The 57,671-nt window shown below is 40.6% G+C and carries 36 protein-coding genes and 1 pseudogene (2 of these 37 cut by a window edge); 20 read left to right on the forward strand and 17 right to left on the reverse strand.

The window, feature by feature from the left end:
- The 3 genes in view from RM049_RS07970 to RM049_RS07980 are tightly spaced (at most 31 nt apart) and all read left to right on the forward strand, a layout consistent with a single transcriptional unit that may run on beyond the window.
- Window positions 1-1,169 carry the final stretch of a GAF domain-containing protein gene (locus RM049_RS07970; protein ID WP_322703798.1) on the forward strand. The gene continues 2,140 nt to the left of window position 1, outside the view, so the window shows 1,169 of its 3,309 coding nt (coding positions 2,141-3,309); the start codon falls outside the window, past its left edge; it ends in the stop codon at window positions 1,167-1,169.
- Between the two features lie 31 nt (window positions 1,170-1,200).
- Window positions 1,201-1,581: a four helix bundle protein gene (locus tag RM049_RS07975; RefSeq protein ID WP_322672608.1), complete on the forward strand. Its 381-nt coding sequence runs from the start codon at window positions 1,201-1,203 to the stop codon at window positions 1,579-1,581.
- A 3-nt stretch (window positions 1,582-1,584) separates the two neighbouring features.
- A complete protein-coding gene (locus RM049_RS07980; protein WP_322703799.1) occupies window positions 1,585-5,205 on the forward strand; it encodes a response regulator in 3,621 nt (1,206 codons plus the stop codon).
- A 17-nt stretch (window positions 5,206-5,222) separates the two neighbouring features.
- Here the strand turns inward: RM049_RS07980 and RM049_RS07985 are convergent, their stop codons facing one another.
- The 3 genes from RM049_RS07985 to RM049_RS07995 are packed head-to-tail and all read right to left on the reverse strand — an operon-like array spanning window position 5,223 to window position 8,045.
- Complete coding sequence (locus RM049_RS07985) at window positions 5,223-5,951, reverse strand: Uma2 family endonuclease (RefSeq protein ID WP_322672610.1); 729 nt, start codon at window positions 5,949-5,951, stop codon at window positions 5,223-5,225.
- A gap of 54 nt (window positions 5,952-6,005) precedes the next feature.
- Window positions 6,006-6,899 (reverse strand): ABC transporter permease, encoded by an 894-nt coding sequence (locus tag RM049_RS07990; RefSeq protein ID WP_322685255.1) that lies wholly within the window; start codon window positions 6,897-6,899, stop codon window positions 6,006-6,008.
- Between the two features lie 60 nt (window positions 6,900-6,959).
- The gene (locus RM049_RS07995) at window positions 6,960-8,045 is read right to left on the reverse strand and encodes a spermidine/putrescine ABC transporter substrate-binding protein (RefSeq protein WP_322672611.1); all 1,086 of its coding nucleotides are present in this window, start codon (window positions 8,043-8,045) and stop codon (window positions 6,960-6,962) included.
- A gap of 355 nt (window positions 8,046-8,400) precedes the next feature.
- On the opposite strand from RM049_RS07995, the pseudogene RM049_RS08000 reads away from it, so the two are divergent.
- From RM049_RS08000 to RM049_RS08030, 7 genes and pseudogenes are all read left to right on the forward strand, one after another.
- Window positions 8,401-8,880 (forward strand): annotated as a pseudogene (locus RM049_RS08000) (ABC transporter substrate-binding protein); the annotation flags it as partial.
- Between the two features lie 13 nt (window positions 8,881-8,893).
- The gene (locus RM049_RS08005) at window positions 8,894-9,409 is read left to right on the forward strand and encodes a histidine kinase dimerization/phospho-acceptor domain-containing protein (RefSeq protein WP_322703800.1); all 516 of its coding nucleotides are present in this window, start codon (window positions 8,894-8,896) and stop codon (window positions 9,407-9,409) included.
- A gap of 155 nt (window positions 9,410-9,564) precedes the next feature.
- Window positions 9,565-15,345, forward strand: a complete 5,781-nt coding sequence (locus tag RM049_RS08010) for an AAA family ATPase (protein WP_322703801.1) — start codon at window positions 9,565-9,567, stop codon at window positions 15,343-15,345.
- A gap of 75 nt (window positions 15,346-15,420) precedes the next feature.
- A complete protein-coding gene (locus RM049_RS08015; protein WP_322703802.1) occupies window positions 15,421-21,285 on the forward strand; it encodes an AAA family ATPase in 5,865 nt (1,954 codons plus the stop codon).
- Between the two features lie 73 nt (window positions 21,286-21,358).
- Window positions 21,359-27,304 (forward strand): AAA family ATPase, encoded by a 5,946-nt coding sequence (locus RM049_RS08020; RefSeq protein WP_322703803.1) that lies wholly within the window; start codon window positions 21,359-21,361, stop codon window positions 27,302-27,304.
- 158 nt (window positions 27,305-27,462) lie between these two features.
- The gene (locus tag RM049_RS08025; protein ID WP_322703804.1) at window positions 27,463-33,408 is read left to right on the forward strand and encodes an AAA family ATPase; all 5,946 of its coding nucleotides are present in this window, start codon (window positions 27,463-27,465) and stop codon (window positions 33,406-33,408) included.
- A gap of 315 nt (window positions 33,409-33,723) precedes the next feature.
- Entirely contained in the window at window positions 33,724-35,622 is a 1,899-nt protein-coding gene (locus tag RM049_RS08030; RefSeq protein ID WP_322703805.1) for a PAS domain S-box protein, read from the forward strand.
- Between the two features lie 97 nt (window positions 35,623-35,719).
- Here RM049_RS08030 and RM049_RS08035 read toward each other — a convergent pair whose 3' ends face one another.
- Window positions 35,720-36,847: an ABC transporter ATP-binding protein gene (locus RM049_RS08035; protein WP_322703806.1), complete on the reverse strand. Its 1,128-nt coding sequence runs from the start codon at window positions 36,845-36,847 to the stop codon at window positions 35,720-35,722.
- A 309-nt stretch (window positions 36,848-37,156) separates the two neighbouring features.
- Between RM049_RS08035 and mrdA (RM049_RS08040) the strand changes: the two genes are divergently transcribed.
- From mrdA (RM049_RS08040) to RM049_RS08050, 3 genes are all read left to right on the forward strand, one after another.
- On the forward strand, window positions 37,157-39,004 hold the full coding sequence (gene mrdA, locus RM049_RS08040) for a penicillin-binding protein 2 (RefSeq protein ID WP_322703807.1): 1,848 nt from the start codon (window positions 37,157-37,159) through the stop codon (window positions 39,002-39,004).
- A 68-nt stretch (window positions 39,005-39,072) separates the two neighbouring features.
- Window positions 39,073-40,911 carry a penicillin-binding protein 2 gene (gene mrdA / locus RM049_RS08045; protein WP_322703808.1) on the forward strand — a complete coding sequence of 613 codons (1,839 nt, stop codon included), beginning with the start codon at window positions 39,073-39,075 and terminating at the stop codon, window positions 40,909-40,911.
- Window positions 40,912-41,131: 220 nt separating this feature from the next.
- A complete protein-coding gene (locus tag RM049_RS08050) occupies window positions 41,132-42,169 on the forward strand; it encodes a serine hydrolase domain-containing protein (protein ID WP_322703809.1) in 1,038 nt (345 codons plus the stop codon).
- A gap of 56 nt (window positions 42,170-42,225) precedes the next feature.
- Here the strand turns inward: RM049_RS08050 and RM049_RS08055 are convergent, their stop codons facing one another.
- Window positions 42,226-43,029, reverse strand: coding sequence for a M15 family metallopeptidase (locus tag RM049_RS08055; protein WP_322703810.1), 804 nt, complete (start codon window positions 43,027-43,029; stop codon window positions 42,226-42,228).
- 102 nt (window positions 43,030-43,131) lie between these two features.
- On the opposite strand from RM049_RS08055, the gene RM049_RS08060 reads away from it, so the two are divergent.
- Window positions 43,132-44,049 (forward strand): AEC family transporter, encoded by a 918-nt coding sequence (locus RM049_RS08060; RefSeq protein WP_322703851.1) that lies wholly within the window; start codon window positions 43,132-43,134, stop codon window positions 44,047-44,049.
- Between the two features lie 31 nt (window positions 44,050-44,080).
- On the opposite strand, the gene tsaB is transcribed toward RM049_RS08060, so the two are convergent.
- Together tsaB and RM049_RS08070 are read right to left on the reverse strand one after the other, a co-directional pair.
- Window positions 44,081-44,737: a tRNA (adenosine(37)-N6)-threonylcarbamoyltransferase complex dimerization subunit type 1 TsaB gene (tsaB, locus tag RM049_RS08065; protein ID WP_322703811.1), complete on the reverse strand. Its 657-nt coding sequence runs from the start codon at window positions 44,735-44,737 to the stop codon at window positions 44,081-44,083.
- Between the two features lie 160 nt (window positions 44,738-44,897).
- Window positions 44,898-45,515: a 6-aminohexanoate hydrolase gene (locus tag RM049_RS08070; RefSeq protein ID WP_322703812.1), complete on the reverse strand. Its 618-nt coding sequence runs from the start codon at window positions 45,513-45,515 to the stop codon at window positions 44,898-44,900.
- Between the two features lie 11 nt (window positions 45,516-45,526).
- On the opposite strand from RM049_RS08070, the gene RM049_RS08075 reads away from it, so the two are divergent.
- A complete protein-coding gene (locus RM049_RS08075) occupies window positions 45,527-45,697 on the forward strand; it encodes a hypothetical protein (RefSeq protein ID WP_322703813.1) in 171 nt (56 codons plus the stop codon).
- A 32-nt stretch (window positions 45,698-45,729) separates the two neighbouring features.
- Here RM049_RS08075 and RM049_RS08080 read toward each other — a convergent pair whose 3' ends face one another.
- Window positions 45,730-45,978, reverse strand: a complete 249-nt coding sequence (locus tag RM049_RS08080) for a Ycf34 family protein (RefSeq protein WP_118167283.1) — start codon at window positions 45,976-45,978, stop codon at window positions 45,730-45,732.
- A gap of 86 nt (window positions 45,979-46,064) precedes the next feature.
- On the opposite strand from RM049_RS08080, the gene RM049_RS08085 reads away from it, so the two are divergent.
- Window positions 46,065-47,369 carry a CCA tRNA nucleotidyltransferase gene (locus RM049_RS08085; RefSeq protein ID WP_322703814.1) on the forward strand — a complete coding sequence of 435 codons (1,305 nt, stop codon included), beginning with the start codon at window positions 46,065-46,067 and terminating at the stop codon, window positions 47,367-47,369.
- Window positions 47,370-47,869: 500 nt separating this feature from the next.
- Entirely contained in the window at window positions 47,870-48,253 is a 384-nt protein-coding gene (locus tag RM049_RS08090) for a response regulator (RefSeq protein WP_322703815.1), read from the forward strand.
- On the opposite strand, the gene RM049_RS08095 is transcribed toward RM049_RS08090, so the two are convergent.
- Together RM049_RS08095 and RM049_RS08100 are read right to left on the reverse strand one after the other, a co-directional pair.
- A complete protein-coding gene (locus tag RM049_RS08095; protein WP_322703816.1) occupies window positions 48,234-48,638 on the reverse strand; it encodes a DUF2294 domain-containing protein in 405 nt (134 codons plus the stop codon). The two genes, RM049_RS08090 and RM049_RS08095, sit on opposite strands and share 20 nt — an antisense overlap.
- A 527-nt stretch (window positions 48,639-49,165) precedes the next feature.
- Entirely contained in the window at window positions 49,166-49,321 is a 156-nt protein-coding gene (locus RM049_RS08100) for a hypothetical protein (protein ID WP_416212623.1), read from the reverse strand.
- Window positions 49,322-49,562: 241 nt separating this feature from the next.
- Between RM049_RS08100 and RM049_RS08105 the strand changes: the two genes are divergently transcribed.
- Window positions 49,563-50,045 (forward strand): tetratricopeptide repeat protein, encoded by a 483-nt coding sequence (locus tag RM049_RS08105; protein ID WP_322672628.1) that lies wholly within the window; start codon window positions 49,563-49,565, stop codon window positions 50,043-50,045.
- A gap of 228 nt (window positions 50,046-50,273) precedes the next feature.
- Window positions 50,274-50,546, forward strand: coding sequence for a hypothetical protein (locus RM049_RS08110; protein WP_322703817.1), 273 nt, complete (start codon window positions 50,274-50,276; stop codon window positions 50,544-50,546).
- 104 nt (window positions 50,547-50,650) lie between these two features.
- Here RM049_RS08110 and RM049_RS08115 read toward each other — a convergent pair whose 3' ends face one another.
- Together RM049_RS08115 and RM049_RS08120 are read right to left on the reverse strand one after the other, a co-directional pair.
- Window positions 50,651-50,950, reverse strand: a complete 300-nt coding sequence (locus tag RM049_RS08115) for a type II toxin-antitoxin system RelE/ParE family toxin (protein ID WP_109009499.1) — start codon at window positions 50,948-50,950, stop codon at window positions 50,651-50,653.
- On the reverse strand, window positions 50,947-51,168 hold the full coding sequence (locus RM049_RS08120; protein ID WP_322703818.1) for an addiction module protein: 222 nt from the start codon (window positions 51,166-51,168) through the stop codon (window positions 50,947-50,949). Before RM049_RS08120 ends, RM049_RS08115 begins: the two co-directional genes overlap by 4 nt.
- Before the next feature lie 235 nt (window positions 51,169-51,403).
- Between RM049_RS08120 and RM049_RS08125 the strand changes: the two genes are divergently transcribed.
- Complete coding sequence (locus RM049_RS08125) at window positions 51,404-52,357, forward strand: pentapeptide repeat-containing protein (protein ID WP_322703819.1); 954 nt, start codon at window positions 51,404-51,406, stop codon at window positions 52,355-52,357.
- A gap of 21 nt (window positions 52,358-52,378) precedes the next feature.
- On the opposite strand, the gene RM049_RS08130 is transcribed toward RM049_RS08125, so the two are convergent.
- The 5 genes from RM049_RS08130 to sufC form a co-directional block, all read right to left on the reverse strand.
- Window positions 52,379-53,824 carry a UPF0158 family protein gene (locus RM049_RS08130; RefSeq protein WP_322703820.1) on the reverse strand — a complete coding sequence of 482 codons (1,446 nt, stop codon included), beginning with the start codon at window positions 53,822-53,824 and terminating at the stop codon, window positions 52,379-52,381.
- A 112-nt stretch (window positions 53,825-53,936) separates the two neighbouring features.
- On the reverse strand, window positions 53,937-54,569 hold the full coding sequence (locus tag RM049_RS08135; protein ID WP_322703821.1) for a Uma2 family endonuclease: 633 nt from the start codon (window positions 54,567-54,569) through the stop codon (window positions 53,937-53,939).
- Between the two features lie 268 nt (window positions 54,570-54,837).
- The gene (locus tag RM049_RS08140) at window positions 54,838-56,100 is read right to left on the reverse strand and encodes a cysteine desulfurase (protein WP_322703822.1); all 1,263 of its coding nucleotides are present in this window, start codon (window positions 56,098-56,100) and stop codon (window positions 54,838-54,840) included.
- A 39-nt stretch (window positions 56,101-56,139) separates the two neighbouring features.
- Window positions 56,140-57,504: a Fe-S cluster assembly protein SufD gene (gene sufD / locus RM049_RS08145; RefSeq protein ID WP_322703823.1), complete on the reverse strand. Its 1,365-nt coding sequence runs from the start codon at window positions 57,502-57,504 to the stop codon at window positions 56,140-56,142.
- Window positions 57,504-57,671, reverse strand: the 3' portion of a protein-coding gene (gene sufC, locus RM049_RS08150; protein ID WP_322703824.1) for a Fe-S cluster assembly ATPase SufC. It continues 624 nt past the right edge of the window; 168 of the gene's 792 nt are visible here — the last part of the coding sequence; its start codon lies beyond the right edge, outside the window; the stop codon is at window positions 57,504-57,506. Before sufC ends, sufD begins: the two co-directional genes overlap by 1 nt.

The raw sequence follows: 57,671 nt of genomic DNA on the forward strand, positions 1-57,671 counted from the left end.
TGCTGGCAGCTTATCAGAATTCGGGAACTCGTGATTGGGAAGAATCAGAAGTTACTTTGTTAGCACGTATTGGCAGCCAGTTAGGATTGGCATTACAACATACCGAATATTTGCAACAAGTACAAGCGCAGTCAGCAAAATTAGCAGAAGCAGCAACACGAGAAAAGGCAGCCAAGGAGTTACTACAACAACGATCTATTCAACTCTTAAAAGCCCTTAGACCCGCTCTCAACGGCGACTTAACAGTACGCGCGCCGATTACAGAAGACGAACTAGGCACGATCGCTGATGCTTACAATAATACTCTGCAAGCACTGCGGCAAATTGTTGTTCAAGTACAAGGGGCTGCTCAACAAGTTGCCCAAACTTCTAGCAATAGCGAGTCTTCATTAGCGGGACTAACCAATCTAGCACAACAACAGTCTGAGGACATTACCGCAGCTTTAGGTGACATTCAACAAATGGTGGACTCTACTCAAGCTGTAGTAGCGAATGCTGAGTTAGTACAACTAGCAGTGCAAAAAGCCAATCAAACTGTAGAGTCTGGCGATACTGCCATGAACCTAACTGTAAAAGCAATCCAAGGAATTCGTGAAACCGTTGCTCAAACCAGCAAAAAGATTAAACGCCTCAGCGAATCTTCGCAAAAAATCTCCAAAGTGGTAAATTTGATTGGTAATTTTGCCACACAGACAAACGTACTCGCTTTGAATGCAGCCATTGAAGCTACTCGTGCTGGTGAATATGGCAAAGGCTTTGCAGTTGTGGCTGATGAAGTCCGTTCTTTATCTCGCCAATCAGCAGCAGCAACCATCGAAATTGAAAAATTAGTTCAGGAGATTCAAGCAGAAACCGGAGAAGTTGCAGTAGCGATGGAAACTGGTATTCAGCAGGTAGTAGAAGGTACAAATCTTGTTAGTGACACTCGCCAAAACTTAAATGCGATCGTTTCTGCAACTGCCGAAATTAGTCAGTTAATCGAGCGAATTACCGCAGCGACTCAAAAACAAATGGCGCAATCTGTAACAGTAACTAAATCAATGCAAGATGTCGCAGAAATTGCCGATAAAACTTTTGCTGAATCTCAAGAAATTGCTACCGTGTTCCAAGAGCTATCAGGAATGGCGCAAGAGTTATTAACAACTGCTAGTAAGTTTAAAGTCAAATGAATTTTAGATTTTAGATTTTGGATTTTGGATTATGAATGAGGAGGATTTTAAGCGGAGAACAAAGCAGCTAGCATTGCGAGCAATCCGCTTAGTAGAAGCTCTCCCACAGAGCAGAACGGCAGATGTAATTGGCAAGCAGCTAATCCGTTCAGCAACATCTGTGGGAGCTAACTATCGGTCAGCTTGTCGTGGTAAGTCAACCGCCGATGTCATTGCTAAACTCAGTTTGGTAGAGGAAGAAGCCGATGAAAGTCTTTATTGGATGGAACTTGTTGTTGAGGTTGGTTTATTACCACTGGAAAAAGTGAAAAGCTTGATGTTAGAAAATACCGAAATTCTGGCAATGACAGTTGCATCAATTAAAACTTTACGCAACAAATCTAAAATCCAAAATTTAAAATCAAAAATCTAAAATATGATTACAGATAACGAAATTCGCCAACAAGGGTACATCTACTTTCTAGCTGAAGCTCCAGAATTAGTCCAAATTATTGAACAAGAACTATTTAGCTTGTCGGAAGATTATAGTATTGCTAAAATTCACAATCTAATGCGAGCTACTCATACACTTAAAGGTGGTGCAGCTAACGTTGGACTAGAATTAATTAAGATGATCGCCCATTTTTTAGAAGATGTATTTAAGGCTTTATACAACCCAAAAGTGGTAGTTGATGCAGAATTACAAACACTTTTATTACAAGCTTATGAGTGTTTGAGTATAGCATTAAATACTGAGCTAATAGGGAGTACTGTTAATGATGAAGAACTGCTTCATCGAGCAACTTCAGTGTTCGCACAGTTGCAAGAAAAGCTGGGTGATGCATTTGGTGCTGAATCTCATATCCCTACTTCTGAAGAATTGGGGTTTGATATTGTGCAATCTGTTTTTGAAGTAGGAGTAGAACAACGTCTAAACAGTATTGCTGACGTTATTAATAATCCACCAAATAATGACGAATTTATCGAGTTTTTACACTCTCAAGCTGAAGTATTTCTGGGCTTGGCAGAATCTCTAAATTTACCTGGATTGGGAGAAATTTCCCAAACTACTCTCTCAGCATTGCAAGCAAATCCCAGTCAGGTACAGCAAATTGCAGAAATTGCCCTTGCAGATTTACAACAAGCAAAAAAATTAGTATTAGAAGGCGATCGCACATCTGGTGGAGAACCTTCATCAGGTTTACGAAAACTCGCAGTAGTGGAAAATAATGAGTTATCTGAAAAATTAGTAAATAATTCATTCACTGATAAATTTATCATTGATGAAGAACAATTTTATCAGTTTCTCACTACATTTGATAACAATAAGAGCGAATCTGTAAAACCAAAAACTGCCAAGTTTTATTTAAAAGTAATTCGCTACATTTATGGCTGGTTTAATCACCAGATGCAAATACCAGAAGCGGAACTCAGTTTGACTTTACTAGTTCCCAACTTAGAAACAAAAAATCTGCTTAATTATATCGAAAACTGGCTGAAAGACTTTCTTGATTTTGTTCAGGATGAAGAAGATAGTCAAAGTCTTTGTATTTATCGACGTGGCATAATCTTAATTATCCTATTTGCAGTTGCAAAATTTCAATATTCTCTGAAAGCATCTGATAGCCACCTTTCAGCAATTAAATTATTACAAAACCAAATTCACAAATTAGCAAAAGAATATAAAAATTATCCTCCTGTTACTAGCGAAGAGAAAAATTGGCTTGATAGTCCCAAGTTACAAAACCTGTTAGTGATTAAAGAGATTGTATCTTCTCAATCAACTGATAATTTGTTAGAAGCAATATGGGGAGAAGAAACTAGACAAAATCTTGCTTTTGAAATCGTAACAACCCAGACTGATAATTATTCAGTAAAGCTTGATTCATTAACTGTCAGCGAGCAGATAATTATAGACGTTTCGGAAACAGCTATTGAAGTCATGCCTGAGATAGCTACACAAATCAACAAAGAAATAGAAGAGAAATCACAGTACGATCAAACTAAAAACTTTCGCCAACCTTCATTTATTCGGGTAGATACAGAGAGACTGCAACACCTCAATTATCTAGCAGGAGAATTGCTGATTTCCCAAAAACGGCGTAGTTTACAAGATGAACAAGTCAAAGAAATAATTGAGCAATTAGTACAGCAACTTACTAGACACCAAACAACTTTAAATGAGTTACGCGATTTACCTTTACAAATACAAAATATTACATCAGGACAAACGCAAAGTTTTGCAGTGGATTTTGACTCTTTAGAAATGGATGTATATACAGAATTTCACATGACATTGCATGAAGCAATAGAAGAGACACTGCAACTACAAGAAACCACAGAATCTCTTGACTTGCTTCTGACACAAGCTACTCAAATTAGCGATCAAAAAGAGAATTTAACTCTTAATATTATAGATAGCTTAGTCGAAGCACGAATGTCGCCTTTGGGCAATATTCTGAATCGTTTCCCCCACATGGTAAATAAATTGGGGAATGTTCATGCCAAACTTGTTGAATTGAAACTTACCGGTAGCGAAGTATTGGTAGATAAAGCGATCGCCCAAAAGCTCTACGATCCTTTGTTACACTTAGTGCGTAATGCTTTTGACCACGGTATTGAAGCTCCGCAAGTTCGCCGAGAGCTTGGTAAACCAGAAGAAGGTTTAATCGAAATCTGCGCTTATCATCAGGGTAGCCAAACTATTATCGAAGTTCGAGATGATGGTCAGGGATTGAATTTAGATAGAATTCGCAGAAAAGCTGCCGAACTTTATCCCATACAAACTGAAGAAAAAACTAGAAACTATGCTTCTAGTCTGGCTGAACCTGAACTTTTAGATTTGATATTTTCGCCTGGATTTACTACTGCAAAGAAAGTAAGTGAAATTTCTGGGCGCGGTATGGGTTTAGATATTGTGCGTACTCAAATGCACGCGCTCAACGGCTCGATTTCAGTTCAATCCTTACCCAACCAAGGAACAATATTCATCCTCAAAATTCCTTTTTCTATGACTACAGAGAAGTTAATGCTAGTTCAAGCCAAAGGTGTTGTTTATGGTCTGATGTTGGACAGCATCGAAAAAATCTTGATTCCCTCTGAACAACAGATTAAAGAAATTGAAGGTAAAAAAGTCTTACATTTGAATATAGATAATGATGAGACTATGGTCAGTCTTCGTCACCTTTCAAAGTTGATTAATTATAATAGTTCATTCACTAATAATGAGACTCCATACAATATTTCAAATAATCAAAACCAAAACATAGCAAAGAATCCGGTGCTTTTGCTACAGCGAAATCAGGGAAAGGTTGCTTTAGAAGTTGACCAAATAATCGGCGAACAAGAACTGGTAATCAGACCTTTAGGAAATGCGATCGCACCGCCAAAATACATTTATGGTTGTAGTAGTTTAGCTAATGGTAATCTCATCTTAGTAATTGATGCTTTGTTGTTGATCAAATCTAGCGAAATCCAACAAACAACACTTGATATCAGGGCGCTACCAGTAGCTTCTCCGTCAAATATAAAAGCTTTACCAATATCAGGGCATACTTTTTCATCTACACCATTACTTGCGGCATCGACTTCCACAACAACTATAGAAACCCAACTCAGTTATTCCCAAGAGCCAGATTATAAATCACCAAAAGTTGTTTTAGTAGTAGATGATGCAATTAGTCTCCGGCAAACTCTCTCTCTAACTCTCCAAAAATCTGGCTATCAAGTAATACAAGCTCAAAATGGTGTAGAAGCTCTAGAAAAATTGCAGTTACATCCTGAAATTCAAGTTGTCGTCTCTGATTTAGAGATGCCACGAATGAACGGTTTTGAGTTATTGAGCAATTTCCGCCAATACCCAAATTTAGCAAAAATACCTGTAGTTATTCTCACATCTCGCAGCGCTGAAAAACATCGCCAGCTTGCTAAAGAATTAGGTGCAAAAGCTTACTTAACTAAACCTTTTTTAGAGCATGAGTTTATCTCTAAAATTAAGGAGTTAATTAACAATAATATAGATGCTTTAGATCATTTACTTATAGTGAAAAATAATTAACAATTTTTAATTACGAATTACGAATTATCAGGTAAATTATTTGGATCTACACCCAGAGAACGTAAATATTGCGCTAATTGTTCAGCCCTTTGCCGTTCTTGTTCTGCCCGCGATCGCTCTTGTTGTGCCTGTTCTGCATCTGTCAAATAGCGCTTTCCTTGCTCGTCATACCAACATAAAAACTCCTGTTGTATGCCGCCAATTACAGTTTGGTGTCGCCCAATACCTAAACCCACCTCTGGCATCAAATAAGGTTCACCTATTTGTAATTGGTAGTTTCCATTGAGCAACTTATACACTTCCAAAGGTTGATGTTGGTCGCGTCGCCAAAACTCAGGGTTATAAATTACGTAGTACAATACACCGAGTTTTCTATATATGTCTAGCTTTTCGTCGTATTCACCTCCTGGAGTATGGGATACCATTTCTAATGTGAATATTGGAACTATCCCATTTTCTTCCCAAACTGCGTAACTTTTGCGTGATTTACCACCCTTTTTCCGTTCTACTCCCAGACTTAAAAAAGCATCTGGGACTACAGGTACTCTGGGATTTACTCCTGTGGTGTGATACACTCCCATATCTACTCCGAAGTACCAATCCATGCGATTTGCCCAAATGGAGTTAAGTAAGAAGAGTAAAATATTGGGCAAAAAGTTTTGATCTTCGTTATCCACTGGGGTATCGTCTGAACAGGGAAGTTCATCGGTAGTTGGTAACGCATTTTTGAGATCGGGTGAGAGCATAACCGTTGTCTCGCTGGCGTTTGATGCCTTTATTATAAATGAGTGACCAAAATTTTAACGTTTGGGTGTAGCTTCCCCAAACTTAATTAAAAGTGCGATCGCAATACTAACAAGCAAAATTAACGTCATACTCAAGGCTGAACCAAATCCCCAATTTTGGGTTGCTCCAAGAAACTGATTATAAACTAATCGCGCCGCCGTCATACTAGAAGCACCACCGAGTAATTCTGGATCGACAAAATCCCCCAATCCTGTGATAAATACAAGCATGGAAGCAGCCGCAATTCCCGAAAAAATTTGCGGTACGGTTACTTGGAAAAAAGTTTCCACCGGATTTGCACCTAAATCAGCCGCAGCTTCTAGCAACCGCTTGTCTAGCTTTTCGAGAGAAGCATATAAAATTAAAACCATATAAGGTAATAAGCTGTAACTCATACCAATAAATACAGCTTGACTCTGATTAAGTAATTGCAAAGTAGGCAAGCCTAAATTGCTAAGTAAACTGTTTAATAAACCAGAAGGACGAAGAATTGTAATCCAAGCATAAGAACGAAGTAAGGAAGAAGTCCACAAAGGTAGAACAAAGCCTAATAGCAGTAAATTTCGCCAACGCTGCGGTGCTATCTGAGCAATCCAATAGGCGACGGGGAAACCCAAAAGTAAACAAATTATCGTAGTGCCAAACGCAAAAAATAGCGATCGCCAAATTACTTGCACGTAAAGGGAGTCAAATATTCGGATGTAGTTTTTGAATCCGTTGGGATTAACCAAATCTCCCGGTCGGATATCTGCAACTAAACTTAACTCGAAAATGATCAAAGCTGGCAGCACCAACAAAAGTAATAACCAAATCCCAGATGGTGCAAGCAATACCAAGGGTTGCAACCAATTTCTAACGGGATGCTGCAATTTTTCTATTTGAGAAATATCATTTTTTTCCAAATTAATCACTCCTAACTCCTGTACAGACGCGATTAATCGCGTCTCTACTCTTAACTCCTAACTCTTTTAACTGCTAGTTAATTGAGTCCAATAACGATCGTAAACCTCTTCAAATTCTCCTACAGGTGTAACACGTTCACAATTTTTTAACAGTGACTCTGGCGGAAACAAATTAGTGTTGTTTTGGATTGTTTTTGGTAATTGCTCAAATCCGGCGCTATTCGGCGTAGAAATATTCAGGCGTTGAGTGATTTGGGCTGCGATTTCTGGTTGCAAAATCATGTTAATCCAAGCATAGGCTCCAGCTTGGTTGGGGGCTGTTTTGGGAATTACAATAGTGTCTGTCCATAATGAAGAACCACTACGAGGAATCACATATTTGAGTTTAGGGTTTTCTTGAGAGATTTTCACTGCATCTGCCGAATAACACATTGCCAATAGCAAATCTCCGGCCAGAATTTGATTTTGCCAAGCGTCGGTGTCAAAACGGGCGATCGCAGGTTTTAGAACTTTCAATTTTTCATAAGCTTGTTTGATTTCTTGTTCATTTTTTGAGTTATAAGAATAACCGAGCATTCGTAACGTTGCACCCATCACTTCTCGAACATCATTGAGCAAGGTCATCCGCTGATTAAGTTGCTCTTGATTTTGCCAAAGGTAATCCCAGTCTTGTGGTGCATCTTTTATTTTTTCGGAATTGTAAAGTAAACCTGTTGTCCCCCAGTTAAAAGGGATACTGTAGCGGTTATTGGGATCGTAACTAGGATTTTGAAAGCGAGGAAATAAATTCTCTAGACCGATTAAGCGATCGTGATTTATTTCTGTTAGCAAACCTTTGTCTACCATCTTCTGCACCATATAATCAGATGGATTGATGATGCTGTAAGTGCCACCGCCTCCAGCTTGCAATTTAGCCAGCATGACATCATTGGAATCATAGACATCTGCCAGCACTTTTATGCCAGTTTGGGCGCTAAAAGTTTTTAGTAATTGATTGTCAGTATATTGCGTCCAGGTAAAGATATAAAGTTGGTCGCGCTGACTATTGGTATTAGAATTAGCACGTACTTCAGCCAGCCTCCAGCCACAACCACCTAAAGATAAGCTAGAAAGTGCTGCCACCCCTTTCAAAAATTGACGTCTGTTAGTCATTAAGTTAATAGTTAATCATCTTTTGTATTGTTGTCGATTGATTCTAAATATGGCTTTAATTGGAGTGCCCATAGGTAGTTTAAAGATTAACTTAAGTGTATCTACCTGTGCAACTGTTAATAAGTTACTGCTATTAGCTAGTTTTAGGTATGGTTTTTAATCAAGCTTGAGTTATAAAAATTAACAAAGCGAGCGATACCTTCTCTACGAGACGCTACGCGAACGGTGAGCTTCGCTAACGCCAAATTATCAAGGAAACTCGGTGTGGCAAGCTGAACTACACTTCTGTACTAGCAAAAATCACAGGGTTTGTCCTTACCTTACCAGTTAAAACTGTGACAGGAGTTTTGGATTCATAACTGTAAAGAGGAATCATCCAAATGTCTACGATCTAGAAGATTTAACTAATCGTGTTCAGTCTGACTCAGCCTTGCAATGGCAGGATATTGCTCCTATTTTTCGAGATGTGAGTGCAAGGTATAAACAGGGGATTTACGCGATACCGTTGGATGGCGATTTTCACATGGTTTACTATCGCAGCGATCTCCTTAAAACCGCTGGATTAGAGCCTCCGACAACTTGGGACGATTATCTGGCGATCGCCAAACAGTTTCATGGCAAAGACTTAAATAATGATGGTACACCAGACTACGGCTCTTGTATGGCAAAAGGCCCTCGCTTTGCCGGTTACTTGCTGTTTACCTCAATTACTAGTTCCTGGCTGCAATCTCAGGGAACAACCCAAGGAGGATTTTTTGACCTGGAAACCATGAAACCTTTGGTTCGCAATCCAGCGTTTGCTAAGGCGCTGGATATCTATAAAAAAATGATGGACTTTGGCCCGCCTAATGAAGCAAACTTGGATGGATACGAGCAAGATGCCTTTACGCGATGCCAAGGGAAATATCTTCGGCATTTTATCAGTGACAGAAGACATTACCGAACGTCACCAAGCACAAGAAGAACTCAAACAACAAAAACAAAATCTAGAAGAAGCACTAGCAGAACTTCAAGGCGCCCAAGTGCAATTGGTGCAAAGTGAAAAAATGTCGGCGCTGGGAAACCTTGTAGCGGGGGTGGCACATGAAATCAATAACCCTGTTGGTTTCTTGGGCGGCAATATTCAACCTGCCTTAGATTATATTAAAGACATATTTAGCTTAATTAATTTGTATCAACAGGAATATTCTAATCCCAGTGGAATAATTCAAGACGAAATCGAAGCAATTGACCTCGATTACATCCGCGAAGACTTACCTAAGTTAGTAGGTTCTATGCGAGAAGGTGTGAAGCGAATTCGGGATATTAGTACCTCTTTACGAACCTTCTCTCGTGCTGATAGCGATCGCCCGACAAATCGTTGAATCAACCCACGGTGGCAAATTGAGTTGCAACTCTGTTCTCGGTGAAGGAACAGAATTTCTCATTGAAATTCCGGTGTAAATTTTTATTCTGGTTCTTAAATAACTTGAGATATCTGGGAACACTGTATCTGTAAATCGTCACTCCTTGAGCAGTTATGGTCAGCACTTTTGTAAAGATTCCTGGATACCGCTTAACAGAAGAACTCTACAATGGTTCCAGAACCCTAGTTTATCGAGGGTATCGAGAAACTGACTCCTTAGCAATAGTCATTAAACTACTGAAAAATCCCTATCCGAGTTTTGGCGAACTCTTGTCGTTTCGCACTCAGTACACCATTGCTAAAAATCTGAATTCACCTCTAATAGTTCAAACTTATAGCCTAGAACCGTACCAAAATGGCTATGCATTGGTGATGGAAGATTTTGGCGGGATTTCTCTCAAAGAATGGAAACTCACAGGGAATCTACAATCTCTACAGGAGTTTCTAGAAATTGCGATCGCACTCTGCGACACCTTAAATTTACTCTACCACGAGCGCATCATCCATAAAGATATTAAACCCAGCAATATCTTAATTAATCCCGAAACCAAACAAGTTAAATTAATCGACTTTAGTATTGCATCACTTTTACCAAGAGAAACCCAAACTCTAGTTAATCCCAATGTATTAGAAGGGACACTTGCTTATATTTCCCCCGAACAAACAGGTAGAATGAATCGAGGGATTGACTATCGCACAGATTTTTATTCACTTGGCGTAACTTTCTACGAATTACTGACTGGGGAGTTACCTTTTGCCTCCAACGACCCGATGGAGTTGGTACATTCTCATATTGCAAAAATCGCACCATTAGTACACGAAGTTAATTCCGAAATTTCATCTGTACTATCAAAAATTGTCAGTAAATTGATGGCGAAGAATGCCGAAGATAGATATCAGAATGTATTGGGACTGAAATTTGATTTAGAAAATTGTTTAACTCAGTTACAAGTTTTGGGTAAAATTGAAAGTTTTGAAATAGCACAGCATGATGTGTGCGATCGCTTCATTATCCCCGATAAACTCTACGGACGAGAAACCGAAGTAGAAAACCTACTGCAAGCATTTGAGCGAGTCAGTCTTGGTGCAACAGAAATGATGCTAGTTGCTGGATTTTCCGGCATTGGCAAAACCGCAGTTGTCAACGAAGTGCATAAACCAATTGTGCGCCAACGCGGCTACTTTATCAAAGGCAAATATGACCAGTTCAACCGCAACATACCCTTCAGTGCCTTTGTGCAAGTATTCCGCGATTTAATAGAGCAATTATTAACCGAAAGTGATGTCCAACTAGGGCAATGGAAAAATAAGATTTTAGAGGCGGTTGGCGAAAATGGGCAAGTCATTATTGAAGTAATTCCCGAACTATTAAGAATTATTGGCGAACAACCACCAGCAGCAGAACTATCAGGAACAGCAGTCCAAAATCGTTTTAACTTACTCTTTCAAAAATTTACTCAAGTCTTTACCAGTGCATCACATCCCTTAGTAATATTTTTAGATGATTTGCAATGGGCAGATTCAGCATCGCTGAATTTAATGCAGTTATTAATGGCTGATACAGGTCATCTTTTCATTATTGGTGCGTACCGCGATAACGAAGTCAATCCAGCACATCCATTAGTATTGACTTTGAATGAAATTGCTAAATTACAAGCAACAATTAATACAATTATTTTAACACCATTAAATCAAGCCACAGTCAATCAGTTAGTTGCTGATACACTCAAATGTTCAGAAAATCTAGCATGGCATCTTTCTGTATTGATTTATCAAAAAACTAAAGGAAATCCATTTTTTGCCACACAGTTTCTCAAAGCATTGTATCAAGATGGATTAATCCAATTTGACTTTGAGTTAAGCTGTTGGCAATGCAATATATCAGAAGTGACGGCTCAAGCCGTTACAGATGACGTTGTAACTTTTATGAGTTTGCAACTGCAAAAATTCCCACACTCGACTCAAGATGTCTTGCAGTTAGCAGCTTGTATTGGTAACTCTTTTGATTTAGCAACTTTGGCAATTGTTTCGCAGCAATCGGAAATTGACACGGCTGCGGCTTTGTGGAAAGCTTTGCAAGAAGGGTTGATTTTACCAATTGGTGATGTTTATAAATTTTATGTCGGGCAAAAAACCCTTGCTGATACATCAGAAAATCAACTGATTGTTACATACAAATTCTTACATGACCGAGTACAGCAAGCAGCCTATTCCCTGATTCCTGATGACCAAAAACAGACGACTCATTACCAAATCGGACAACTGCTGCTGCAACAGATTTCCGCACAAGCTAGAGTTGACCGCATTTTTGAAATCGTCAATCAATTAAATTACGGCACGGCTTTAATTAGCGAACAAACTCAACGCTCGGAACTAGCACAACTTAATTTGATTGCATCTCGCAAAGCCAAAAATTCAACCGCCTATCAAGCAGCGCGTGAATATGTCACAGTGGGATTGTCTTTGTTGGGAGTAAATACTTGGCAGCAACAGTATGAAATGACCCTGGCCTTGCATGAATTAGCGGCGGAAGTGGCAATGCTAAATGGTAACTTTGAGGCGATGGAACAGTTCATTGATACTGTCATTCAACAGGCAGATTCCTTACTAGAAAAGGTTAATGTCTACTGCATTAGAATTCAATCTCATATTTCCCAAAGTAAATTGACTTGTGCGATCGCGATCGCCCAGCCAGTCTTACAACAGCTTGGTGTCAGCTTTCCCCAAACACCGACACCATCAAATCTTCAGCGGGAAATCCAAGAGATTGAGGAACTGATTGGAGATAGGGAAATTGCCGATTTGGTTAACTTGCCACAGATGAGGGATGCAGAAAAACTCGCTACTCTGAAGATTGTCAATATCATAATCCCAGCAGCTTACCTCTCTGGCTCTGCGCTGTACCCATTGCTGAATAGTTTGTCCGTTAAACTCTCAATTCAGTACGGTAACACATCGACTTCTGCTTTAGGCTATGCGACCTATGGCAGTATTCTCTGCAATTTCTTACAAGCCGTAGATACAGGATCGCAATTTGGTTCCCTAGGACTCCAGATTATTTCAAAACTCGATGCCAAAGCAAGTAAAACAGATGTTTTGATGATCTTGGGGATATTTGTTGTACACCGCAAATCTCACATTAAAGAAACACTACCCCTCTTGCAAGAGGGTTATACCAGTGCCTTAGAATTTGGAAACCTGGTACTTGCTGGATATAATGGGCACACTTTTTGTCTCAATTCTTTTTGGTGCAGTCAACCTCTGGCTACCTTAGAGCAGGATATTTGCGCCTACTGCCATAGTTTGATGCAAATAAATCAATTGACAACCGCAAATTATTGTCGGATTTATTGGCAACCGATTTTAAATCTGCTAGGAGTTGCAGAACATACCACCTTTTTGTCTGGAAAAGCCCTTGAAGAAACAGAATTTCTCCAGCAGCTACAGTCTACCAATGATGGATATGGATTGTATATTTTCCATTTGTATAAACTAATGCTTTGTTTCTTGTTTGGAGAAATTGAGCCAGCGAAAAATCATGCTATTGAAGTCAGGCGCTATTTTATGGCTGGTGCGGGATTAGTCAGCGAACCAGTATTTTATCTTTACGATTCGCTGCTGACTTTGGCACAATTGAATCCACAGTTAGATGCAACATCAGCAGCATTGCAGAGTGTAACAGAAAACCAAACCCACTTACAGCAATGGGCGCATCATGCACCCATGAATTACCAGCATAAGGTGGATTTGGTAGAGGCAGAAAAATACCGAGTATTAGGCAAGAATTATGAAGCAGGGGATTATTACGATCGCGCTATTTCTTTTGCTAAAGCCAACGGCTACCTCCAAGAAGAAGCCTTAGCTAACGAACTGGCAGCTAAATTCTACCTGGGTTGGGGTAAAGCAAAAGTTGCCGCCGGCTATATGCAAGAAGCTTACTATTGTTACGCCAAATGGGGTGCAAAAGCCAAAGTTGCCGATTTAGAAAAACGCTATCCGCAACTACTTGCCCCCATATTACAGCAAACTCGTTCGGCCTTTTCAATTAACGAAACCATCTTCGCTTTGGGAACTGTCACCTCCACTTCTACGAGTTCTAGCAGTAGTGTCTCAGATATCCTAGATTTAAAAGCGATTCTCAAAGCCTCTCACACTATCTCTAGTGAAATCGAACTGGAGAAACTGCTTGCATCGTTACTGAGAATCGTCATCGAAAATGCCGGGGCTGATAAATGCGTGTTAATGCTGTTGCGAGACAGTCGCCTGTTGATTAAAGGGTCAATGACTTTGGGAACAGAACCAGTAGTGTTGCAGAAAATTCCTGTGGAGGAGAGTCAGGATATTCCCCACAAGCTCATTTACAAAGTCTTGCACAACAGTCAGACTATTGTCCTGCTGGATGCGACAGCAGATCCCACCTTAGCCAACGACCCCTATATCATACGCCAGCAGCCCAAGAGTATTTTGTGTAGCCCGATTTTGCATCAAGGCAAGTTGAGAGGCATTTTATATCTAGAAAATAACTTAGCAACGGGGGCATTCACCAGCGAACGCATCGAACTACTCAATTTACTATGCGCTCAAGCTGCAATTTCCTTGGAAAATGCCCGACTTTACGAACGTTCCTTAGAATATGCCCAACAGCTAAAACAGTCATTCGCCGAATTGAGTGCCGCCCAGTCTCGCTTCCACAACTTAGTAGACAACGTGCCTGGGGTGGTTTTTCAATACCAGATAAGTGCTGATGGAATCCTATCGTTAAACTACATCAGTGCTGACTGTTACAATTTGTACGAAATTACGCCAGAGCAAGCTGCTGCCGATGCGAAGTTTTTTGACAAAATGGTACATCCTGATGATGTGGCTTCTTACCAGGAATCAAGTACTGACACCGTTCAAACTGTATCTCACTGGCGCTGGGAGGGGCGAATCGTCACTCCATCAGGAATCGTCAAGTGGATTCACGGCGAATCTAGAATTGAACGGCGTGTGGATGGAACGCTAGTTTGGGATGGATTGTTTTTGGATATTAGCGATCGCAAGCAAGCAGAACTGGCATTGCAACAAGCTCAATTACAAATTGTTCAAAGTGAGAAAATGTCTGCGTTGGGTAACTTAGTTGCTGGTGTCGCCCATGAAATGAATAATCCTCTCGGTTTTATTGCTGCCAGTCTCAAACAAGCTAAACCAACGTTTACTGATATTATCGAACACTTAAAACTCTATCAAGAAACTTTACCAAACAAGAGCGAAGAAATTCTCGACCATGAGTCAGAAATTGATTTGGAATATAGCTTATCAGACTTGCCCAAAATGCTTGATTCCATGACTATGGCATGTGACAGGCTGAAAAACATCAGCACTTCACTCCGCACTTTCTCTCGTGCTGACAAAGACTACAAAGTACCGTTTAATATTCACGAAGGTATTGATAGTACCATTCTCATTCTCAAACATCGTCTGAAAGCCAACCCTGAACGTCCGACGATTGAAGTTGTCACTAACTACGGTAATTTACCTCAAGTTGAATGCTTTCCTGGGCAATTGAATCAGGTATTTATGAATATCTTAGCGAATGCTATTGATGCATTAGAAGAATCGAATCACGAACGTAATTTTGAGGAAATCAAAGCCAATTCCAACCGAATTACAATTACCACTTCAATAGTAGAGAAGCTCGTGAAAATTGCCATTGCAGATAACGGTAAGGGGATGAGTGAAGAAATCAAACAAAAGATTTTTGACCATTTATTTACTACGAAATCTGTGGGGAAAGGTACGGGGTTAGGGTTGGCGATCGCCCGACAAATCGTCGAATCAACCCACGGTGGCAAATTGAGTTGCAATTCTGTTCTGGGTCATGGTACAGAATTTCTCATTGAAATTGCAATGTAAATCTTTGCTGTTGTTTATCAAACACTTAATCTATCTGGGAACACTATATCTGTAAATCTCACTCTTTGAGCAGTTATGGTCAGCACTCTTGTTAGGATTCCCGGATATCACATAACTGAAGAACTCTACAATGGTTCGAGAACGCTGGTTTATCGAGGGTATCGAGAGAGTGACTCTTTACCAGTAACGATCAAACTGCTGAAAAATCCCTATCCGAGTTTTGGCGAACTCTTGTCGTTTCGCAATCAATACACCATTGCTAAAAATCTCAACTCACCGCTAATCGTCCAAAGCTACAGCCTTCAAGCCTATGAGAATGGCTATGCGCTGGTAATGGAAGATTTTGGCGGGATTTCTCTCAAAGAATGGGAACTCACAGGGAATCTACAATCTCTACAGGAGTTTCTAGAAATTGCGATCGCTCTGTGCGACACCTTAAATTTACTCTACCACGAGCGCATCATACACAAAGACATTAAACCCAGCAATATATTAATTAATCCCGAAACCAAACAAGTTAAATTAATTGACTTTAGTATTGCATCACTTTTACCACGGGAAACCCAAACCCTGGTCAATCCCAATGTGTTAGAAGGGACACTTGCTTATATTTCCCCCGAACAAACAGGTAGAATGAATCGGGGGATTGATTATCGCACAGACTTCTATTCACTTGGCGTAACTTTCTACGAATTACTGACTGGGGAATTACCGTTTAATTCAAACGATCCAATGGAGTTGGTACATTCTCATATTGCAAAACAACCCGATCGATTCAAAATTCCAAATGACGCTCGTGCTGCGCTAACAAAATTCAAAAATCACGAGATTCCCCAAGTTCTTTGTGATATTACGAGCAAATTAATCGCGAAAAACGCCGAAGATAGATATCAGAGTGCATTGGGGTTGAAGTTTGATTTAGAAAAATGTTTGCATCAGCTACAAGTTGATGGTAAAGTAACAGATTTTGAAATAGCCACTAGGGATGTGTGCGATCGCTTCATCATTCCCGATAAACTCTACGGCAGAGACATGGAGGTTCAAACTCTCCTGCAAGCATTTGAGCGAGTCAGCCTTGGCGCAACAGAAATGATGCTGGTTGCTGGGTTTTCGGGGATTGGCAAAACTGCTGTTGTCAACGAAGTGCATAAACCAATTGTCAGACAACGCGGCTACTTTATCAAAGGCAAATTTGACCAGTTTAACCGCAATATCCCGTTGAGTGCCTTTGTACAGGCATTCCGAGATTTAATGGAACAATTGTTAAGCGAAACTGATGAGCAACTAGCGCAGTGGAAAGACAAAATCCTCTGTGCTTTAGGTGAAAATGGGCAAGTCCTAATTGAAGTCATTCCCGAACTAGAGCAGATTATCGGCAAACAACCAGCAGCCCCAGAACTCAATGGTAGTGCCGCCCAGAACCGCTTCAACTTGGTATTTGTAAAATTCATTGCCGCGTTCGCTACACTAGAACATCCGTTAGTGATATTCTTCGATGATTTGCAGTGGGCAGATTCAGCTTCACTGAGTTTAATGCAAGTGTTGATGAGTCAAAGCGAAGTGGATTCCCTGCTAACAATCGGGGCATACCGAGATAACGAAGTCTTTCCCAGCCATCCGCTAATGCTGATACTGGAGGAGATGAAGAAAGCTGAGGCAACTATCAGTACCCTTACCCTCACCCCGTTAAGTCAATCTCAGATCGATTGTTTGGTTGCCGACACCCTCAGTTGTTCCACAGTTCTAGCACAACCCCTGGCAGAGTTAGTTTATCAAAAAACCAAAGGCAATCCCTTCTTTGCTACCCAATTTCTCAGAGCTTTGCATCAGGAGAACTACATTACATATAACCTGCAAGTTGGACACTGGCAATGCGATATGGTGTCGGTGAAATTGCTCTCGCTTACTGATGATGTGGTTGAATTCATGGCGCAGCAATTACAAAAGTTGCCACAAACCACTCAAGAGATACTGAAGCTGGCTGCTTGTGTGGGGGCACAGTTCGATCTGGAAACATTGGCGATTGTTTCAGAACGATCGCCAACCGATGCAGCCACAGCATTGTGGAAAGCTTTGCAGGAAGGCTTGATTTTACCCACGAGTCAGATTTACAAGTTTTTTCAGGATGCCCAAAAGTCCCAAGGGGAGACAGTTAATCCGACCTATCGGTTCCTGCACGATCGCGTCCAGCAAGCTGCTTATTCTCTGATTCCTGACGATCGAAAGCAAGCGACTCATCTCAAAATTGGGCAATTGCTGTTGCAAAATACTGCACCTGAAGCCATAGAACTGAATATTTTTGATATTGTTAATCAGTTGAACAATGGAATTGCTCTGATAAATCGGATCGGCGATCGCTATGAGTTAGCGCAGTTGAATCTGATTGCTGGCAAAAAAGCAAAAGTTTCCACAGCTTATAAAGCAGCCATTAAATACTGTGCGATCGGTATGGAAATGCTTCCCGAAGATAGTTGGCAAACTGCCTACGACCTCACGTTTAAGCTTTATCGGGAATGTGCAGAATGCGAATACATCACAGGACGCTTTGACGAGGCAGAACGACTCTTCCATCAGGCATTACAGTACGTCGAGAATAAATTCGAGCTAGCAGACATTTATGGGCTGCAACTAGCCCTGAGATCCAATCAGGGAGAGAATTTACTCGCCGCTTATGAGGCTGCATTGAGTGGCTTGAGTGTTATGGGTATGAGCATTCCGGCAACCGATGCAGGTCAGCAAGCGCTAATTGCAACTACACTCCAAGAAATTCATTCCAAACTGGCAACTGTGCAACCCGCAGATTTATTCGATCTGCCTGCGATGACCGATCCGGCGAAGAAAGTATGTATGTCAATCCTCCCCGATTTATGGGGAGCTGCTTATGTTGGTGGCAATCAAGCGCTGACAATTCTCAGCATCCTGTTAATGGTTCAGACTTCATTCACCTATGGCAATGCCGAAAGTTCGGGTTGCGCTTATTGTTTGTATGGGATGATGCTCACAATTCAGGGAGACTATCGAAGTGCTTATGAGTTCGCTACTTTAGGGCGAAAGCTCGATCGCCAATTCAATAGCGCCAAGTTCATTCCTAAAACCAATAACGTTTTTGGTCATACAATCAATCCCTACAACAGACCACTGGTGGAAAACATCGCAGTTTACCAACAATCTGTTCAGATTAGTTATGAAACAGGTGACATTGGGTTTGGCATTTGGGCAGTAATATGTCTGATTTGGACGATGCTGTTGAAGGGCGATTGCTTATCAGAGGTGTATGGCGAAACCGAGAAATACTTGAGCTATGTGCAACAAGTAAATAATGCGAACATGACGCTGACATTTAATCTCCAGCAGCAATTTCTTTTGCACCTGCAAGGTTTATTAGCAGAACCCGATCTGCTAGTCGATCGCGGCGATCGCCAGATTCTCTGTCTTGATGCTTGGCAAAAGAATAATTTTGAAGCTGGGATCAATTGGTATTGTTTCTTGAAACTCCAGCTATTGTACTTGTACGGTCGCTATGCCGATGCCCTGGAAGTTGCTGCAATTGCTGAAAAAACCCTGGCTTCTAATCTTGGTCTGTTTCCGATCGTTTTATTCCACTTCTATTACCCACTTAGTTTAGCCGCGCTTTATCTCCAAGCAACACCAGAGAATCAACAGCACTACTGGAATGTGATGCAGCAGCATCGGCAGCTGCTAGAAACCTGGACACAGACTTGTCCAGAGAACTTTTTGCATCAATCGCTGTTGCTTGGGGCTGAAATGGCAAGAGTTTCTGGTAATTACGCAGATGCGATCGCCTGTTACGATCGCGCCATTACCGCAGCCAAAGAAAATCACTTTAGCCAAATTGAAGCACTCGCCAACGAACTAGCAGCAAAGTTTTACCTGGAATGGGATAAGGAGCGGATTGCTCAGGAGTATATGATTCAAGCCTACTATGGCTATGTTCGTTGGGGAGCCAAAGCCAAGGTTGCTGATTTAGAAAAACGCTATCCTCAACTACTTGCTGCGATATTACAGCAAACCCGTTCTCCCCTTTCCATTAACGAAACCATCTTCGCTTTGGGAAGCGTTACATACACCAGTTCGGCCACTTCTAGCAGCAGTTCTGATTCCCTAGATTTAGCAGCTGTTCTCAAAGCTTCCCAAACTCTCTCAGAGCAAATCGAACTTGAAAAACTGCTTTCATCGTTGCTTAGAATCGTCATCGAAGATGCAGGGGCGGATAAATGCGTGCTTATGCTGTTGCGAGACGATCGCTTGTTGGTCAAAGGGTTAATTGTTGAGGGGGCACAACCAATTGTATTGCAGCGCATTCCCATTGAAGAGAGCCAAGATATTCCCCTGAAGCTGATTTACAAAGTCAAGCACAACAGGCAGACTGTTGTCCTGGTGGATGCGACAGCAGATCCCACCTTAGCCAACGATCCGTATATTGTTCGTCAACAGCCCAAGAGTATCTTGTGCAGTCCGATTTTGCGTCAAGGCAAGTTGATGGGCATTTTATATCTAGAAAATAATTTAGCAATGGGAGCGTTCACCAGCGATCGCGTCGAACTGCTGAATTTAATCTGCGCTCAAGCTACCATTTCCCTAGAAAATGCCCGACTCTACGAACGTTCCTTAGAATATGCCCAACAGTTAGAGCGATCGCTTGCCGAATTGAGTGCGAGTAACTCTCGCTTTGAGAAACTTGTAGATAATGTTCCTGGGGTTGTTTATCAGTATCAGATATTTGCTGATGGTGCAATGTCTCTCACCTATATGAGTAGAGAATGTTATGAACTATACGAAATTACAGCCGAACAAGCGATCGCTAATGTGCAGTTGCTCTTGGAGAGAATGCATCCAGATGATGTCGCAAGTTACCAGCAGTCTGTTATTGACTCAATGCAGACCTTAACTGATTTTGAGTGGTCAGGGCGAATTATTACCCTATCTGGGATGATTAAATGGATTCACTCCCAAGCCCGAATAGAACAAAAAGCCGATGGTACTATAGTTTGGGATGGGTTCTTGTTGGATATTAGCGAACGCCGAAAAGCAGAACTTGCTTTAGAGGAAAAATCGCTCTTATTACAACAGGCGCTAACCGATTTGCAAAACGCCCAATTACAAACGATCCAAAGTGAGAAAATGTCTGCTTTGGGTAACTTAGTTGCTGGTGTTGCTCACGAAATGAATAATCCTTTGGGCTTTATTGCTGCTAGCCTGCAACAAACTCAACCCATCATTGCCGATCTTACCGAACACCTGAAACTCTATCAAACAACTTTCCCAAATAGCAGTGAGGAAATTATTGACCATGCCGAGCAAATTGATTTGGAATATAGCTTAGAAGACGTATCTAAGGTAATTGAATCTATGACGATGGCGTGCAACAGGCTGAAAAAAATCAGCACTTCACTCTGCACTTTTTCTCGTGCCGATCGAGATTATAAAGTGCTATTTAATATTCACGAAGGTATTGATAGCACCGTTCTGATTCTCAAACATCGCCTCAAAGCTAACCAACAACGTCCAGCTATTGAAGTGATAACTAACTATGGTAATTTACCGCCAATTGAATGTTTTCCTGGTCAATTAAATCAGGTGTTTATGAATATTCTTGCTAATGCTATTGATGCAATAGATGAGTCGAATATTGGACGCAGTTTTCAGGAAATTCAAACAAATCCTAATTGCATTACAATTAATACTTTACTGGCAAATAGTGTTGTAAAAATTACCATTGCTGATAATGGCAAAGGAATAAGCGAATCAGTTAAACAAAAGATTTTTGAGCATTTATTTACTACAAAAGCTGTGGGAAAAGGAACGGGGTTGGGGTTGGCGATCGCTCGACAAATCGTTGAATCAACCCACGGCGGTAAATTGAGTTGCAACTCTGTTCTTGGTGAAGGTACAGAATTTGTGATTGAATTTCCAGTGTAATTTTTGGCTCGTTTAGTAAACAACTTCAGACATCTGGGAATACTAAATCTGGAAGTCTTAAAAATTTAGCAGTATGGTTAGCACTCTTGTCAATATTCCTGGATACAAGGTTAGCGAAGAACTCTACAATGGTTCTAGAACCATTGTTTATCGAGGATATCGAGAGACTGACTCATTACCTGTAGTTATTAAACTACTGAAAAATCCTCATCCGAGTTTTGGCGAACTCTTATCGTTTCGGAATCAGTACACCATAGCTAAAAATCTCAACTCACCCCTAATAGTCCAAACTTATAGCCTAGAACCCTATCAAAATGGCTATGCGCTGGTAATGGAAGACTTTGGGGGGATTTCCCTCAAGGAATGGGGAATCAAGGGAAGGGGAAAATCTCTACAGGAGTTTCTAGAAATTGCGATCGCACTATGCAATACCTTGGATATACTCTACCACGAACGGATTATTCACAAAGACATTAAACCTAGCAATATTCTGATTAATCCCGAAACCAAACAAGTTAAATTAATCGACTTTAGTATTGCATCTTTACTACCACGAGAAACCCAAACGCTAGTCAATCCCAATATCTTAGAAGGAACACTCGCTTATATTTCCCCAGAACAAACAGGAAGAATGAATCGGGGGATTGACTACCGAACTGATTTTTATTCTTTAGGTGTGACATTTTACGAGTTACTTACAGGAAATTTACCTTTTGCATCAAACGAGCCAATGGAATTGGTGCATTGTCATATTGCTAAACTTCCACAAATTTTAAAAAATAGAGAAGATATTCCCCAAGTTATTTGCGATATTGTGATGAAATTGATGGCAAAAAATGCCGAAGATCGATATCAAAGTGCCTTGGGACTGAAGTTTGATTTAGAAAAATGTTTGTCTCAGCTACAAGTTTATGGTAAGATTGAATATTTTGAAATTGCACAGCGTGATGTGTGCGATCGCTTCATCATTCCTGATAAACTTTATGGACGAGAAACCGAAATATCAATTTTACTCCAAGCCTTTGAGAGAGTCAGCCTTGGTGCAACAGAAATGATGCTGGTAGCAGGTTTTTCGGGAATTGGAAAAACTGCGGTTGTCAACGAAGTTCATAAACCGATTGTTCGCCAACGCGGTTATTTTATCAAAGGCAAATATGACCAATTTCAACGGAATATTCCCTTTAGTGCATTTGTACAAGCATTCCGGGATTTAATGGGGCAATTGTTAACCGAAAGTGATGCACAGATTCAGGAATGGAAAAGCAAGATTTTAGATGCTGTCGGGGAAAATGGACAGGTAATTATTGAAGTCATTCCCGAATTATCAAGAATTATTGGCGAACAACCACCCGCCATAGAATTATCAGGAACGGCGGCACAAAATAGATTTAATTTATTATTTCAACAATTTACCCAAGTTTTTACCAGTGTTGAACATCCATTAGTGATATTTTTAGATGACTTGCAATGGGCAGATTCGGCATCATTGAAGTTAATGCAGCTATTAATGGCTGATACAAAACATCTTTTGTTAATTGGTGCATACCGCGATAACGAAACGGCACTTGCTTCAAGCCGGGAAACCCGTCCAACGCAGTGCCTCGTCAATCCAGCACATTCCTTAATGTTGGCTTTGAGTGAAATTAAAAAAAATAAAGTGACGATTAATACAATTACTTTAGTACCACTGAGTCAACTCAAAGTTAATCAATTAGTTGGTGACACACTTAAATGTGCAGAAACTTCGGCATGGACTCTTTCTCAATTAATCTATCAGAAAACTCAAGGAAATCCGTTTTTTGCAATCCAGTTTCTCAAAGCATTGCATCAAGAAAATCTGATTCAATTTGATATTGAGTTAGGCTGTTGGCAATGTGACATTACCCAAGTGATGACTCAAGCCGTTACAGATGATGTTGTTGCCTTTATGGGTTTTCAATTACGAAAACTAGCGCTATCAACTCAACAGATGTTACAGCTAGCTGCTTGTATTGGGAATCAGTTTGATTTAGCAAGTTTGGCAATTGTTTCTAAACAATCTCAAATCGAAACGGCTGCGGCTTTGTGGAAAGCATTACAAGAAGGGTTGATTTTACCTAATGGTGATGTTTATAAATTTTATCAACAAGAGTCATTAGTCATTGGTCATTTGTCATTAGACAAAAGCGAACAAATGACCAATGACCAAGGACAAATGACAGTTTCTTACAGATTTTTACACGATCGCGTCCAACAAGCCGCTTATTCTCTGATTCCCGATGACCAAAAACAACTGACGCACTTAAAAATTGGACAATTGCTTTTAAGTGTAATGAGCGAGACAGAAAAAGAGGAAAAAATCTTTGAAATTGTCAATCAATTAAATAAAGGAGCCGATTTAATTGTTGTAGAAACTGAACGTGAGGAATTAGCAAAGCTAAATCTAGTTGCTGCCCAAAGAGCTAAATCTGCAACCGCTTACGTTGCAGCAATTGAATACGCCACTAAAGGTATACAACTTCTTCCAACAAGTTGTTGGCAGCAATGCTATGAACTAACGTTAGCTCTGCATGATTTAGCCGCAGAAGTAGCCTGTCTGAGCGGTGATTTTAGGCAAATGGAGCAGATAGTTGACGAAGTAGTGCAAAATGCTCGTCAATTACTAGACAAAGTGAAGGTCTATGAAGTGAGAATTTTGGCCGAGGTAGCCCAGAGTCAACAGCCCAAAGCTATTAAAACCGCTCTTTCGATTTTGGAATTATTTGGAGTATTGTTTCCACAGCCGACTGACGCAGATATTACTGAAAGTTTGCAACAGACTCAAGATGTATTAAAAGGACAACATTTAGAAGATTTCTTGGAACTGCCGGAAATGACAGACTTCCAAGCCCTGGCAACAATCCGAATTTTAGCGGCGGTGACAGCAGCAGTCTATCAAGCGGTTCCAGAATTACTGCCATTAATCGTGTGTAAGCAGATTAGGTTATCAGTAGAATACGGTAATGCTGCGGTATCAGCACAGGCTTATGCTTGGTATGGAGTAATTTTGTGTGTTATTGGAGAAATAGACTTAGGCGATCGCATTGGCGAACTGGCAATGGGACTACTATCACGCTTCCAAAGTAGAGAATTTAAAGCCAGCACGATTAACATGGTTTATCCCTTCGTGAAACCTTGGAAACATCATATTCAAAATTCACTCGCTCCTTTACTCGACGGATACCATAGCGGTCTGGAGATGGGTACTTTAGAATATGCTGCCTACTGTGCCTACAATTACTGTTCGCTTTCCTTTTTTCTCGGAAAAGATTTATCAATCCTAGAACCAGAGATGAAGGTTTACAATCAGGCATTGGCTCAACTAAAACAGGAAGTTGCTCATAATTATTTGAGAGTCTTTTACCAATCCGTCTTAAATTTACTCGCCGAGAGCAAGTGTCCTTGGGAAATTCAAGGTGTAATCTATGACGAACAAATCATGTTGCCCTTGCATCAGCAGGCAAACGATCTTTACGCAATGGGAACACTGTATATCAATAAATTAATTCTTTGTTACTTGTTTAATGAGTGGGAACAAGCTATCAAAGTGGCGGCTGATGCCAAACAATATTTAAGTGGAGTATCCGGCTGTTTTATGGTTCCGGTGTTTCACTTTTACGATTCATTGACTCACCTGGCGATGTTACCCAACGCTCAAGGTAAAGAATGCCTCCCCCAGCAAGTTGTTGACAACCAAAAGAAGCTGGAACAATGGGCAAACCATGCACCCACAAACCATTTACACAAATTTTATTTGGTTGAAGCAGAGCAGTATCGGGTATTGGGGCAGAAGTATGAAGCAATGGATTACTACGATCGCGCGATCGCCTCTGCCAAAGAAAACACATATATCCAAGAAGAAGCACTAGCGAATGAACTTGCTGGCAAATTTTACTTCAACTGGGGGAAAGAAAAACTCGCCCAAGCATATATGCAAGAAGCATATTACTCATACGCACGTTGGGGGGCAAAAGCCAAGGTTGCCGATCTGGAAAGACGCTATCCGCAACTGCTAGCCCCTATCCTCCAGCACACCCATACTCCCTTCTCCACTAGCGAAACAATCTTCTCGTTAGCAAGTGTTACACCCACGAATTCCGGCACTTCCCACAGTAGTAGTGTTTCTGTTGCTTTAGATTTAGCTGCTATTCTCAAAGCCTCTCACACTCTTTCCGGCGAAATCGAATTTGAAAAACTGCTTTCATCGTTGCTTGAAATCGTCATTGAAAATGCTGGGGCTGATAAATGCGTGTTTATGCTGTTGCGAAACGATTCGCTAGGCGATACCAAAGGTGAACGTCTGCTAATTAAAGGGTCAATTACCGTGGGGATGCAGCCAGTAGTGTTACAACGCCTTCCCGTTGAGGACAGTCAAGATATTCCCCTAAAGCTGATTTACAAAGTGAAGCACGATAGACAGACTGCTGTGATACTTGATGCAAGCACCGATCCGATCTTAGCTAACGACCCGTATATCATGCGTCAGCAGCCGAAAAGTATCTTGTGTAGCCCGATTTTACATCAAGGTAAGTTGATAGGCATTTTATATCTAGAAAATAATTTAGCAACGGGGGCGTTCACCAGCGATCGCGTCGAACTGCTCAACTTGCTGTGTACTCAGGCAGCAATTTCTTTGGAAAATGCCCGACTTTATGAACGTTCCTTAGAAAATGCCCAACAGCTAGAGCGATCGCTTGAGGAGTTAAGCGCCGCCCAGTCTGTCTTCCAAGCATCCCAGCAAAAACTCCAGCTATTGGTTCAGCAAACTCCATTAGCAGTCATCGAGTGGGATACCAATTATCACGTTACTGACTGGAACCCAGGCGCAGAAAGAATCTTTGGCTACAGCAAACAAGAGGCTTTGGGTTGTGGATTCAAATTCATCATTCCTGAAATAATTCAAGCAGAAATGGAGCGAGTCAGCGTCGAAATTATATCGCAGGAGGGCGGCAATTACAGTATCAATGAAAATGTGACAAAGGATGGTAAAATTATCATTTGCGCTTGGTATAATAATCCGCTTGTAAATGCAGATGGCGAGTCAATCGGAGTTGCTTCCCTAGCAGATGATATTACAGAACAGCAAGTTGCGCTACGCGATCGCAAAGTTGCCGAAGTCCAACTTCAACAAAAAGCACAAGAGCTAGAAACTGCTTTACAAAACCTGCAACAAGCACAATTACAAATGGTGCAAACTGAGAAAATGTCTGCACTCGGAAACTTAGTTGCTGGTGTAGCTCATGAAATGAATAATCCCCTTGGTTTTATTGCTGCTAGTCTCAAACAAGCGAAACCTACTATCGCTGATATTGTTGAACATCTCAGACTATATCAAGAAAGTTTACCCAACAAAAGCGATGAAATCGAAGACCACGCCGAAGAAATCGACTTGGATTATAGCTTAGAAGACTTACCCAAGATGATTGATTCTATGTCTATGGCGTGTGACAGGCTAAAGAACATCAGCACCAGTTTGAGAACTTTCTCTCGTGCCGATCAAGACTACAAAGTACCTTTCAATATCCACGAAGGCATTGATAGCACAATTTTAATTCTCAAACATCGTCTCAAGGCCAATGAACAACGTCCGGCGATTCAAGTTGTTGCAAACTACGGTAATTTACCTCAAGTAGAATGTTTCCCCGGTCAATTAAATCAGGTATTTATGAATATTTTCGCTAATGCTATTGATGCATTAGATGAATCTAATCATGGACTCAGCTTTGAAGAAATTAAAGCCAATCCTAACTGCATTACAATTACAACCTCAGTCGAAAACAATCTAATAAAAGTTTCGATTACTGATAATGGCAAAGGGATGAGCGAATCAGTTAAACAAAAAATATTTGACCATTTATTTACGACAAAAGCTGTTGGTAAAGGGACGGGTTTAGGGTTGGCGATCGCTCGTCAAATCGTTGAAAAAACCCACGGTGGCAAATTAAGTTTTAATTCGGTTCTGAGCCAGGGTACAGAATTTACGATTGAAATTCCGGTATGAATCTCGGATACTCCTTGTTCGCGCCGCGTTTCGTAAAGAATGGATGGGATTAGCGCCGATTTTCTTTGAGTCTAAATCCTGAAAATTTCAAGTCGGGGAGCGACGGGTTCGCTTGATATCTGGGAACACTATATCTGGAGTCTTAAAGATTTAGCAGTATGGTTAGTACGAGAGTCAATATTCCCGGCTATAAGGTTAGCGAAGAACTCTACAATGGTTCTAGAACCATCGTTTATCGAGGGTATCGAGAGACTGACTCATTACCCGTAACGATCAAACTGCTGAAAAATCCTTATCCGAGTTTTGGCGAACTTTTGTCGTTTCGCAATCAGTACACCATAGCGAAAAATCTCAACTCACCTCTGATCGTTCAAACTTATAGCCTAGAACCGTATCAAAATGGTTATGCGTTGGTAATGGAAGATTTTGGGGGGATTTCTCTCAAGGATTGGGGAGTGGGGAGAAACTTAGAATCTTTGATGGAGTTTTTAGAAATAGCGATCGCACTGTGCAACACCTTAGATATATTGTATCGCGGCCGGATTATTCATAAAGATATCAAACCCGCCAATGTTTTAATTAATCCAGACACCAAACAAGTTAAATTAATTGACTTTAGTATTGCATCCCTACTACCACGGGAAACTCAAACACTGATGAATCCCAATGTCTTGGAAGGGACACTTGGTTATATTTCTCCCGAACAAACAGGAAGAATGAATCGGGGGATTGACTACCGGACTGATTTCTATTCTTTAGGTGTCACTTTTTATGAACTACTGACAGGTGAGTTACCGTTCCATTCAAACGATCCGATGGAGTTGGTACATTGTCATCTAGCAAAACTTCCACCATCCCTTCAAGAAGTTAAAAATGAAGAGATTCCGCAAGTGTTGTCAGATATTGTCATGAAATTAATGGCAAAAAATGCTGAGGATCGCTATCAGAGTGCATTAGGACTGAAATTTGATTTAGAAACTTGTTTATCTCAACTCCAAGAAACTGGTGAAATTAAAAGTTTTCCAATTGCTCAACGGGATCTGTGCGATCGCTTTATTATCCCTGATAAACTTTATGGACGAGAAACAGAAGTAGAAACTCTCCTGCAAGCATTTGAACGCGTTAGTACAGGTGCGACAGAAATGATGCTGGTGGCTGGTTTTTCGGGTATTGGGAAAACCGTTGTAGTTAACGAAGTTCATAAACCAATCGTCAAAAAACGCGGTTATTTTATCAAAGGGAAATATGACCAATTTCAACGAAATATTCCCTTTAGTGCTTTTGTGCAAGCCTTCCGCGATTTAATCGGGCAATTATTAACCGAAAGCGATGCTCAAATTCAGCAATTTAAAACCAATATTTTAGCGGCTGTGGGTGATAATGGACAGGTAATTATTGAAGTTATCCCGGAATTAGAAAGAATTATTGGTCAGCAACCACCTGCTACAGAATTATCAGGAACTGCCGCCCAGAATCGGTTTAATTTATTATTTCAGAAATTTACCCAAGTCTTTACCAGTGAAAAACATCCATTGGTGATGTTTTTAGATGATTTACAATGGGCAGATTCAGCATCGTTGATGTTAATACAGTTATTAATGGCTGATACCAAACATCTTTTCTTAATTGGTGCTTATCGTGATAACGAAATCAATTCAGCACATCCATTAATTTTGACTTTGAATGATATCCAAAAAACAGCAGCCACAATTAATACGATTACTTTAGCGCCTCTGAGTCAATTGCAAGTAAATCAATTAGTCGCTGACACACTGAAATGTACAAAAGATTCGGCATTACCTGTTTCTCAATTGGTATTTCAGAAAACTCAAGGTAATCCGTTTTTTGCCATCCAGTTTCTCAAGGCATTACACCAAGATGGATTAATTGAATTTAACTTTGAATCAGGATATTGGCAATGTGATATCACCCAAATAAATCAGCAAGCAGTTACAGATGATGTTGTGAATTTCATGATATTTCAATTACAAAAACTGCCTAAATCAACTCAAAAAGTGTTGCAGTTAGCTGCTTGTATTGGCAACCAATTTGATTTAGCAACTTTGGCAATTGTTTCGCAAGAATCAGAAATTGAAACGGCTGCTAGTTTATGGAAAGCTTTACAAGAAGGGTTGATTTTACCGATTAGTGATGTTTATAAGTTTTATCAAGATTCGTCATTGGTCGTCCCTTCTCTACGAGACGCTACGCGTAGCTTGCTTCCCCGTAGGGGTACGGCTCCGCTCAGGGCGAGTGGTCAGTCGTCATTAGAAAAGAGCGAACGAATGACAAAGGACAAAGGACAAAGGACAGCTTATTATAGATTTTTACATGACAGAGTACAACAAGCTGCCTATTCTCTAATTCCCGATCGTCAAAAACAAGCAACTCATCTCAAAATTGGTCAATTACTTCTCCAAAATTCCTCTCAAATAGAACAAGAAGAAAAACTGTTTGATATTGTTGGACATTTGAATTTAGGGCAAGAGTTAATCACTCAATTAAGCGAACGAGAAGCCTTGGCTCGGCTTAACTTAGCAGCAGGAGATAAAGCCAAAAATTCTACCGCTTACGCTGCTGCTAGAGCCTATTTACAAACTGGAATTGAGCTACTTACAGCGAATTGCTGGCAAGAACAATATGAATTGACTTTGAGTCTCTACGTTGCCGCCACCGAAGCCGCCTACTTGAATGCTGACTTTGATGGCATGGAACAGATCGCAGTACAGGTGTTGAAATCAGCCCAGACGATTTTAGACAAAGTTAAAATTTACGAAATTCAAATTGCTGCCCAGACAGCCCAGACCAGAATATTAGAAGCGATCGCAGTTGGCAGAGATGCACTCTTTCAATTGGGGATTGAACTCCCCACTGCACCAGACGAAGCCAAAATTGGCAAAGTGCTACAGACTGTAGCCAGCCTTCAAAGCGGCAGAGGGATTGAAGAATTAGTCGATCTACCTATCATGAGCGACCGCCAAACTCAGGCAGCTATGCAACTCTTAGGAATATTATTTTCACCGATTCTACAGGCAATGCCCGGATTACTGCCCATACTGAGCGCAACGATGGTGAGTTTATCACTCCAGTTTGGGAATGCACCTGCATCAACGGTGGGGTATATGATTCACGGTATGGTGTTGTGTGCCTTTTTGTCAGAAGTGAAAACAGGCTATAGCTTTGGGCGATTAGCAATGAATTTGCTTGACCGATTTAATGTCGGAGAATTCAAGTGTAAGATTCTACTTCTGTTTGCGGCCTGGATTCAACATCATCAGGAATCTCTCAGGGCAACGATGCTGACGATGAAAGATGGCTATGCGACTGGTATGGAAACTGGTGATTTTCTCAACGCTGGCTACAACTCGCTCAATTACTTCATTGCCAAACTTTTTGCTGGGGTAGAACTGGACATTTGGGAACCCGAAATAGCAGGTTACAGGGCTGTCTTAGTGCAGGTAAAACAACATTCTGCCCTGACTTATTTGGATATGATGCAGCAGACTGTGGAGAACTTGAGGGAAGCCCGTATTCTGTCGGATTGCTTAATTGGCACTGCCTACAATGAAACAGCAATGCTTCCTAAGCACCATCAAGACAAGGATCTCTCAGCGATCGCTATTGCTTATATTTACAAACTGATACTTGCCTACTTTTTTGGTAACTACACGGCTGCCCTAAACCATAACGCCCAAGCCAAACAGTATTTGATGGCAGTATCAGGCATGATTTTTATTCCCATTTTTCATTTCTATGCAGCCCTGACGCATTTGGCGCTCTTGCTGGCACAGCCAGAGCCAAAGCAAGCCGAATTTCTCGCTTTGGTAGAAACCCATCAAACCACTTTGCAGCAATGGGCGCAAAATGCTCCCATGAATCATCTACATAAATGGCATTTAGTTGAGGCTGAAAAACAACGAGTGTTGGGCAATAAAGCAGAAGCACTTGAACATTACGATCGCGCCATCTCCTTCGCCAAAGAAAACGAATACATTAACGAAGAAGCACTTGGCAACGAACTAGCAGCAAAATTTTATCTCGATTGGGGTAAAGAAAGAGTTGCCCAAGCATATATGCAAGAAGCATACTACTGCTACGCTCGTTGGGGTGCAAAAGCCAAAATAGAAGACTTAGAAAAACGCTATCCCCAACTACTCCAATCGATTCTGCAACAGCAACGAATCAACTTCAATACCTTAGAAACTATTAGCTTTCGCGGCACTTCCTCATCTACTCGCACTTCTACCACTGGCAGCACTAGTATTTCCCAGACACTAGATTTTACCTCTGTTCTTAAAGCCGCTCAAGCTATCTCCGGTTCTCTGGAATTAGATCGACTCATTGCCAGCTTGACCCAGATTATCCTAGAAAACTCTGGCGCGAAGAAAGTTGTACTAATTCTTCCCCAAGATGAGGACACTGCCGTGCGGGGAGAACCCTTATTGAAGAAAGTATCTGGTGATAATTGGCAAGTTAGGGCAATTACCTTTATCAATCATGACCAAATACAAACCATTCTGGAGCCACAATCACTCGCTAATTGTCAAGAGATTCCTGCAAAAATTATCAATTACGTCAAAAATACCCAACAAACAGTTGTTATAGACAATTGCAAAACAGATATTATTGGGTTGATTGGGGAATATATGCAGCGAACACAACCCCAGAGTGTATTATGTACCCCGATTCTTAATCAAGGGCGTTTAGTAGGGATTCTTTACCTAGAAAATCAACTGACTCAAGGCGTATTTACTAGCGATCGCCTTTCTATTGTAAATTTCCTCTGCACTCAAGCCGCAATTTCTTTGGAGAATGCCCAGTTATATAATCATCTCCAAGAGCGAGAAAAGTTCCTCAATAGTATTTATGAAGGTGTTGGCTGTCTTATTTTTGTGACTGATATCCGTGATAATGGTAGGTTTGAGTATACAGGATGGAGTAAATCGTGCGAATTAGCGGTTGGTATACCTGCTTCCCAAGTGCTGGGTAAAACTCCGCAAGAATTAATGGCTCCTGATGAAGTTGCAGCAATCGAGCAAAAATATCTGCATTGTTTCCAAATTGGAACGCCGATCACCTATGAAGAATGTTTAACATTTAATGACCAGAAAATTTGGTTTTTAACCACACTCAGCCCTTTAAAAGATGAGACGGGCAAAGTTTATCGCGTAGTTGGGACAACGATTAATATTAGCGATCGCAAACAAGCTGAATCAGCAGTTACAGAAAAATCTCAAGCACTCGGAACAGCTTTAGAAGATTTACAACAAGCGCAATTACAAATTGTTCAAAATGAGAAAATGTCTGCACTGGGTAATTTAGTTGCTGGTGTAGCCCATGAAATGAATAATCCTTTGGGCTTTATTGCTGCAAGTCTCAAACAAACTAAACCCACTATTGCCGATGTTGTGCAACATTTGAAACTTTATCAAGAAAGTTTACCTAATCCGGGTGCTGAAATTATTGACCATGCAGAAGAAATTGACTTAGATTATAGTTTAGAAGATTTACCAAAAGTAATAGATTCAATGGTGATGGCGTGCGAGCGCCTGAAAAATATCAGTACTAGTTTAAGAACTTTCTCCCGCGCTGATAAAGATTACAAAGTGGCATTTAAAATTCATGAAGGGATTGAAAGTACAATTTTAATTCTCAAACATCGCCTCAAAGCCAACGATCAACGTCCAGCAATTGAAGTAATAACCGATTATGGCAATTTGCCTGAAGTTGAATGTTTTCCTGGACAATTAAACCAGGTGTTTATGAATATCCTCGCTAATGCCATTGATGCCTTAGATGAGTCGAATAATGGGCGAAATTTTGCAGAAATTAAAGAAAATCCTAACAAGATTACAATTAAAACCTCATTGCAAGACGATCGGGTTACAATAACGATTGCTGATAATGCTAATGGCATGAATGAAACAGTCAAACAAAAGATATTTGACCATTTGTTTACAACGAAATCTGTGGGAAAAGGAACGGGTTTAGGATTAGCGATCGCCCGTCAAATTGTTGTGGAAAAACACGGGGGTTCAATACACTGTAACTCCTTCCCAGGAAAAGGTACAGAGTTTATAATTGCAATTCCAATGCGGCAATAAACAGTACTGAGTAGACCAACTTTAGCTAAGAAGATTCTGTCACCCTACTTGCAGGCGATCGCGTAGCGTTCATGCATAAAAGGCATCTTCTGAGACGCTTTACCTTAGCAGAAGCCTCTGGAAGAAAAGGCAGTTGGATAAATTAAGCTTTTAGCAATTTTTACGGAATATCAATTTACAAAAAATATGATACAGATGCAAACCATAAAACCTATGCTAATTTTCAATTTCTTAATTTTGAATTTTGAATTTTCAATTGGTATAAGTCCTGCCTAACTCAGGACTGGCTCTAAGTAAACTAAATCGGAGTTGAATATGTGTACTGAAAAAATAAATGAAGAGATATTGCTTTTACGTCAGCAAAATACCCAATTACTGCAACAGCTAGAAGCATTGCAAAACCTTTCTTCAACTACACTGTTAGCCGAACAACATCAAATTTGGGAATTAGTTACTGATGAAGTCCCACAGGATTTACAACTGATAGAATTACAGTCGAAATTGGCAGATAATTCTACCTTTGTAGAATCAGCAAATAAAATTAGCGGACGGCATCATCAAGCAGCGGCAACTGCTTTGGCTGAGAGTGAGGCTAAGTATCGCCAACTCGTGGAAAATATCAGCGACCTGATTTTTTCTATGTCAGTGGAAGGTCTTTTTACTTATGTCTCACCACAATATAAAAATGTTTTAGGATGGGAACCTTCAGACCTACTCGATCAACCCTTTGCCCCCCTGCTTCATCCTGATGATTTCCCTCTAGCCCAGAGAAAAATTCAAGAAATGGTGGAAACCAAGGGGCAGCGAATCGCAATAGAATTTCGCCACCAAAAAAAGGATGGAAATTGGTGCTGGATGAGGTCAGTGGCTTCGCCAATTTTCGATTCAGATGGTGAAATTATTGGTCTTCATGGCGCTATTAGCGATATCAGCAGTCGCAAACAAGCTGAAGAATTAATCAAAGCCTCGCAAGCAGAATTGCTCGCTTTGTTCAACGCTATGCAGGATGTGATTCTTGTCTTGGATGCCGAAGGAAGATACCTCAAAATCGCTCCTAGTGGTGCGCCCTTACTCTACCAACCTCCTGCGGAACTGCTGGGCACAAAAATATATGAGGTTTTACCCTCTGCTTGTGCAGATTCTTTTCTCAACTCTATTCAACAAGCACTCTTAACTCAAAAAACTGTGAAGGTAGAATATAGCTTGCCTATAGGCGAGCAAGAGGTTTGGTTTGAGGCGAATATTGCCAGAATGACTGAAAACACCGTTGTTTGTGTCGCCAGGGATATCAGTGAACGCAAACAGATGGAAGACCAACTGCGACAACAAACAGAAAATTTAGCACAAACTCTTCAAGAACTCAGACAAACTCAAGCACAAATGATTCAAGCAGAAAAAATGTCTAGTTTGGGTCAACTTGTGGCTGGAGTTGCCCACGAAATCAACAACCCCGTTAATTTTATTCACGGTAATCTCACCTATATAGAGGAATATACTCAAGACCTGTTGCGAATAATTCACCATCAGCAGCAATCTGGTAATAAGTCGGAATTTCAGGCTTTGTGTGAGGAAATTGACCTAGAGTACATCCAAAAAGATGTACCAAGAATATTGAGTTCGATGAAAGTTGGTACTCAGCGCATCCGTCAGATTGTGCTGTCGTTACGAACCTTCTCACGCATAGATGAAGCCGAGTTTAAAGCAGTGGATATTCATGAAAGCATCGATAGTACTCTAATGGTATTGCAACATCGCTTCCAAGAAACAACAAAGCTTCCAGCCATTCAAGTCATCAAAGACTACGGCACATTACCTTTAGTGGAATGCTATGGCCGACAGCTCAATCAGGTATTTATGAATATATTAGCGAATGCTATTGATGCTTTAGAAGAATGGACAATTGAGAATGCACAATTAAGAATAGACAATTTCACATCTGGGTTGTTAACTCCCACGATCGCCATTCGGACATCAGTGATAGATTCCAGTTGGGTAAGAATTGCGATCGCTGATAATGGAATAGGTATGTCAGAACAGATTCAAAAACAAGTTTTTAATCCGTTTTTCACCACCAAGCCTGTGGGTAAGGGCACAGGTATGGGAATGTCTATCAGTTATCAAATCATTACAGAAACACATGGTGGCAAACTGGAATGTCATTCATCACCAGCAGCAGGAACGGAGTTTGTAATTACAATTCCAATTCAGCATTAAGGTTTTTTTGCAACTGTAAGGTTATATCCCTTGTGGGGCGGTTGTACTCCTTTTCCATAAGGTTGACTGACTTGCCACCGCTTTCTATGACCACTAACTATTGACTAATAGCTAAACAATCAGTTTCTGCCCACCAGGCGTAAATAAGTGTGTCGCGGTCTGGTAAAGTGCCCAAAGTATTAGGTTGCAACACATTAATCCTAATGCCATTTGTTAATTCCATAACATAATTAACGTGTGTGCCCAAATACATAACGTTAACCAGCCGTCCTTCAAAGCAGTTAACTGGCAAATTAGGTGGATAAAGCGAAAGCTGTATTTTTTCTGGACGCACACTCACTACTACAGCTTGTGATAATTCAGTTGGTGTATCCTCAGCGCGGCTAATAACAATTGAGAGTCCCATTTTTGTGGAGATTTTAATATTAGAGGAGTCTACCGCGACGATTTCACCACTGAATAAATTAGTATCACCAATAAAATCAGCAACAAAGGATGTACAGGGACGTTCGTAAATTTGGCTGGGAGTGCCAATTTGTTCAATTTTGCCTTGATTCATTACGGCAATGCGATCGCTCAAAGACAATGCTTCTTCTTGGTCGTGTGTCACCATCACAAAGGTTAACCCCAAGTCTTTGTGTAAATTTGATAACTCAACCTGCATTTCTTTACGTAGTTTGAAATCTAACGCCCCTAAAGGTTCATCTAGTAGTACCACGGTGGGACGGTTGACTAGGGCCCTTGCTAAAGCGACTCGCTGCTGTTGACCACCAGAAAGTTGATTGGGAAAGCGCGATCGCAAACTTTCCATTTTCACCAGTTTTAAAGCTTCTTGGACTCTAGCTTCAATTTTCGATTTGGGTATTTTTTTTAGCCGCAGTCCAAAAGCGATGTTATTCCAGACATTCAGGTGGTTAAATAAAGCGTAACTTTGAAATACAGTATTGACGGGTCGGCGGTAAGGGGGCACATTAGTCATGGACTGACCCTGAATAAACACCTTACCAGCGTCAGCAATTTCAAACCCAGCAATTAAGCGCAGTGTTGTTGTTTTACCACAACCGGAGGGGCCTAAAATACTAAAAAATTCTCCTTGTCTGACATCCAAATCAATGCCATTTACTGCTGGTTCTTGGTTAAAAAACTTGAAGACGTTACGCAGTTCAACATCAAGTGGCTGAAAAGTTGTTATCCCCCTCTGATTTTGCATGACGATTTGAGCCATAATCCTCAGTAGAATGCCGCGATCTTAAGTGATTTTGTCAATTGCTCTAGTCTTTTGGGCAGACTATATTTGACACTTTGGTTTATTGTATCCGCCAAAAACAATTGTTCAAGAATATACTCGCTCGATTCTTTCGTACTCAGTAAAAAAAATAAGCTAATGGTAAACTTATATACTAGAATTCTAATTTAAATAATCTGTAATTAAGTTAACAAGTCTTAAAATTGCATATTAGCAATTGCTAAAAGGCTGGCTAGAATTGCATTTATTCATTTTGAATTTTGAATTTTGAATTTTGAATTAATACTTATGTCCTTATTCCCATCACTTGGCAGCAAAAAAGATACACGTACAGTTGGACGTGGTGTCCAATCAATATTTTTAATCGTATTTACCCTATTAATGACCAGTGGGATTGAGGCTCGTTTGGCTTACTTGCAAATAGTTGATGGGCCAAAACTCCGGGAACGAGCCGAAGCAAACCGAATTCGGATGATTCCCAAACAACCAGAACGGGGCAATATTTTTGACCGGAATGGCAAACTTTTAGCTAGCACTCGCTATCCTAGCTCTGTATATTTGTGGCCGATGGCGCATACTAAGCCTTCCTGGTCTGTAGTCGGCCCGCGTCTAGCGCAAATTCTTAACATTCCCCAAGATGAAATGGAAAAGAAATTAGAACAAGCAGGTGCTAATTCTTCTTCACTCATCCGGGTTGCTCGCGATTTAAATGAAGCAGAAATTACGGCATTAAAGGAGTATAAAAATGAACTCCCAGAAGTGGAAATTAATACAGATTCTGTACGTTATTATCCCCACGGCAAAGAATTAGCGCACGTACTAGGTTATACACGAGAGTTGACCGCCGACCAGTTAAAGGGCAAGAAAGAGTTAGGCTATCGGCTGGGAGATGTCATCGGTCAGATGGGTGTAGAAAAGGCTTATGAGAAAGCTCTACGGGGCGAATGGGGCGGTCAGCAGGTAGAAGTGGATGGTGCGGGTAGACCAATCCGGGTTATCGGAGAGAAACAGGCAAAAGCTGGTAATGATTTGCACCTAACCATAGATTTGGATGTGCAAAAGGCAGCCGAAAAAGCTTTGGGAAATCACCGAGGTGCGATCGCAGCACTCGATCCAAATAATGGTGCTGTTTTAGCGTTGGTATCTTACCCCACCTTTGACCCAAATATCTTTTCCAAACAAAAACTTTCTCAAAAAGATTGGGAAAGTGTCCAAGGTAAAGATCATCCCTTGGTCAATCGCGCTCTGAGCGCCTTTCCACCCGCCAGTACTTTTAAAGTTGTGACTACGACAGCTGGACTCGAATCAGGTGAATTTTCTCCTGACTCAATACTACAAACCTTTGGTTCTCTTACCGTGGGTGGGGTGACATTTGGTGAGTGGAACCACGCCGGATTCGGGCCATTAGGATTTCCCAGAGCGATCGCTATGAGTAGCGATACTTTCTTCTATCAAGTTGGCAGAAAAGTTGGCGGCCCAACTCTAATCAAATGGAGCCGTAAATACGGGTTTGGTCAAAGAACTGGTATTGAATTTCGTGATGAAGAATCAGTAGGCTTGGTTCCAGATGAAACATGGAAGCGGAAAGTTTTCAAAATGCCTTGGACTGTTGGCGACACCATTAATATGTCAATTGGTCAAGGCGCTTTGCAAGTCACACCTCTGCAATCGGCGATTATGTTTTCTGTCCCTGCTAACGGTGGGTATCGAGTTCAACCGCATTTGCTTAAAGATAACGAAGAAGCAAAAAGTTGGCGAGAATCCTTAAATATGAAGCCGACAACTATTAAAGTTCTCCGCGACGGACTGCGAAAGGTGGTGAGTGAAGGCACTGGTAAGCGCTTAGACGTGCCGACAATTGCCCCAGCGTCTGGGAAGAGTGGCACAGCTGAAGCTGGTGTTGGTCGCCCAAATCATACATGGTTTGGTGCTTATGCGCCCAGTAATAAGCCAGAAATTGTGGTTGTAGCCTTTGGGGAAAATACTGGCGAACATGGCGGTACTATTTGCGGGCCGATGGTTTTACAAGTACTAGAAGCTTATTTTCAGCACAAATATCCAGGTAAGTATCACAAACCTCAGCCTGACCCATCAGAAGCTAAAACTCATAATTCAGGACATGGTACTGGAGACTAGTGTGTAAAATTAAAACCTAAAACAGAATTGTTTAAAAATAATCTTAATTTTGAAATTCTCTTTGTCTTATGAGTTTATTGAATCCATCTCCACTTGGCGGACAAAAAAATACACGTACAGTTGGAAAGAGTTTCCAGCCGGTATTTTTAATTATATTTACTCTACTGATGATGACTGGTATCAGTGTTCGTTTGGCATATTTGCAAATTACTGAAGGAGCAAGCCACCGAAAACGAGCCGAGTCAAATCGAATTCGGATGATCCCCAAACAACCAGAACGGGGCAATATCTTTGACCGCAATGGCAAACTTTTAGCCAGTACTCGTTATCCTCGCTCTGTATATTTGTGGCCGATGGCACATACCAAGCCAGCATGGTCAGTTGTAGGGGCACGTCTATCTCAAATTCTCGAAGTTACCCAAGAAGAGATGGAAAAGAAATTAGAAGAAGCAGGTGCTAACTCTTCTTCACTGATTCGGGTCGCTCGTGACTTGAACGAGGCGCAAATCACAGCATTGAAGGAGTATCAAGCCGAACTTCAAGACGTAGAAATCTCTACAGAGGCCGTTCGCTATTATCCTCACGGCAAGGAATTAGCTCATGTATTAGGTTATACGCGAGAACTGACCGCCGAGCAGTTAAAAGAAAAGAAGCAGGAAGGTTATAGATTGGGTGATGTGATTGGTCAAATGGGAGTTGAAAAAGCTTATGAGAAAAGTCTGCGGGGTGAATGGGGCGGTCAGCAGGTAGAAGTGGATGGTGCAGGTCGCCCGCTCCGGGTTTTGGGAGAGAAACAGGCGAAAGCTGGTAACGATTTGCACTTGACTGTAGATTTAAATATGCAAAAGACAGCAGAAAAAGCTTTAGGCGATCGCGACGGTGCGATCGTTGCTCTTGATCCCAAGAACGGTGCCGTTTTAGCAATGGTATCTCACCCCACCTTTGATCCAAATATTTTCTCGAAGCAGAAACTCACCCAAAAAGATTGGGAATTTGTCCAAGGTGCCGATCATCCCTTGGTGAATCGCGCCCTCAGCGCCTTTCCACCCGCTAGCACCTTCAAAATTGTTACCACCACAGCCGGTCTAGAATCTGGTAAATTTTCTCCTAGCACAGTCCTGCAAACCTACGGTTCTTTGAGTTTTGGCGGCACCCGATTTGGCGAATGGAATCACGCCGGATTCGGGCCATTGGGTTTTGTCGGAGCATTACAGTGGAGTAGTGATACCTTCTTCTATCAAATTGGTCGGGGAGTTGGCGGCCCAACTTTAATTGAATGGACTCGCAAGTATGGATTTGGTCAAAGAACGGGCTTTGAGTTTGGCAACGAAGAGGCAAAAGGTTTAGTACCAGATGAAGCTTGGAAGCAGAAAACTTGGAAGATACCTTGGACTGTAGGCGACAGCATTAATATGTCAATTGGTCAAGGTGCTTTACAAACGACACCTTTACAAGTTGCCATCATGTTTGCTGTGCCCGCTAATGGTGGCTATCGAGTCCAGCCGCATTTGCTTAAAGACAATGAAGAAGCAAAAAGCTGGCGAGCATCTTTAAATATGAAGCCGACAACTATAAGTGTTCTCCGTCAGGGACTACGGAAAGTAGTAGCTGAAGGTACGGGTAAAGCTTTGAAGCAGCCAACAGTTCCCGCAGTGGCTGGTAAGAGTGGCACTGCTGAAGCGTGGAAAGGCCGTGTTAAGCAAAATCACGCTTGGTTTGGAGCGTATGCACCTGCTGAACAGCCAGAAGTTGCGATCGTAGCATTTGCTGAACATTCCGGTGGTGGTGGTGGTGGTATTGCCGCGCCGATGATCTTACAAATTATGGAGGAATACTTTCAGCGCAAGTATCCAGGTAAGTATCAAAAACCTCAGCCTGAGAACCCAGGAAATAGCAGACGAAATTAAACGTAGGGTATGGGGCATGGGGCATTGGGCATTGGGCATGGGGAAGAGACAAGGTAGACAAGAAAAAAGGAAAAGACTTGTTCAATAATTCCCCCTTGTCCCCTTGTCCCCTTGTCCCCTTGTCTCCCCTGCTCCCCTGCTCCCCTGCTCCCCTGCCCCCCTGCCCCTCTGCTCCCCTGCCCCCTCATCTCCACATCGCCAAACAAAAATCAGGTCAATTATGATTGACGACTATATTCGAGCTGTAATGACTCAAAATCAAATTCCGGGGCTTTCTGTTGCAGTGGTGCAGGAAGGTGAACCTGTTTTAGTTAAGGGCTATGGACTGGCGAATACTGAACACTCTGTTCCAGCTACTGAACACACAGTTTATGAAATTGCGTCTGTCGGTAAAACTTTCACCGCTACAGCCGTAATGATGCTGGTGGAACAAGAGGTAATTTCGCTAGATGATGCGATCGCAGAATATCTCGATTGTCTACCCATAACGTGGCAAAATGTCACAATCGGGCATATTCTGTCTCATCAGTCTGGAATTCCTAGCTATACCGATGCTCCAAACTATTGGGAAATTACTCATCTTGATTTATCTAAGTCTGAAATTTTGGCTCTAGTTACTCACTTACCCCTCAAGTTCCAACCGGGTGAGTTTAGCGCCTACGACAACACAGGCTACTATCTACTAGGTTTGCTCCTAGAAAAAGTAACTGGACAATCTTATGGAGATTTGTTACAAGAGCGTATTTTTGCTTTTTTGGGAATGAATGCAACCGTAATGAATAATCCCAGTGACATAGTGCCGCACCGGGCTGCTGGTTATCGGTTGGTAAACAGCAAGCTTGTTAACAAACCTTATTACAGTCCCTCAGTTACCTATTCTGCTGGAGGTCAACTTTCCAGTGTGGAAGATATGGTGAAGTGGGAACAAGCGCTTTGTGGTGAAACTTTGCTAAAGCAATCAACCCTGAATTTGATGTGGACTCCTCATTTTCCCAATCAGGGTGATGATTGGGAAAAATTGAGATATGTTGCAGGTTTAGGTTGGTGGGTATTTAATTATGGCGATCGCCGAGTAGTTGGTCATAATGGGTCAATTTTAGGATTTGCAAGTAACATTACCCGCCTTATTGATGACAAAATTACCGTAATTTTACTTTGCAATCTAGATAAAATTTCCCGACCAGATGCGATCGCTAAAGAAATCGCTGGATATTATTGTCCAGCCCTTAAGGAAGTAGTACTTCAGCCTCCATTATGAGAAACAGAGGTAATAATTACGAATTACGAATTACGAATTACGAATTATTTTCGCTCCTATTGTGATATCTTAGCGGGTTTCAAGTTTCTGGCTTTGTAAAACATTTCTAAACTATTGCGATCGCCTACAAAACGCCAGTGCCAAGGCTCATAACTTACACCTTGAGCATTATCTTTGGGAAATGACATTTCAAAACCAAAACGCGCTGCATTTGCTTGTAGCCACCGATAAGCCTTGGTATTGTCAAAGTTAGTTTGAAGATTAGTTGCTGGTACCGATCCGTCTCCAACATCCACTGCATAACCTGTGTGATGTTCGCTATGACCAGGAGGAGCGCTGAGGGCGGCTCGTTCTGCTGGCGTTTGATTTCGCTGGGCACCGACAGCAAAAAACAACTGCTCTTGGTCTTTGACTGAGCGAAAGCCAGAAATTGGCACTACAATTACACCTGAACTCCGGGCTGCTGCTACCATCTCCTCAAATTTTTGGGCAGCAGTTTTTCGCATTCTAATGCCCCTATTTGCGGAGATGGTTACTAGTTCTGACTCAGGGGCTTCTGGGTATGGAAAATGCCCTAACACAGTATCGCTGGAATTATTAGATGCTGCGGTCGTCGTAGGAGCAGAAGTAGCTGGTAAAGGTTGAGAATCGGCGGTTTTTTTGGGTGCAGTCACAAAAAACCACAAACCGCTAATTAAAGATAGCAAGACAAATCCCGTTACTCCCCCAATCAAAATAATTCGGGGTTGCAACCAAATTTTTGGTGTTGCAACAGGGGTATCGCGTACAGCCACTGGAATATCATCACCAAAGTCATTCGATGAGTTTTGCGGTTTTCCAGAAAACCCTGCCTTATTCAAGGGTAAACTCCTGTTTTTGTGGAATAGCCATAACAGATTTTGCACTGGACAAAAGTAGACGTAACAGGTAGCATTTTACATCTGTGGTTCTTAGGCGCAATCTTGACAAACCTTTTAGAACTATACGTCAAGCTGGGAGGATTAGTCCTGGTAGGTTTTATCCTGGGACGCAAACTACCTGTAACAGTTCCTACACGTTTAGGACTGTTTCTTTTTTGGGTGGGAGTACCCATAAGCATAGTATCGTTTTTGCGTCAATCTAGCTTATCAGGGCAAATTTGGATTGCACCTGCGATCGCTTACCTAGCTATTTTACTAGGAGCATTTTTTGCTTGGTTAGGGATAAAAGGCCAAGCCTATTTTAGAAAGACTGTTTCCCAACCATCAACTCAGGCTAGCTTGATATTAGCCGCAATGTTGGGTAATACTGGTTATCTTGGTTTTCCCATTACCTTGGCAATGGTAGGCAAGCAATACTTTGCTTGGGCGTTATTTTACGATTTACTAGGTACGTTCCCAGGAACTTATGCTCTGGGTGTGTTGCTAGCAGCTAGTTTTGGTGGTAGCGTCCAGAATCATTGGCAGATTACTAGGGCGATTTTAATTAATCCTGCTCTGTGGGGTTTCGGATTTGGCTTGCTGTTTCGGCAGGTGACAATTCCCACAGTTGCAGAATTCTGGTTAGAAAAATTTGCTTGGAGTAGTGTAGCTTTATCCCTGGTATTAATTGGAATGCGTCTGGCGTTGCTCAAATCTTGGCGTAGCTTACCACAAGCAGGGATGAGCTTAGGAATCAAAATGTTGCTAGTTCCTTTGATATTGGGTAGCATCTTACCCCTATTTGGATTAACTGGGGCGATCGCAAAGATAATCGTGCTACAAATGGCTATGCCTCCAGCTTTTGCCACACTGGTAATTGCTGAGACATTCAATCTCGATCGCGATCTGGCAGTTACTGCCTTAGCTGCTGGGGCTATAGTATTACTGGTTACTCTCCCTGTTTGGCTGTGGCTGTTTTGATTTTGGATTTATGCACTGCGATACATATCAGTTAAAGTTCTACAGGATGCTGCCCATAATATGGCAAAGCCTCTGACCAATGAGGAAATTTGCCCTCTTGCCAATCGAGATTAGCTAATTCCAAAATACTTGTCACCGTTGCTGCTAACCCAGATTGGGCTTGAATCAGCTGATAATTAGTGTTCCAGCTCGCTAAAGTTTCCTGCCATGCTTCTGGTGTCAACACTCTATCTGACAAACACACGTTTAGTTTAGAAGTATCTGGCTGAAACTGATAAATAGCAGCAAAAATTTGACCTCGTTGTGCTGGCATTTCCACAGCAATAGTTTTTGGATTTTGACTTTTGCTTGCTTGTGACCAAGCTACCGCAGCCAAAGTTGAAATCGCAAATACAGGAATATCTAACTGTTGCCCTAAAGTCCGAGCAGTAACAACGCCAATGCGAGTTCCCGTAAAGCCACCAGGGCCTTTAGCAACTGCGATAAAAGACAAATCTGCCCAAGTTTGCGGTTTGATAAATTCAATTAAATATTGATGCACTAAGCTAGATAGCTCGCGCCCCAGATTCCAAATTTGAGAGCGAGTTTCACCTGCAAAATTACTAATTGCCAAACCCAATTCGGGAGTGGTGGTGTGTAGTGCTAAAGCGTATTTATTTATTGCAAGGTTTTCTAGTTCCGTTGTCAAAGTTAGTTAAAATATCTATTTTTATAGAGTTAACGTGATTTATTTAAGCATATAACATAGCGGTTCTTAATTGAAAAACTACTGAGTAATAATCAGTCAAACAGTCTTGTTACAAGGTTTGTGAGAGCCAATGCTGTTGACTTTCTAATAGCGATCGCGGCTAGGATGGGGGATTTAGATTACCGCCTTGCTGTCTCAATAGATAGTCCAAAACTCGGTCAATTCGCTCTAAGGCAGCACCTGTAGTCAGTTGAAACTCCTGAAACTGAGATTTTTGTTCCTCAAAATTGCGGTCAAGCTTTAGCATGAGTGCTTCTAATCGCTCAGTTCGTGCCTTTGTTTCCTCTATTTCACTGCCTGCCTTTGTAAATAGGCGTTGCGTGTGAGTGATAAAACTATCAACCCGATCGGAAAGTTGGTCAACCTTTGCCCCTACCCGGTCAATACGTACCTCTAGTTGATCGAGGTGAGATTGAGTACGGTCTTGTTTTATGGTCAATTCATCAAGGTGAGATTGAGTACGGTCTTGTTTTATGGTCAATTCATCAAGGTAAGATTGAGTACGGTCTTGTTTTATGGTCAATTCATCAAGGTGAGATTGAGTACGGTCTTGTTTTATGGTCAATTCATCAAGGTGAGATTGAGTACGGTCTTGTTTTATGGTCAATTCATCAAGCCGCCTGTTTGCTGATTCTGCGTAGCTAGCAGTAGACACTAGCAATTGCTTAACAGTTTCGAGTTCATCTTCTACACGGTCTAGTCGCTGTGTGTTGGTCATGCTGTTTTCTCTTGGCTGACTTCTTTATCTTCTACGATCGCTTTCCTGACATCTCGTTTCTGTATCATGAATTCGCGATCGCTGATGGACAAAATCTCATTACAGCAAAAATCATGTATTTAACCATATATGTTGTAGGGGCGCAAAGTCTTGCGCCCCTACCGCGTGGTCTATTTAGCTGAAAATAGCTGTAACATACACCAATCATTTTCTATCAAGTCGGCACTAATTCACCAGGACGCAATTTCGACCACTTACCTGTTTCCCGTTTAAAGCTCAGACAACCAACAACATCCCATTCCATTTCAATCACATCATCTTTAGTCCGAATGTTGACATTGATAGAAGGTTCATTCGGATCAAAATTTGGTGTTTCAGTCAAGTGAGGCTGTTGGTGCTGCCCTTCTACGGCATGATAGGTAACACAGCTGTCTACATAGTGGCAGTTCACGCAAATACACATAATAGAACCAACTCCAGGGGCCTTTATTGTTAATCTAACTTAAGCCCAACTGTTATTCATGAGTTGCTGGGTTGATTTTTATTACAATGCACGAATCAATTCCTTCTACCCTCGCTCCCGAAAATTGGCCTTTTAGCTTGGAATTCTTGCCACAACCCGCTTACATGGTAGGTGGTGCTGTCCGAGATGCGATCCTGGGCAGAACTCGTGAATATCTGGATCTAGATTTTGTTATACCATCTAAGGCGGTAAAGGTAGCCAGAGCGATCGCTCATCATTACAAAGCTGGTTTTGTGTTACTCGATGCCGAACGACAAATTGCGCGTGTGGTTTTTCCCCACGCTACAGCTGACTTTGCCCAACAGGAAGGAAATAGTTTAGAAGTTGATTTGCACAGACGGGATTTTACAGTAAATGCGATCGCTTATAATCCCCATACACAAGAAATTATCGATCCTCTGCAAGGTTATCTAGACTTACAACAGGGCATTTTGCGAATGGTATCACCTGCGAACCTAGAAGATGACCCTTTGCGGTTAATGCGGGGTTATCGCCAAGCCGCCCAACTAGGTTTTACTATTGAGCCAGCTACCCAAGCCGCAATTCGTTCTTTGGCATCACATCTTAGCAAAGTTGCAGCCGAAAGAGTTAGGGTAGAAATTGGCTATCTACTGGCAAATTCTCAAGGTACTCCTTGGATTACGATGGCTTGGGAAGATGGTTTACTTGCCCCTTTCTTCAAAAATGCCACCCGTGAAAGCTTGCTCAAACTAGCAGCAGTTGACACAGCCGCCGCCTTACTCACAGAAAATTGGCAACAACTAGGCGTACAACTGCAACAATATGTCCGCGATAGTATTAAAACTACTTGGCTAGGTATTGCCAAACTTGCTTGTCTTGTCAACCCAGATCCAGAATTAGCAGAAATACAGCTACAGGAACTAACTTATAGTCGTGCCGAAATCCGAGGTGTAACTACTGCTTTGAAACTGTTACCGCAATTTCAACTAGTTGATATGTCGTTGCGAGAACAATACTTTTTGTTTCATGATGCAGATATTGTCTTTCCTACTACGGCAGTGCTAGCTGTAGCAATTAATAATTTGGTAGAGACAATATCTGGCGACAAGCCACTACAGACAGCAGTGGAAACTAAAGCAATGGGCTACCAAATCTTAGCACCTTTGATCGACCGCTACCTTAACCCTGATGATGCGATCGCTCATCCCACTCCTTTAGTAAGCGGGAAGGAGTTGATTACAACATTAGATATTCCAGCTTCGCCAATTATCGGTCAACTGCTAACTGAAATTGGCGTAGCACAAGCTGAAGGGAAACTTTCAACTCCAACAGAGGCGATCGCTTATGCACGTCAGTTACTTGATGGTTAAATATACTTAATTAATTTGAGGCTCAAAGGTTGACTCAATCAAAGTTTCAAAATCTTGCTTCGATTATTGTTTTCCAAGAGTGACAAAACAGGGTTAAAATACCGATCTTTAGAGCTAATTTGTAAACTCAAGTAAAGTACTTGTTTAATAAGGGTTTCAGTAATTTTAGTTAATACAGCACTTATTCGCTGAAACTCAGACCTAGCAAGGATTTGAGTACTATTCAGATTCTCTTCACGAATCAGCTCTTATGGTCAATCCTTGCAATTACATACATCAATTATGCTAATATTTGCTTGATGTTATAACTGCTTTACGATGTTATTTCCTAATTAGCACTGATGGACAACCGAATGAACCATATATTAAGCTATTGATTTTTATGCTTTAGTTGGTTATTGGTACATTCAATTAAACACTTGCTATAAACAAAGACTTTCAGATTTTCCTGATGGGTGGAGTTTTGATGAATAGCTTTTATTGGACAGGATTAAGTGCTTATGAATGAGCAGCCTTTAATTTTGGTTGTAGAACAGAGTTTACATGATTTAGAGCTACTTAATTCTCATTTAGGAATATTAAATTTTTCATGTATTTGTACCAAACAAGGGGTGAGGGCTGTGATGTTGGCACAAACTCATCAACCAGATTTAATTCTGCTAGATATGAAGCTATCTAATTTGAGTGCGAACCGAGTCATTGACAATCTCAAAGATGACTCAAAAACTGCTACCATTCCAATCATTGCAGTCACACCTATAACAACAGTAAAAAACGAGCGCTTCACAATGCTCACAGCATTTGATGATTGCATTACTAAACCCTATGATTTTAATCAATTAGAAGTGGTAATCAGTCGCCACATCAGTCAGCTAAATTCCTAATATTTATCTTGGGAATAGGTTCGGGATTACGAAGTTCGGGTAATTCTTTGAGAATTACAACAATCCCAGTACGACCTGTTATTAAATTTGTATTTGTCATCAAGTAAAGGACAGGTTGACCAATAATTTCTTCAATCAAGTTTTTTAAATCTGGTTTAATTATTTTTTCTAAATATAATCGTACTTGTTCAGCTAAAGTATCATAACCTCCTTTCAGTAAAGTTTGTTCAGCTTGAGTAACCGAGTTTTCTATAGAAATTACGATTTCAGTATCAAAAAAATGACAAATGATTTGGCTAGGAGATTTTCCTAATCTATCATTATATAATTTGATGATTTGCTTTGATATTTCTGTTTCTAATTGTGCGATAGTCGGTTGTATCATTAGTACTTACTATGTAATATTTCTCGTTTTAATCGAAAAATTAATTAAATTATCCAACATTATAGATGATTATGGAATAACTAAGAAAAATAATCACCATTTTATATAAAGTTACTGTATCAATGTGATGTATTTAGTATGTATTTATTTAAGAATATTGCCATATTTAATGAAGTAAAATTTGTTAACTTACGATTTGTGCAGTGTTAGGTTAATAACTGGATTTGAGCGTCATTCGATTGAGATAATCAGCTTATTTTGTGTTATATAAGCTTAGGTGTAGCCCACCGTGCCTGTATCTCATAACCCAGTACTTAATTAGCGATGTTTATCCAAATGGTCATCAATGACAGAGGCATATAATATTACATCGGAATGTAATGTATATCACAAGACTCTCTATACCTTCCGGTGCAGCTAGTAAGCAGATAAATTTAGGTTCTATTAAAGAGTATATTAGCCACTAAGATAATTTGTGAAAAACTAACACAACATATTCGGCATTTTTTAGAAGCTCATCACATTCTTTACGGGCAAAGCAACTGTGATTGTGTAATTTCATAGTGCTTAGTAATTCCTGGTAAATACCAAACTGGCTCAACTGCGGCTTTGGTAATAACCAAATTACCGCCTGGTTTCATAATCTTGCCATCTACCTGCAAACAACCTTTATCTAACTGCATATTGCAGTTCTAGTATATTGATGTCGCCAAAGAAAGCTGCTAGCTACCTAAGTCAGTTTTTATTTTTATGACTCTAAATATCTAGTATGGTATTAGTCATATTGTTGAACACAATAAATCACATATAAATTTCATAATTAGCAATTAATCAAGATTAATTTAAAGATGACTTTAAAAATGATTTAATCGATGTATTTTGTGAGAAAGTTAATACAAAGGTATATTCACTGATCTCAAATTCATGGATTCTTTATTTATCAATTCCTTACTTGAAGAGTTGAAAAACCCGGATGCCACAGTGCGCGACAAGGCAACCAGAAAAATCTGGCGGATCTGGTTTCAGCAAAAGGGAATCTATGGGCTGGAAATAATTGACCGCAGTCAAAAGTTACTGGATGCAGGTGAAATTGCTGAAGCTGAAATAGCGCTGACAGCATTAATTAAAGACCAGCCAGATTTTGCCGAAGCTTGGAATCGTCGAGCTTTTCTCTATTACAGTATTGGCGATTATCAAAAATCTCTGGCTGATTGTCAGATGGTTGTACAGATAAATCCAATACATTTTGGGGCGCTTCATGGTATGGGCTTATGCTATGCAGCAATAGGAGAGTATAGTCAAGCTATCCGAGCTTTTCAACGTGCTTTAGAAATTCAGCCCTATTCCCTAGTGAATCAAAAGTTGATTCTAGAATGTACATTTAGATTCAGCTACAACGGCAGATAGGGGAGAGCATCATACTGTCTTACGAATCTGTTATCATCCTCATCAACAACAATTCATCGCCTTACTCGCCATAGTTTTATTCAATACGCTTCTAGCTGAATTAATAGCAGCGTTATTGCTGCTTGTACTAACAGTAATCAACTGTCAACTAACAATTCTCGGTTGAATAAAGTTAACTTAAGTACAAACTAGATAGCACAAGCAGAACATGGTGGATTTTACTAAACGATGTCTACGAAGAGCTGCGCCTTTGCCATTGGTATTTACAAAGACTACAGTTTAGATGTAACTATCAAGGAAGAGTCTTCTCTAGGTTCTCAGCGGTACTCAATTGTTGATGGGGGTACGGCAGATTTCTTTATGAGTTATGGTATAAATGCCGTGAATGCCATAGCCACAGTTACAGCAATTTTCAAGAAAGACCCCTGGTGTCTTATTGCACATCCCAACTCAGCAATTAACATTTTTGCCGATTTTATTTTTTTTACTCTGTTAAGTTAAAGGTTTTTCTAACTATAGCAATCCTAAATGAGTTGTCAAAATCGAGAGACTAAGAGGATATATATAGATGGTTCAGGTGATTGTAGGCGAGATCATAAAAGCGTTCAAATATTCCTGCTTTGCCATTGTTTAGGATTACGTTTGACGTGGTAACAAGCAATTACAGTGATAACATTTTCTTCTACAATATAAATAACACCATAGGGAAACCTACGTATTAATAATCGCCGCGCTTGTCGATACACCACGGGATAAGCTGAAGGGTTACGTCCGATTAATGCTAAACAGCTATCAACGGCACGTACAAACTCCGAACCTACTCCAGAATCACGTTGCTCATACCATTCAAAAGCATCTTGAATATCCAGTTCTGCTTCTGGACTAATTATTAACTGATAGCTCATTCAGTTAAACCTAGTCTTTGCTTGACGGATTGCCAGTTTGAACCTTGGTTTGGGTTTTGGCGATGCATCTCCAAGCGTCTATCTAATTCTTGTTTTTGCTCATCGTTGAGAGGAACTTCATCGGGTGTGGTAAGAATGCTGTCCCATAAGTCCTCGGCAAGCTGTATACGTTCAGATACACTTAGTTCAGAAATATCGAATTTTAATATAGGGTGCATGGTTGTTGTTAATGTATTTAGTTAAATATAAACTTATTTTAAATTATAAATGACTTATCTTAATTACCAGTTAAATAAAGCATCAATTCTTATCTTTTGATGAAGCCTGCGGCGTTGTGTCTTTAAAATTTGAACACATAGCCAAAGTTCAGACAAACAAATACAAGCGTAGATTTTGGTAATCTTTCTGGTTAAATATATTTAATACCATTACAAAAGACTTGAAGACACACCTATGGGACAAGGGTTTACTCCAGAGACGAATATAGATAAGTTACTGAGACTCTATGCAGAAGGAAAAAGAGATTTTCAAAATATAAACTTAAAACAAGCGGATCTCATAGCCGTAAATTTGTCAGAGGTGAATATGAGAGGAGCAAACCTACAATTATCATTCTTAGAAGAGATAGACCTGAAAGGAGCTAATCTGGAGAGAGCAAACCTGAAAAAAGCCAACTTATCAGAAGCAAATTTAGAAGGGGCTAATCTGCGAAAAGCAAACTTGCAAGGGGCAAAGTTGATCGGGACGGAAGTACGTAGAGCAAACCTACAAGAGGTAAATCTGAGACAAGCAGATTTAGGAGGTGTTAGAAACTTAAGTATGGCAGACTTGCTTGCAGCAGATATGCAAGGCGCTGACTTAGAGATGACAAACCTAGAGAAGGTAAACCTGCAAGGAGTTAACCTGAGAAAAGCTAACCTGAAAACAGCACGTTTATTTGAAGCTGACCTGAGTAGCGCCGAACTTCAAGATGCAGTTTTTCAAAGCGCTTTTTATAACGAAAAAACTCGTTTTCCTGAAGATTTCGATCCAGTGAGTGCTGAAATGTATTTAATTGCTCCTAAAGTGTCACTGAAAGGGGCAAACATGGTCGGAGCATTACTATTTGAAGTCGATTTAAGTGAGGCAAATTTAACAGGGGCAGACTTAGCTGAAGCACATTTGGAGAAAGCTAACCTACAAGGAGCAACTTTGAAAGGAGCATCCTTTAATAGTGCAGAACTATTACAGGCAAACTTATCTGGTGCAGACCTAACAGGAGCAGATTTAAGTTTTGCAAGGCTTAAAGAAGCAATAATTTTCGATACCAAATTTCAAGATGCTTGCTACAACAGACTTACTAAATTTCATCAAGGGTTTGACCCTGTAAGCGCTGGAATGCGTTGGATTGATATTGATATTGATTAGTAATGTAGAGTAAACCTCTCATTAAATGGAAAATAGGTTTTTAACTCTATCTACCGAATACAATTTCATTGGATGTCCATTCTTGTAATATGGATTTTTTCTGATCCCATCTGGCTCTCCCAACTGCCTGATTTGTTGTGAAGTTAAACCCAGTTCATCTTTTAATGTTGTGGCTGACTTTAATTCAAGTTGATTACCTTGCTCATCTACTGGATAAAAATTACATACACGGGAATCAAAGCCATTTTTAGGTGACATAGGCTGATGACTAGCAGATGCACTAACCCCTTCTCCAGCTCGAACCAAGTGACCTACACCCCACAGTAAAGGAAGTTTATTAGTTTCGGCTATTTCAATCGATTGTTTTTTCACTTTTTCAAAGTCTGTAGATTGGTTGCCGACAAATTTATTAGTCCACCAATAAAGAGACTCATAACCAACAAGCCGAACAGACCAAAATATAACTGTACAATATTCTCCTTCACAATCACCTGTAAATCGCCATGCTACGGCTACACATTCAGATGGTAGAGGAACTACTTGTTTGAGCCACTCACATTGCTCATACCGCTTTCTCAATGCCTTTTTACTTGGTGCATATATTGGATTCTCAGGAATATAAATTTTTTTACCTATAAATTCCTCACAATATTTACCGCATAGACTTGGAGCAATTAGTACCGTCATTTCTTCTGGGTCAATTGCAATCAAATTCAGATCAAATAGAGTATGTAAATCTGCCCGAAGAAGCAAACCATTGCAAGGGTGATTAGTCTCTGAACCAAGATAAGGAATAATATGTGCTGCTTCTAAAGCTTGTTCTACATCACTCCCAGAAATGGCACATTTCCCGTTATGAGTTACAAGCAACTGCTGACGAAATTTAGGCTGACCTTGGCGACGAGTAATTGATGTAGCGATTTTTTTTCTAGCATCCTGAATATTTTCTGGATCAAAATCATCAATAATATTATCTAAAGTGTCAGTATTATTAGGTTCTGGAATTTCTTCTTGAATTTGACTGTTATTTGAAATGCTGCTATGAATTCTTATTTTATCTAAGGCATCATCATTGATTATCTCAATACCTACTGATTCTAACCAATCTGTTAATCGCTTTTTTATTTGTTCATTTTCAAATTCTGTCCAAGTATTACCAACAATATATTTGACTCGTTTAAAATGTCCTCTTCCTCCTCCATGAAATGCATTTTCCACCTGTAAATGTAGTGTAGGATCTTCAATATTTTCGATGAAAAGTTCCATGTCATTGCTACCATCACATAAATCTGGTATTTGGAGATACCGATTACCAGACTCTAATTCTTCAAAATCTAAATCATTAATTTCATTATCCCTAGATAGGTGGATGACTTTACTTTCCATATCTATAATCAATTCACCCAATTCATTATAGTTTTTTAATACTTCTATTATCCAGTCAATATCTATGTTGAGTTTTATCATAATAACTTTTTCAATTAATAGTTAACTATTAAAATATCCTAAACTTGTATTATTTCACAATATTTTATCAAAGCTAGTGTTAATTTTCTTAGTTTATAGTAGCTCTTGTAAACTACCTTATCTTCTCCCTCATCCAAGTCCGAAAGTATTTTAACAAAGCAATTTCTCCCATACTTTTACTCTGCTCAATAAATCTACTTATCTCACTCACTGAAACTATAGGAAAAGCAATACTAGATTTACACTCTACATATTGCCCTTCTATCAACTGAGAAAACTTTAAATTTTGCCCGTCGTATCTCCAAAGTTCAGTTACACCCAACGCTGAATAAATCCCCAATTTGTTAACTGAACTGCTGGTAATGTCAATCTCAATTGCTAAGTCAGGCGGCAAATCATTTTCTAAATTTAAAGTTTGCTTACCCCTAATAGCTAGTTCATTCTGGATATAGTAGCAAGTATCTGGTTCTATTCCCCGCTTTAATATTTTCCGCTTCAATGTTGTAGAACCAGCGCTTCTAATTTCAATTCCTAATTCTTCAGCTAAGACTAGAATAAAACGGTCAAATTGAATTTTTGGGTTTTCATGTTCAAAAAGTGGAGTCATAATTTCTAAAACACCGCAATCATAAGCAAACCGAGAACCTCTATCTTCACCTGTATCTCTCAACAAGGCTTCAAAGGTTTCCCAACTGATGTTATATAGCACTGTTCTTTGTTCACCAACTGTTGACTTGACAATCATATTAAAATAATTCGTAATTTGTAATTCGTAATTAATTCATGATTTTAAGCTATCTTTTCCCGCACCCAAGTGCTAAAGGATTCCAGCAAATTAATTTTATCTATAGTTTTACTTTGCTGAATAAATTTCTTCATATCATGAACACAAATTAAAGTAAAGTCACTGTATGACAGTTTAGTTGCTCCTAAAAATAATCGAAACAGCAAAATTGTGCCAACTATTGTTAGTTAATAACTGGCACAATCAGCATCTAAAATTTTGTCTACTTTTAACTAGAGAAATCAGCAAAAAAATCAATAGTTTCTTTCAGTGCTTTGATGAAAATATCAATTTCCTCACGGGTATTGTAGAAAGATAGACTGGCTCGCGCGGTTGCAGCAAGACTTAAATAACGGTGTAATGGTTGAGTACAGTGGTGTCCAGAACGGATAGCGACGCCTTCTTGATCTAATAATGTAGATAAGTCGTTAGCGTGAACTTCTCCGGCTGTGAACGACGCAAGAGCGGCTCTCCCTTCACCTTTTGCATTTGGTTTGGGGCCGTAAATTCTAATTTGGGGAATTTGCTCTAATTGTTGGAACAAATAAGCGGTTAATTCTGCTTCGTAGGCGTGGATTTTATCCATGCCGATAGTGCTAAGATAATCGATCGCAGCACCAAGTGCGATCGCTTCTCCAATTGCAGGTGTACCAGCTTCAAATTTATGTGGTAATTCTGCATAAGTGGAATGGTCTAAGTAAACCTCTGCAATCATCTCACCACCACCAAAAAAAGGTGGCATTGATTCTAACAGTTCCAATTTGCCATACAGAAATCCTATCCCAGTTGGAGCGCACATTTTATGACCAGATGCTACCAACCAATCACAATCTATCTTCTGCACATCTACAGGATAGTGGGGAACACTTTGGCAAGCATCAACTAAGAATTTAGCACCATATTGGTGAGCGATCGCACCAATTTCTTCTACTGGGTTAATACAACCCAAAGTATTAGAAATATGCACTACTGACACCAACTTTGTTTTTTCGGAAATCAGCTTTTTAAACTGTTCCAAATCAAAAGTTTCTTCTGGTGTTAATTCTACAAATTTCAGTACTGCACCCGTTTTTTGTGCTACCAATTGCCAAGGCACAATATTACTGTGGTGTTCCATCACCGAGAGAATAATTTCATCTCCCGGCTGCAAATTATTCATTCCCCAGCTATAAGCTACTAGGTTAATCGCCTCACTTGCGTTGCGGGTGTAGACAATTTCCTGACGGGATGCAGCATTGATGAATTTGGCAACTTTATCTCTAGCACCTTCATAAGCATCAGTAGCTTTAGCACTTAGAGAATGGGCACCTCGATGTACGTTAGCATTATATTGCTCGTAATAATCCCGCAGGGTATTTAATACGAATAAAGGCTTTTGCGAAGTCGCAGCATTATCGAGATAAACCAAGGTTTTCTCGTTGACTTCCTGATGCAATATCGGGAAGTCAGCGCGAACTTTATCAGCAAGGGTTTTGGTAGGAGTAAAAGTCATTGGTAGATTAGTTATTAGTCATTAGTCATTTGTCATTTGTCATTCGTCATTCGTCAGAGACTTAAGATTATTGACTGTGTTTAACAAGATTTCTCGTAGAGAAGGAACTGGTATTTTGTTGATGATTTCGGCAGCAAAGGCGTTGATTAACAACTTACGAGCATCGTTTTCATTAATTCCCCGGCTTTGGAGATAGAATATTTCGTCATCTTCCAATTGGCTAACGGTAGCGCCGTGAGCGCACTTTACATTATCCGCAGTAATTTCCAGTTGGGGTTTGGTATCAACTCTGGCTTTCGATGATAGTAGCAAATTGCGATTCAACTGGGATGCATTTGTTAACTGCGCTAGTTTGGGTACAAAAACTTTACCATTGAACACCGCATGAGCGCGATCGCCTACAATACATTTATGCAATTGGTCACTTGTACCGTGAGGATAGTTAAGTGCGATCGCACTGTGAGTATCAGACAACTGCTTACCAGAAATTATCGTCAAACCATTGAGAGTAGTTTGTGTCTGCTCACCAGTTTGCAAAATCTCCAAATTGTGCCGTGACAACTTTGCACCTAAAGTTATGGCATGACAAGTATATCGACTATCACGAGCTTGTGCGATCGCAGTTTTCCCAATATGAAAAGCCTCTGCACCTTCCCACTCAACCCTAGTGTAATTAACTTCCGCATTGTCACCAACCCAAATTTCCGTAACCGCGTTAGTTAAGTAAACTTCTTTCTCTGCGCCTCTGCGGTTCGTATACTCTTCAACCAACGTCACCTGCGAACCACTTTCCGCCACCACCAAACAACGCGGCTGCGAAATCGTCGCTGTCTCACCCGCAACCGAAATAAACACCAAATGAATTGGCGTTTCAACTACCACATTCTTCTTCACCCACACCACAGCTGCATCAGTTATCCCAGCCGTATTAAGAGCAGTAAAAACCTCCTGCGCTCCCTCAGCTTGAGCTAAATACTGCCGTACACCTTCCTGCTCAACCACAGACAAATCAGCCAAATTACTCACCACAATTCCAGATGGTAAATCTGAAACTGCGGATAACTCCGGCGCAAAAACGCCATTAACAAATACCAAACGACTATTAGCTGCTTCTGGCAAAATATCAAATTGCAAAGACGCAAAATTTCCCGCCTCTACATTAAATTGCACCTTTCGTAGAGACGACAAATCAGTAAATCGCCATTCTTCCTCGCGGGTAGTCGGGAGAATCGAGTGACGTACCCAATTAGCAGCACCTTGGCGTAATTCCTGCAACCAACCTTCTGTTTTAGTTGCTGTTACTTGATTTAACAACCCAGTCAGATAATCATCTCTATCTAACATCGATGTCAAACTGACTGCATTTGAATTAGGTATTGGACTAGGAGATACTTGAATATTCATTACACACCCACCTCAGTAGCTGCAAATTCTTCCAGCACCCAGTCATAACCGCGAGACTCTAATTCCAGCGCCAGTTCTTTACCACCACTCGTAATAATCTGTCCCTGCGCCATCACATGCACAAAGTCAGGCACAATATAATCAAGCAACCGTTGGTAGTGAGTAAT

The organism is Nostoc sp. DedQUE04 (assembly GCF_034530995.1).
Classification (GTDB): domain Bacteria; phylum Cyanobacteriota; class Cyanobacteriia; order Cyanobacteriales; family Nostocaceae; genus Nostoc.

What these genes read in the sequence shown, in the direction of transcription:
- RM049_RS07975 (WP_322672608.1), top strand. Translation starts at nt 1,201, where the DNA reads ATGAATGAGGAGGATTTTAAGCGGAGAACAAAGCAGCTAGCATTGCGA.
- RM049_RS07980 (WP_322703799.1), top strand. Translation starts at nt 1,585, where the DNA reads ATGATTACAGATAACGAAATTCGCCAACAAGGGTACATCTACTTTCTA.
- RM049_RS07985 (WP_322672610.1), bottom strand. Translation starts at nt 5,951, where the DNA reads ATGCTCTCACCCGATCTCAAAAATGCGTTACCAACTACCGATGAACTT.
- RM049_RS07995 (WP_322672611.1), bottom strand. Translation starts at nt 8,045, where the DNA reads ATGACTAACAGACGTCAATTTTTGAAAGGGGTGGCAGCACTTTCTAGC.
- RM049_RS08005 (WP_322703800.1), top strand. Translation starts at nt 8,894, where the DNA reads ATGAAGCAAACTTGGATGGATACGAGCAAGATGCCTTTACGCGATGCC.
- RM049_RS08010 (WP_322703801.1), top strand. Translation starts at nt 9,565, where the DNA reads ATGGTCAGCACTTTTGTAAAGATTCCTGGATACCGCTTAACAGAAGAA.
- RM049_RS08015 (WP_322703802.1), top strand. Translation starts at nt 15,421, where the DNA reads ATGGTCAGCACTCTTGTTAGGATTCCCGGATATCACATAACTGAAGAA.
- RM049_RS08020 (WP_322703803.1), top strand. Translation starts at nt 21,359, where the DNA reads ATGGTTAGCACTCTTGTCAATATTCCTGGATACAAGGTTAGCGAAGAA.
- RM049_RS08025 (WP_322703804.1), top strand. Translation starts at nt 27,463, where the DNA reads ATGGTTAGTACGAGAGTCAATATTCCCGGCTATAAGGTTAGCGAAGAA.
- RM049_RS08030 (WP_322703805.1), top strand. Translation starts at nt 33,724, where the DNA reads ATGTGTACTGAAAAAATAAATGAAGAGATATTGCTTTTACGTCAGCAA.
- RM049_RS08035 (WP_322703806.1), bottom strand. Translation starts at nt 36,847, where the DNA reads ATGGCTCAAATCGTCATGCAAAATCAGAGGGGGATAACAACTTTTCAG.
- mrdA (WP_322703807.1), top strand. Translation starts at nt 37,157, where the DNA reads ATGTCCTTATTCCCATCACTTGGCAGCAAAAAAGATACACGTACAGTT.
- mrdA (WP_322703808.1), top strand. Translation starts at nt 39,073, where the DNA reads ATGAGTTTATTGAATCCATCTCCACTTGGCGGACAAAAAAATACACGT.
- RM049_RS08050 (WP_322703809.1), top strand. Translation starts at nt 41,132, where the DNA reads ATGATTGACGACTATATTCGAGCTGTAATGACTCAAAATCAAATTCCG.
- RM049_RS08070 (WP_322703812.1), bottom strand. Translation starts at nt 45,515, where the DNA reads ATGACCAACACACAGCGACTAGACCGTGTAGAAGATGAACTCGAAACT.
- RM049_RS08080 (WP_118167283.1), bottom strand. Translation starts at nt 45,978, where the DNA reads ATGTGTATTTGCGTGAACTGCCACTATGTAGACAGCTGTGTTACCTAT.
- RM049_RS08085 (WP_322703814.1), top strand. Translation starts at nt 46,065, where the DNA reads ATGCACGAATCAATTCCTTCTACCCTCGCTCCCGAAAATTGGCCTTTT.
- RM049_RS08090 (WP_322703815.1), top strand. Translation starts at nt 47,870, where the DNA reads ATGAATGAGCAGCCTTTAATTTTGGTTGTAGAACAGAGTTTACATGAT.
- RM049_RS08095 (WP_322703816.1), bottom strand. Translation starts at nt 48,638, where the DNA reads ATGATACAACCGACTATCGCACAATTAGAAACAGAAATATCAAAGCAA.
- RM049_RS08100 (WP_416212623.1), bottom strand. Translation starts at nt 49,321, where the DNA reads ATGCAGTTAGATAAAGGTTGTTTGCAGGTAGATGGCAAGATTATGAAA.
- RM049_RS08105 (WP_322672628.1), top strand. Translation starts at nt 49,563, where the DNA reads ATGGATTCTTTATTTATCAATTCCTTACTTGAAGAGTTGAAAAACCCG.
- RM049_RS08110 (WP_322703817.1), top strand. Translation starts at nt 50,274, where the DNA reads ATGTCTACGAAGAGCTGCGCCTTTGCCATTGGTATTTACAAAGACTAC.
- RM049_RS08115 (WP_109009499.1), bottom strand. Translation starts at nt 50,950, where the DNA reads ATGAGCTATCAGTTAATAATTAGTCCAGAAGCAGAACTGGATATTCAA.
- RM049_RS08120 (WP_322703818.1), bottom strand. Translation starts at nt 51,168, where the DNA reads ATGCACCCTATATTAAAATTCGATATTTCTGAACTAAGTGTATCTGAA.
- RM049_RS08125 (WP_322703819.1), top strand. Translation starts at nt 51,404, where the DNA reads ATGGGACAAGGGTTTACTCCAGAGACGAATATAGATAAGTTACTGAGA.
- RM049_RS08130 (WP_322703820.1), bottom strand. Translation starts at nt 53,824, where the DNA reads ATGATAAAACTCAACATAGATATTGACTGGATAATAGAAGTATTAAAA.
- RM049_RS08135 (WP_322703821.1), bottom strand. Translation starts at nt 54,569, where the DNA reads ATGATTGTCAAGTCAACAGTTGGTGAACAAAGAACAGTGCTATATAAC.
- RM049_RS08140 (WP_322703822.1), bottom strand. Translation starts at nt 56,100, where the DNA reads ATGACTTTTACTCCTACCAAAACCCTTGCTGATAAAGTTCGCGCTGAC.
- sufD (WP_322703823.1), bottom strand. Translation starts at nt 57,504, where the DNA reads ATGAATATTCAAGTATCTCCTAGTCCAATACCTAATTCAAATGCAGTC.